Source organism: Halopseudomonas sp. L-58 (assembly GCF_056859475.1).
Window position 1 is genome coordinate 1 of sequence record NZ_JBSXON010000075.1, and the last position, 57,472, is coordinate 57,472.

The following is a 57,472-nucleotide window of genomic DNA, read 5'->3' on the forward strand; positions in this document are numbered from 1 at the left end:
CTATAGCCTTGGTCGACGACCAAGGCCGCTGCATCATGTTTGAACTCGACCGAAAAGGATCGACGTTGTTTGCTCATTGAACACCTCGCTGATGGCGATTCTACCGCCTAACTTGGTGTCCGGGATTAGTAGACCACTACATTGCGCCCGCGACTTTCGACCCATCCGAGCCACTCGATGACTTGCCTCAGCCTGAGGAGCAGGAGCAGGAGCAGGAGCAGGAGCAGCCAGAGTATGGGCCAGAAGACCCTGAAAACGACAAAGCCCCGTAGAACGGGGCTTTGAGGTCGAATAGTGGCGGAGGGACAGGGATTCGAACCCTGGGAAGGCTTTCACCTTCGCCGGTTTTCAAGACCGGTGCATTCAACCGCTCTGCCATCCCTCCACGGCCGGCAATGTTACTGGAAATCCCTGCTGAGTCAATGGGGTAGACGCACAGAGTTCAGATAATTCCATTGCCCGCCCGGCGCTTACAGCGCTGCCAGTGCGGCTTCGTAGTCTGGCTCCTGGCCAATTTCGCTGACCAGCTCGCTGTGCAGTACGTTGTCGTCTTCATCCAGAACCACAACAGCGCGCGCGGTCAGGCCGGCCAGCGGGCCATTTTCGATGTCGACGCCGTAGTTGCGGACAAACTCGCGACCACGCAGGGTGGACAGGCTGATGACGTTGTCCAGACCTTCGGCGCCGCAGAAACGCGCCTGCGCAAACGGCAGATCAGCGGAGATGCACAGCACAACGGTGTTTTCCAGGCTGCTGGCCTTGGCATTGAAGGTGCGGATGGAGGTGGCGCAAACCGGGGTGTCGACGCTGGGGAAGATGTTGAGGATCTTGCGCTTGCCGGTCAGGCTGGACAGGCTGACGTCGGACAGGTCCTTGGCAACCAGCGTGAAGGCCGGAGCCTTGTCGCCCTTGACCGGGAAGGTGCCGCCGATGGAGATGGGATTACCGCGCAGAGTAACGCTGGACATAATGACTCCTTCAATGTGCCGTGGCACAGCATGGGTGTTCAAATGAGCGGGCCGCTGAACGCCACCCGCCCGGAAATCAGAAGTCGATACGATAGAAGAAATCCAGCGAGCTGGCAAAGCCGCTGACCGCTTCAAGGTATAACCGTCGTGACAGCTCATAGCGCAGCGCCAGATTGTTGGACGGCTCAAACACGCCCACACCATAGCGCACACTGAGCTTGTCGGTGAGACTGCCGCTGGCAACGACCTGGGTATCAACGCCCTGCCCTTCGGACTCGACAACAAAATCCTCCAGCCCCAGAGCGTCACCGATATGCCGGGTGATCGGCGCCGCGCCTGCAAGCCCAAGACCCAGAGCTGCCTGCCCCAGCATGTTGCTGTCCCCTTCCTGCCCCAATGGACGCCCCAGCATCAGATACGCCATGGCTTCCTGCTGAGACATGCCGGGCTCCGAGAATACCCGAGTGGTGGGCGCCCGGGCGTTACCAGTCACGCGCAGGCCGGCGATGACGTCGTCCACCCGGCGAATCGCTTCGATATTCAGATAGGGCTGACTGAGTGGCCCGGAGAACAACAACAGTGCGCGACGCAGCCTGAGGTCCTGACCCAGGCGACGGAACTCGCCATCCAGTATCTGCAGATCACCATTGGCATTCAGGTTTTCCTGTAATTCCAGCTGACCTTTCAGACGACCCTTGAGGCCGAAGGCATTGAGCCTGAGCTGATCACCAATGACCAACCTGACCCTTGCGGTAATACCCAGCTCCTCGGTGACGGCGGGTGCTTGCTGGCCAACAATAACCGTATCAGGTGAAACCCGCACCGCGCTGGCTGGCAACTCGCGCACCACAATATCCCCCTCCGGAACCGCCAGCTCACCGCCAACATGCAGATTACCGCCACTCAGGCTGATATCGAGCGCAGGAGCCACCAGCACGCGGGCATAGGGCTCAACGGTGACCGGCAGATCGTGCCCGTTCAACTGCAGGGCAACGTCCAGCGGTGCCCAGCCGACGGTCCCTTGCAGTGCCCCTTCGCCCTTCTCACCGCTGCGCCAGCGCCCGTCGATATTCAGCCGTTGCCCATCAATGGCTATGTCGGCCTCAAGCTGCTCCAGACTGATGGGCAGGTTCGGCCCGCTTACCAGCCCATCGCGCAGTGTCAAAAGACCGGTCGCCACCGGAGCGCGCAACACGCCGGACAGTTGGCCGTCACCATTGAGGGTCGCCCGCAATTGCTCGACATTCGGCAGGAAGGGGCGCAGAAAGTCGAGCTTCAGACCTTCTAGCTGATAGCGACCGCTCAACTGCTGGTTGCCCGCAGGGTCGCGCACGTCAGCGTCGATCGCCAGCCGGCCGATCACATCGCTGCGCAATTCGAATTGTGCGGTGGCGGTTTTTGCTTGCAGTTCGCTGGTCAGCTGCAGACGCTGGTAAGGAAAGGCCAGGGTCTCACGGCCATCATCAACGGTAATAACGCCGTCGTCCGAACCCAACCGAATATCCGCCACGGGCGCTCTGCCCGCGTTCTGCTGCAGCGTAAGCTGGCCGTCAAGCAGGCCCTCCCAGTCAAAGTCCTCCGGCAGCCAGGCGGCAAGATCCGCCAGATTGAACGCGCTCAACTCAACGTCCAGCTGGCGATCCGGCATCAGCGTCTGCTCGCCTCTGAAACAGAGCTCTGCATCGGACTGACGCCAGCAGTGCCCGGCCAGCTGAAGCCGCCCTGCGGCCAGTTGGTAGCGAAGCGCTGCTGGTGTTGCCTGCAACAGCTCAAGATGCTCGAAACGCAGCACACCCCGACTCAACTCCCCCCGCCAGGCGACATCCGACAGGCTGCCCGACACTGACAGTTCAGCCTCGGCGACGCCGCCCAGAAGGCGCAGCTGCAACTCATGCCCAACCCGCTCGCCACTCGCGGTCAGTTGCAGATTACCGAGCGCAGTATCCGCGCTGCGCAGTTGATCCGCCGACAGGCTCAGGGACAGCGGCAGACGCTCGCTCAAGGTAGTGTCAGCCTGTACGGCAAGCCTGTCGATGCGAAGGTCGACATAGCCCAGCTGCTCGCCATTGACGGCTACCGTGATCTGCGGAGCATCACGACTGCCGGCAAGCTGCAACTCGCCCTTGGCAATGCCTCTCAGACCGGGCCAAAGTGTTTTCATCTCGTTGAGCTGCAGACTCAGCTGGCCATTGACCTCAGGGCCCCACTGTCCCTGGCCGGCTATCCGGTTGCTGCCCTGCGACAGACGCAGCCCGGAGATCGACCACACCTCCGCACGCTTGTTCAGGGCGCCGGCAAATTGCAGCGGCTCATTTCGCACCTCGCCCTGCACGCGCCAGTCTGACGCCAGTTGCAGTTGCTGGTTCTCAAGGGTGCCAGTGCTATTCAGTTGGCCGTTCAAGCGCCCTGGCAAGGCAGCAACAAAGATACCCGGGTCGATACCATCCAGCTCGAACCGACCGTCCCACCTGAGCACTGGCTGCAACCCCAGCTGCAGACTGCCGGTAGCGTTGCCCGCTGCCGTCGACAGACTGAGCGGACTGATCTGCAGAGCCTGCTGATCCCCGCTGACCTGCGCACCAACCATGACCTGCTGCCCGGCGACTCCGGTCAGCTCGCCGTCCAGCCGGGCATCAATTTTCCCCGAGCGCAGACTGGCGGCAGCAGCCAACTGCTGAAGTACCACCTCGCCGGTGTCGACCGGGTAAAGCGATTGCCAGGGAAACCGGTCCAGCGCCAGCTTGACGTCTGCCTCAAGTTCGCCGCGCCAGTTCGCTGTGCCGCTGAGGGAGACTTGACGGGCCGGCTCGTCGGCAACCGCCAGCACCAGTGCCAGTTGATCAATACCGACGGTTGTCGCCAGTGCGCTCAGCGTCAGGTCAATCTCGCCGGTCGCGGCGGGCAAGCGGGCATCGGCCTGCAGCGCATAACCGTTTTCCAGGTTGCCCTCCAGCTCAAGCGTGAGCCCCTGAAGCGTCAGCGTCTCCGGAAAGCTGCGCAGCGGCAGGAAGTCCTCGCCACGCCAGTGCAAGCGGACCGGATAACCTGCCTCAAACAGGTTTGCCTCGAGATTCAACTGACCCGCGAGATAGCCACGGCTATCGGCCTGCAACTGCAACTCACGCAGATCGCCGCCCGCCATGAGCCGCATACGCCAGTCACGCTCATCGACCGCAGGCAGCGTCAGCTCCGCATTCAGCTCAAGCGGCCAGTCATCCTGCATCCGCACATACCCGTCCAGTCGCCAGCGCAGATCCGGCCCTTGACCGCTGAACGTCTGAACGACCAATTTGTCATCGCGTGCAAAGGCAACCAGGTCGAGATCCCGCAACAAGGCCGTCTCGCCATCCAGCGACAGGGTGCCCAGATGGAGCCGACCGACCTCCAGCGCGACAGGCAGCTGCACCTCGGGCAAGGTCAGAACGGACGCCCCCTCGGTCGCTTCACTGGCACGGGTTATGATGCTGACCTTGTCTGCTGACAGACTATCAATACACAGCGTCGCACCGAACAGGCAGGAGGGGCTCCATTGCATTGCCAGCCGATCAATGCCGATGTCGAGGCTATCGTCCTGCCAGCGCACGCTGCCGAACGACCAGCCACGCCAGAGGTTGCCCTGCTCGAAGGCCAGTGACAGCTGCGGCAGCTGGTTGTCTGCCTGCTCGAACAGCCAGCGGTTCACCGAGTCACTGGCCAGCAGCAGGCCCAGCAGCAACGGCAGCGCCAGCAGGATAACCAGCCCACGCAGCAAGGCCTTAAGCAGAAAGCGCATCACAACTCAGGCCCCATCGAAAAGTGAATCTTGAAACCCACGTCCGGGTCCGACAGTGAGCGTGCCAGATCGAAGCGGATGGGACCGATGGGCGACGCCCAGCGGATGCCGACACCCACGCTGGTTTTCAGCGGATCTGTCAGCGAATCGACCGCGTTGCCGTGGTCGACAAAGGTTGCCGCGCGCCAATTGTGGATGAACTCATACTGGTACTCGGCGCTGGAAGCCATCAGATAGCGCGCACCAATGGTTTCACCGGTGCTGTCGACCGGCGACAGGCTCTGGTAGTCATAGCCGCGAATGCTCTGGTCACCGCCGGCAAAAAATCGCAGTGACGGCGGGATACTGGCAAAGTCGTTGGTAGCAACAGCCCCAAGCGCGATCCGGCCCAGAAAGCGATGCCGCTCAAATGCCGTATGGAGCCCCTTGAGCTGGCCCATGACACGGGCGAAGTCCACGGTCGACAGCACCCCCTCCTTGGCCCCCTGAACATCCAGTAACATGCTGTAGCCGCTCTGCGGGTCCATCCCGCCGGTGGAGTGCGTGCGCTGCAGCACCAGACTGGGAATCAGCATGGTGGCGGTTCCGCTGTCATCACCTAGCGAGAAGACCTCCTGCTGCAAGCGCAGGCCGACACTGCGCTGCCAGCCGCTTTCAAGACGCTTGTTGACCTCGGCACCGAGCGCAAAGCTGTGGGTCTGAACGTCGTCAATATCTTCCTTCTGCCAGCCGACGAAATAGCGCAACTGGTGGGTGATCGGGTCATCCAGCGGCACCTGGTAGAAGGCACTGAGCTCCTGACGCGGCAGCGACAGCTCCATGCTGGCCCCGCGACTGTGGCCCCGCGGGTTGATCCAGTGCTGGTCCCAGGTCATCCGCGCCCGGGCGCCGACATCCGTGGAATAACCGCCACCAAAGCCGAGCGAGTTGGGATCACGCTCGGTGATTTCCACCTCGACCGGTACCTGCTCGCCAACCGCCTGGTCGGCCGGGGCGGTCACCAGCACGCCCCTGAAGTAACCGCTGGAGAGCAAATCCTGATTCAGCTTGCCGACCAGATCCGCGTCATAAGGTGCGCCGGCCTCGAAGGGCACCATGCGCGCCAGCAGGTTATCACTGAACTGGGTTTCGGAAAAATGAACAGGCCCGAAGCGGTAACGCGGGCCAGTGTCGTAACGGATATCGACGTCTGCCTTGCCCTGATCTGGGTCGACGCGAAGCTCGCGCTTGAGGTACTGCCCCTTGAAGTAACCGTAGCGCAGTGCACGATTGCTTATGCGTGTCTTGAGTGTTTCGTATTGCCCATGATTGAGCACCTGCCCTTCGCGCAGCAGATCACTGACACCCAGCGCAAAGGCCGGCGTTGAAGCACCAGCGCCGAGCACCTGAACATTCACCCGGTCCAGCCGCACCGGCTCACCCGATTCGACGCGCACATTCAGCACGGGGTCGTCTTCGGGGCCGCTGATAGTCAACTCGTTGCGGGTCTGATAGTAGCCCAGCGCCTGGGCTGCGAGTGTTGCCTGCTGATCGAGATAACGTAACTGGCGCGCCATCTCGGCATGGCTGCCGGCTTCAACCTGACCGATATAGGCTTCGATATTTTCACGCAAGGCCCTTTTTGCAGGCTCGACTGTGACCTTGACCCCGGCCTGCGCTGCAGACACGGTAAAGACAAGAGGCAACAGTGAAAAGGCGCGACGCATGAGCTCTATCCCGGCAGGTTTTCGCAACCCGAATGCTAACATGCCAGGCCTATTGGCGGGTCCCAAATCCGCTCTGTTTAGGCTACCCTAGCGGCCACTGACTGCTCTGAAACCGAGCAGCCGATTACCGACTTGCCAGGACACGCCCATGAAGATCGTCTCGTTCAACATCAATGGCCTGCGGGCTCGACCGCACCAATTGCAGGAACTGGTGAGCCGCCACAACCCGGATGTCATCGGGCTGCAGGAAACCAAGGTTGACGATCCGCAGTTTCCGCTGGCCGATGTCGAAGCGCTGGGTTACCACGTTGCCTTTCACGGCCAGAAGGGTCACTACGGTGTTGCCCTGCTGACCCGCCAGAAACCGCTGTGGGTGCGCAAGGGGTTTCCAACTGATCAAGATGATGCCCAGCGCCGGATGATCAGCGCCGCCATCCCCTGCGCCGATGGCGAGCCACTGATTGTGCTCAATGGCTACTTCCCGCAAGGGGAAAGCCGCGATCATCCAGTCAAGTTTCCGGCCAAGGAGAAGTTCTACGCCGATCTGCAGAGCCACCTGGAGGGCGAGTTCACGCCGGATCAACGCATTGCCATCATCGGCGACATGAACATTTCCGATACCGACGCCGATATCGGCATTGGCCCGGACAACGCCAAGCGTTGGCTGCGTACCGGCAAATGCAGCTTCCTGCCGGAAGAGCGCGACTGGATGGCGCGCCTCAAGGGCTGGGGGCTGATCGACACCTTCCGCCACCTGAATCCCGAGTCGGATCGCTACAGCTGGTTCGACTATCGCAGCCGCGGCTTTGAAGACACGCCCAAGCGCGGCTTGCGCATTGATATGGTGCTGGCAAGCCGGGCGCTGGCCGAGCACTGCGTGGAAAGCGACATCGACTACGACATACGCGGCATGGAAAAACCCTCCGACCACGCACCAATCTGGGCCCGCTTCAGCGTCTGATCGAGACAAAAAAAGACCGGCACATGCCGGTCTTTTTCATAGCGGATGCCTTCAGGCGACTTCCGCCTCCGGCACCTCGATTTCCAGCTCGCCGTCGCGCAGCGTGACATGCACTGTACCGCCCTGCTCGGCCAGTTCGCCAAACAGAATCTGCTCGGCCAGCGGACGCTTGATCTTGTCCTGAATCAAACGTGCCATCGGCCGCGCGCCCATCAGCGGGTCATAGCCATGCTCGGCCAGCCAGTTGCGGGCATCTTCGTCCACATCCAGCAGTACGTGCTTGTCTTCCAGCTGGGCCTGCAGTTCGGTGAGGAACTTGTCGACCACGAACTTGATACTTTCGTGGGTCAGGCGGCCAAACTGGATGATGGCATCCAGACGGTTACGAAACTCCGGTGTAAAGGCTTTCTTGATGATCTCCATGCCATCGGTGCTGTGATCCTGCTTGGTAAAGCCGATCGAGGCGCGCGACATGGTTTCGGCACCGGCGTTGGTGGTCATCACGATGATCACATTGCGGAAATCCGCCTTGCGCCCGTTGTTGTCGGTCAAGGTGCCGTGGTCCATCACCTGCAAAAGCAGGTTGAAGACTTCAGGATGCGCCTTCTCGATTTCATCAAGCAGCAATACGCAATGCGGGCTCTTGGTAACCGCTTCGGTCAGCAGACCGCCCTGATCGAAACCGACGTAGCCCGGCGGCGCACCGATCAGACGGGAGACGGTATGCCGCTCCATGTACTCTGACATGTCAAAGCGCAGCAGTTCTACTCCAAGGCTCTTGGCCAACTGACGGGTCACCTCGGTCTTGCCCACCCCGGTTGGACCGGCAAACAGGAAGGAACCAATCGGTTTATCCGCCGACTTCAGCCCTGCCCGCGATAGCTTGATCGCGGTCGCCAGAGCATCGATAGCGCTGTCCTGACCGAAAACCACCAGCTTGAGGTCGCGCTCCAGATTCTTCAGCAGCTCCTTGTCATTGGAGGACACGTGCTTGGGCGGAATCCGCGCGATCTTGGCAACAATCGCCTCGACTTCGGCAACGTCAATGAACTCCGGGCGGTTTTCCGGCAGCTGCAGGCGCTGATAGGCGCCAGCCTCGTCGATCACGTCAATCGCCTTATCCGGCATATGGCGGTCATTGATATAACGACTGGCCAATTCAGCCGCCGCTTTCAACGCCTCATCGGTATAGCGAATACCGTGGTGCTCCTCGAAGCGGCTCTTGAGCCCCTTGAGGATCTGAATGGTGTCAGTGACCGACGGCTCGACCACGTCAACTTTCTGGAAGCGGCGCGCCAGCGCACGATCCTTCTCGAAAATGCCGCGAAATTCCTGGAACGTGGTCGACCCGATGCAGCGAATCTCACCGGACGACAGCAGCGGCTTGAGCAGGTTTGAGGCATCCATCACGCCACCTGAAGCGGCGCCAGCACCGATGATGGTGTGGATTTCATCGATAAACAAAATCGCATGCGGGCGTTTTTTCAGCGCTTTGAGCAGCGCCTTAAAACGCTTCTCAAAGTCACCGCGATATTTGGTACCGGCCAACAGCGCCCCCAGGTCCAGCGAGTAGACCACTGCTTCGGAAAGCGTATCCGGCACTTCGCCGTCAACGATACGCTTGGCCAGCCCTTCAGCGATCGCCGTTTTGCCAACACCTGCCTCACCAACCAGCAGCGGGTTATTCTTGCGGCGACGCATGAGAATCTGCGCAACGCGCTCGACTTCCGAGGCACGCCCAACCAGCGGATCGATCCGGCCCTTGCGCGCCATCTCATTCAGATTGCTGGCGTAGGCCTCCAGCGGATTGCTGGCGGTAGCGCCCTCTGCAGTTTCTTCATCCATGGACTCCTGCTCGTCACCGAGCTGCTCGGCATCACTCTGAACCTTGGAAATGCCGTGCGAGATGAAGTTGACGATGTCGATACGCGCAATCTGCTGCTGCTTGAGGAAAAACACAGCCTGACTTTCCTGCTCGCTGAAAATCGCGACCAGAACATTTGCTCCGCTCACCTCGCCCTTGCCGGAGCTCTGTACGTGGAATACCGCGCGCTGCAGCACGCGCTGAAAGCCCAGCGTTGGCTGGGTCTCACGCTCCTGATCCTGCTTCGGGATCAGCGGCGTGGTGGAGTCAATAAATTCGGTTAGCTCTCGCCGCAGGCGTTCCAGATCCGCACCACAGGCGTTGAGCACTTCGATCGCGGCCTGGTTGTCCAGCAGCGCCAGCAACAGGTGTTCAACGGTCATGAATTCATGCCGCTTGTTGCGCGCATCCTTGAACGCCAGGTTCAGGGTGATCTCGAGATCTCTATTGAGCATGTTGCCACCTCGTATGCGATGCTATTCGCCTTGTTACGCTTCCCGTTCAATCTGACACATCAACGGGTGCTGGCATTCCCTCGCGTAGTCGTTGACGTCCGCGGCCTTGGTTTCGGCTATATCCCGGGTATAGATGCCGCAGACCGCTCTCCCTTCAGTATGCACCTTGAGCATGATCTGTGTGGCACTTTCCCGGTTATGGGCAAAGAAACGCTCCAAAACCTCCACAACAAAATCCATCGGTGTGTAGTCATCGTTCAGCATGATGACCTTATAGCGGGACGGGGGCTTGAGCTGAGGCTTGCTGGTCTCGACCGCCAGGCCGTGATCATCCTCATGTTCGGGCTCACCCGACCCGTGATTTAAGGTTAGTTGAAAATCTGTCATTGAAAACATTTGCCGTATCACCGCTGGAAGCCAGAAAAGATGCCGCTCATCGCAAAACTGCGTACTGGTACACAGCTTACTTTGGGGGCTGCTTGACTTGCCCCGATTCGATGTTAAAAGTGTAATAGTGCTTGACTGACCAGTCACCATTTACATCCCGAACACCCAGTTGGTCAGCAAGAACCACACCACTCACATGATGTGACAAGCTATCAGAGGGACGTAGTATGGAGAACGGTAAGGTCAAATGGTTCAACAATGCCAAGGGCTACGGATTTATCGTAGCGAACGGGCGGGACGAAGACCTCTTTGCGCACTATTCCGCCATCCACATGGACGGCTACAAAACGCTCAAGGCCGGTCAGCCGGTTCAGTTTGACATTATCCAGGGCCCCAAGGGCTTGCACGCCATCAACATCCAGTCCACCGTTGAGCAACCTAGCAAGAAACAGGTGGAAAATGAAGGCGCAACGAGCCTCATGCATGACTGAGTGACCATTCAGATCACGCAAACAACAAAGCCGGCTTTCGCCGGCTTTGTTGTTTTCAGCCAATGCGGATCGCTCAACACGACCCGCATCTTTGCGCTTACATGGCGCCGATGACGTCGTCACCAAACTCGGAGCACTTGCGCAGCTTTGCACCGTCCATCAGACGCTCGAAATCGTAAGTCACTGTCTTGTTGGCGATGGCACCGTTAACGCCCTTGATGATCAGGTCGGCCGCTTCAACCCAGCCCATGTGGCGGAGCATCATTTCAGCAGACAGGATCACCGAACCCGGGTTGACCTTGTCCTGACCAGCGTACTTCGGCGCAGTGCCGTGGGTCGCTTCGAACATGGCAACGGAGTCGGACAGGTTGGCACCCGGAGCAATACCGATACCGCCCACTTCAGCGGCCAGCGCGTCGGACAGGTAGTCACCGTTCAGGTTCAGGGTAGCGATAACGTCGTACTCGGCCGGACGCAGCAGGATCTGCTGCAGCATGGCGTCAGCGATGACGTCCTTGACTACGATGTTCTTACCGGTGTTCGGGTTCTTGAACTGCATCCACGGACCGCCGTCCAGCAGCTCGGCACCGAATTCATCGCGAGCAACTTCGTAACCCCAGTCCTTGAAGGCACCTTCGGTGAACTTCATGATGTTGCCCTTGTGAACCAGGGTCAGGGAGTCACGGTCGTTGTCGACGGTGTATTGCAGAGCCTGGCGAACCAGACGCTTGGTGCCTGCCTCGGAAACCGGCTTGATACCGATACCGCACATGTCGGTGAAGCGGATCTTCTTGACGCCCATTTCTTCGGTCAGGAACTTGATGATCTTTTCAGCTTCCGGGCTGCCGGCTTTCCACTCGACACCGGCGTAGATGTCTTCGGAGTTCTCGCGGAAGATGACCATGTCAACATCACCCGGCTTCTTGACCGGACTCGGCACACCTTCGAACCAGCGAACAGGACGCTGGCAGACATAGAGGTCGAGTTCCTGACGCAGGGCAACGTTCAGGGAGCGGATACCACCGCCTACCGGAGTAGTCAGCGGGCCTTTGATGGAAACAACATACTCTTTGATGGCGTCCAGCGTTTCAGCCGGCAGCCAGGTGTCCTGATCATAGACTTGAGTGGCTTTCTCGCCCGCATAGACTTCCATCCAGGAAATCTTGCGCTTGCCGGCGTACGCTTTTTCAACAGCAGCGTCGACGACCTTGATCATGACAGGGGAAATATCGAAACCGATGCCGTCACCCTCGATGAAGGGGATGATCGGGTTGTCGGGTACGTTCAGGGAAAGGTCGGCGTTAACGGTAATTTTGTCGCCGCTGGCCGGCACCTTGATCTTTTGGTATCCCATCTTTGACTCCGTTTATGTTGTCGTTGCCACAGGCGATGCCGGCAGGCGGGTAACCCCCAACATCCCATGAATACGGATTTTCAGCCGCGCTATTGTTGTAGTTTTCCTACAGAATGTCACGCACTTTTGTCTACAATCTCGTCACCTGCCGCCCTCCACCGCCATTTGAGCTATCAATGAGGGATGATCAGTCGACAATATGTAGTAACACTACAACCACACTACAAAACACGACCACTCAGAATCCTAGCCGTTTTCCTCCGCTTTACCAAAGCCGGCAGCGGAGGTTCACCGAATCGGTGGTTTGCGCTACCCTATCGCACCTGCCAAGGAGCCGCGATGCGATTTCTACCCCACGTCACCGTCGCCACCATTATCGAACATCAGTCGCGTTTTTTGATGGTCGAGGAAAAGCGCGATGGGCGTATTGTCCTGAATCAACCCGCTGGCCACCTTGAGGCCGACGAAACCCTGCTCCAGGCCGCCCTGAGGGAAACCCTGGAAGAAACGGGCTGGCACGTCGAGCTTACCACTGTCGTCGGCATCTATCTGTTCCAGGCGGCCAGCGGCGAGACCTATCAGCGCGTTTGTTTCAGTGCCAAGCCTATCAGTCATGACGCCGGACGAACGCTGGACGAAGGTATTATTCGCGCGCGCTGGATGTCGCTCGACGAACTTGTCGACAATACTGAACATCTGCGCAGCCATCTGGTTCTGGGCTGCGTGCAGGATTATCTGAATAAACCGCACTATTCACTGGATTTGATTCGCTGACATGTCTACCCAGCCAAGCACGCCCAACTCCGAAACTCGCGTCATCGTCGGCATGTCCGGCGGTGTCGACTCGTCCGTTTCAGCCGCACTGCTGCTGGAACAGGGCTATCAGGTCGAAGGCCTGTTCATGAAAAACTGGGACGAAGACGACGGCACCGAGTACTGCACTGCGATGGAAGACCTGGCAGACGCCCAGGCTGTAAGCGACAAACTGGGCATCAAGCTGCATACCGCCAACTTTGCCGCAGAGTACTGGGATAACGTCTTCGAGCACTTCCTGGAAGAATACAAGGCCGGCCGCACTCCCAACCCGGACATCCTCTGCAACCGCGAGATCAAGTTCAAGGCGTTTCTGGACTATGCCCTGTCGCTGGGCGCCGACCTGATCGCAACCGGTCATTACGTGCGCCGTGCAGAGCGCGATGGTCAGACCGTTCTGCTGCGCGGGATCGACAACAACAAGGACCAGAGCTACTTCCTGCATGCCGTCGGTGCCGAGCAGATTGCCCGCACCCTGTTCCCGGTTGGCGAACTGGAAAAGCCCGAAGTGCGTCGCATCGCCGAACGCTACGAGCTGGCCACCGCCCGCAAGAAAGACTCGACGGGCATCTGCTTTATCGGCGAGCGCCGCTTCAGCGACTTCCTCAAGCAATATCTGCCAGCGCAGCCGGGCGATATCGAAACCACCGACGGCACTGTGATCGGTCGGCATCACGGGTTGATGTACCACACCATCGGCCAGCGTCAGGGACTGGGCATTGGCGGCCTTCAGGGTGCCAGTGATGAACCCTGGTACGTGCTGCGCAAGGATCTGACCAACAACGTGCTGATTGTCGGCCAGGGCAACAACCACCCATGGCTGTTCTCCGACGCCCTCACCTGCTCCTCAATCTACTGGGTAAACCCGATCGAGATCACCGAACCTCTGCGCCTGACTGCCAAGGTCCGCTACCGGCAGGCCGACCAGGCCTGCACGCTGGAGAAGACCCAAGACGGCTATCTGGTTCGCTTTGACGAACCACAACGCGCGGTAACGCCCGGCCAGTCGCTGGTCTTGTACAGCGGCGACATCTGCCTGGGTGGTGGCGTGATCGAGACCGCCATTGCCAACGGAGAAGCACCGTGAGCCGCGCCACCGATCAGGTCATTGCGTTAGGCGCCACCTTTGAGGCCGGCATTCAGGTCGACCGCCTGGCGCGCAGCGGAAAGCTGGCTGAGGGCCCGGGCTCCTGCCTGGTAGCCAGCATCCTCAAGCGCTCACCGGATAACGTCATTGATGTCTACGGCGGCAGCCCGCACCAGATTCGCAGCGGCCTGCAAGCACTGGAGGCCATGCTCGAGCGCGATACCGGAGCCCTCCAGCGCGATGCCCTGCGCTACGTCATGAACCTGCTCTCCCTTGAGCGTCAGCTGGCCAAGCGCGAGGACATGTTGCAGGTACTCGGCCAGCGTATTGCCCAGGCCGAAAACCAGGTCGAGCACTTTGGCCTGCTGCACGACAACGTCATGGCGTCGCTCGGAAGCACCTACCAGGACACCATCAGCACGCTGCGCCTGCGCATTCAGGTCCATGGTGACATGCGTTTTTTGCAGCAGCCGGAGGTCGCCAACCGGGTGCGCACGCTGCTGCTGGCCGGCATTCGCTCTGCGACGCTCTGGCGCCAGGTTGGCGGCCATCGCTGGCAGTTGCTGTTTCAACGCAAGAAGCTGCTGGACGCCACTCGCGCGGTGCTGCGTGGTTGAACTGGTCCGCCAGGACCAGCCCCGCGCCGGCGCCATGCTGCTGGCGCTGTCGGCTCTGCTGTTCGCCTGCATGGGGGTGCTGATCCGCGAAGTGTCAGAGGGCGTCAATAACGAAACCGTCGTCTTCGCCCGCAACCTGATAGGCGTACTGTTCTTCATCTCCATCATTCTGGTGCGCGGCTTTGGCCCTTTTCGTACCAGCCGCCTTGGTAACCACTTCCTGCGTACCTTCTATGGCCTGGGGGCGATGTACTGCTTCTTCTACGCCATTGCCCATCTGCCGCTGGCCGATGCCATGGTGTTCACCTACGCAGCACCGGTCTTTACTCCCGTACTGGCCTGGTGGTGGCTGAAGGAAAGCCTGACCGGGCGCATGCTGCTGGCGGTGTCCATCGGCTTCGTTGGCGTTATCCTGGTCGCCAAGCCCAGCGGCGCGCTGTTTGACCCCAAGGCCCTCGCCGGCGTCGCCGCCAGCCTGCTTGCGGCCTGCGCATTCGTCTCCATCAGGGCGATGAGCAACAGTGAACCTGCGACCCGTATCGTGTTTTATTTTTCGACGTTTTCGGCGCTGCTGTCCGCCATCCCGATGACCTGGGCCTGGCAACCGCTGACGCTGAAACAAGTCGGCCTGCTGATTGCTGTCGGGCTGGTTGCGACCGTCAGCCAGTTGGTGATGTCCAAGGCCTACGCCCTCGCTCCGCCCGGCAAAATCGGGCCATTGAGCTACCTGGCTATCGTGTTTTCCGGTCTGTTTGCCTGGGCACTGTGGGGTGAGGTGCCGGGCTGGTCATCATGGGCCGGTGCCGGCCTGATCTTCGCCGCCAGCCTGATCAGCGTGTATCTGCCCTCCAAGTCGGGCAAAACCCGCCCGGCTGGTGTATGATTTGGCCCTTTTCCGCCAGCAGCTCGACGAGAGAACTATGCAACTTTCTTCCCTGACCGCCGTATCCCCGGTTGATGGCCGCTATGGCAGCAAGACCGCCAGCCTGCGTTCTATTTTCAGCGAATATGGTCTGATTCGCTTCCGTGTACAGGTCGAAGTGCGCTGGCTGCAGTGCCTCGCCGCTCACCCGGGCATCAGCGAAGTCGCCCCCTTCTCCGCCGAAGCCAATGCGATCCTGAATCGCCTGGCTGAAGACTTCGACATGGCCCACGCCGAACGCGTCAAGGAGTTTGAGCGCACCACCAACCACGACGTGAAAGCCGTTGAGTACCTGCTCAAGGAGCAGGCCAAGCAGCTTCCGGAGCTGGAAAAAGTCAGCGAATTCATTCACTTCGCCTGCACTTCTGAGGACATCAACAACCTGTCCCACGCACTGATGCTGCGTGCCGGCCGCGATGAAGTGCTGCTGCCGCTGATGCGCCAGATTGCCGCCGCCATTCGCGCCCTGGCCGTTGAGCATGCCGCCGTACCGATGCTGTCGCGCACCCACGGCCAGCCTGCCTCCCCGACCACGCTCGGCAAGGAACTGGCCAACGTGGTTTACCGTCTGGAGCGCCAGATCGCCCAAATCGAGAGCATCCCGCTGCTGGGCAAGATCAATGGTGCCGTCGGCAACTACAACGCTCATCTGTCGGCTTACCCCGAGCTGGACTGGGAAGCCAACGCCAAGCAATTCATCGAGCAGACGCTGGGCCTGCAGTTCAACCCCTATACCACCCAGATCGAGCCGCACGATTACATCGCCGAGCTGTTCGACGCGGTCGCTCGCTTCAACACCATCCTGATCGACTTCGACCGCGACATCTGGGGCTACATCTCGCTGGGCTACTTCAAGCAGAAGACCGTTGCCGGCGAAATCGGCTCCTCGACCATGCCGCACAAGGTCAACCCGATCGACTTCGAAAACTCCGAAGGCAACCTGGGCATCGCCAACGCCATCATGCAGCATCTGGCAAGCAAACTGCCGATCTCCCGCTGGCAGCGCGACCTGACCGACTCGACCGTACTGCGTAACCTGGGCGTCGGCTTTGCCCACAGCGTCATCGCCTATGAATCGTCACTCAAGGGCATCGGCAAGCTGGAGCTGAACGAGGCCCGCCTGGCTGAGGATCTGAACAACTGCTGGGAAGTCCTGGCCGAGCCGATTCAGACCGTCATGCGCCGTTTCGGCGTTGAAAACGCCTATGAAAAACTCAAGGACCTGACCCGCGGCAAAGGCATTACCCCCGACGCCCTGCTAGCCTTCGTTGATAGCCTGGAGATTCCGGAGCAAGCCAAGGTCGAGCTCAAGGCGATGACCCCGGCCAGCTACATCGGCAATGCCGTGGCACAAGCAAAACGCATCTGATCTGCCAGCCCCGTGGGGGCCGGCAAACCTTCCTCAGCGCCCGGATTGACCGGGCGTTGTCTATTCTGGAGCCAGAATGATGACAACTGAATTCGACTCGCTGTTTGGTGACATTGGCGTAGAACGCTTCCTCGCCGAGTATTGGCAACGCAAACCGCTGCTGATCCGCCAGGCCTTCCCCAACTTTGAAAGCCCCATTGAGCCAAACGAACTTGCTGGCCTGTCGCTGGAAGAGGAAGTTGAGTCCAGGCTGATCATCAAGGACGGTGCTCACCCGTGGGAACTGCAGCGCGGCCCCTTCCCTGATGACACCTACTCCAGGCTGCCTGAACGGGATTGGACACTGCTGGTCCAGGCCGTGGATCAGTTCGTTCCGGAGGTCGCGGACCTGCTCGACCGGTTCCGCTTCCTGCCGACCTGGCGGATTGACGACATCATGATCAGCTACGCCGCACCCGGCGGTGGCGTGGGCCCGCACTACGACAACTACGATGTGTTCCTGCTGCAAGGGTACGGCAAGCGCCGCTGGCGGGTTGGTCAGCACTGCACCGTCGACAGCCCGCTGCTCGACCACCCGGATCTGCGCATCCTCGCCGACTTCGACTGCCAGGACGAGTGGGTGCTGGAACCCGGTGACATGCTCTATATTCCCCCGGGGATTGCCCACGACGGCATCGCCGAAACCGACTGCATGACTATCTCCGTCGGCTTCCGCGCCCCGAGCCATCAGGAAGTGCTGGTGCACTTCACGGATTATCTTGCCCACCTGCTCAGTGACGACGAGCGCTACACCGATGCTGGTATCAGCCAGCCCCAGGACCCGGCCGCCATCGATCAGGCAGCGATCGACCGCTTGCAACAAAGCGTACTGGAACTGGTCTCAGATAAAGAGGCACTGGCAACTTGGTTCGGTCGACACATGACCGAAGCAAAGTATCCGGAGCTGGCCCAGGCCTATGCTGGAGAGCCGGAACCATTGATGGACGCGCTCAATGACGGCATTGGCCTGTGCACCAACCCGGCAGTCCGCCTGGCTTACTGGCAGGCCAACGATGGCAGCCTGCGACTGTTTGCCAACGGCGAACACTGCGTCGTTGGCAGCTCGCTGCTTCCGCTGGTTCAGCTAATCTGTAATCAGCGTTCACTGCCGGCCGAGTTACTGCTCGGCTGGACCAGCGAGGAAGACGCCCAGGAGCTGCTTGAACAGCTGGTGGAGAAAGGCTTTTTGCTAATGGAGAGGCAGGATGAGTGATGTCGTCGTGACAACCGTTGACTGGCAGGCAGGCAAGGCCCTGCGCGACATTCGTCAACGGGTATTCATCGATGAGCAACAGGTCCCGGAAGACCTGGAGTGGGACGCGCAGGATGAAGGCGCAACCCACTTCCTGCTGCTGCGTGCCGGCCACCCGGTCGGCACCGGCAGACTGCTGAAGGACGGCCATATTGGCCGTATCGCCATTTTGCCGCAACACCGGGGCCTTGGCCTCGGCGAGCGCCTGATGCGGGCCATCATGGCGCACGCCATCGACAAGGGCATGCACACGCTGCTCCTGTCAGCGCAAACCCACGCCGTTCCCTTTTATCAGCGCCTGGGCTTTGAAGTCTGCTCGGACATCTATCTTGATGCCGGCATCGAACATCAGGACATGCGCTGGAGCGATGACACACAGAAATCCGACCACCTGCCCCACATCGAGTTTGTATCGCCGGGTCGCTTCACCATCCACAATCCAGACGAAGAGCCCCCAGCGAAACCGGACTACAGCGATCCGGATATGATCCCGATCACCGAGCAGAACGCGCAGGAGCAACTGATCGAACTGCTTGACGGCTGCCTGCAGAGCGTGCGCATCTTCGCTCCCGAGCAGGCGCTGTGGCTGTTCAACCGCAAGGCCATACTGCAGGCCTGCGAGCGTCTGATTGCCCGCAATCCCAAGGCACGCATTCAGGTCTTGCTGCAGGAAGTCAGTAACGACTTCCTCAGCGGTCATACCCTGCTGAGCCTTGCCCGTCGCTTCCCGAGCCTCTGCCAGGTACGCAAGCAGCATCCTGACCTGCCCAGACAAAGCTATGCGCAGGCCATGATTGACCAACAGGGGTTTCTGATGCTGCCCGTAGCACGCCAGCGCGAGGGCTTTGTCCGCCAGACGTCACGGGATCAGGTCAAGCGCTGGAGCGATACCTTTGATGAGCGCTGGAACAGCAGCCAGACCGATCCGGCCATCAGGAGTTTTCTGCTATGAAACATCGCATCCTGGCAACCTTGCTCTGCCTGCTTTGTCTGGCAGCCAGCCCGCTGCAGGCGGCCCCCACGACCGAGATCGTTCCGCTGGGATACAACCTTGCGGAAAACCTCATCCCTGTCCTGCAGCCGATGCTGCAATCCAATGAGCGCGTTTCGGCCTACGGCAACCAGCTCCTGATAAGAGCCGAGCCAAATCGCATCAGCGAGATCAAAGCGCTGATCGCCCAGCTGGACAAGCAACCCTCCCGCCTGCTGATCAGCGTTGCCAGCAGCGGCAGCAGCAGTGGCAGCCAGCGCGGTTACCGCGTCGACGGCAGTGCAGATACCGGACCGGTCGGGATCATTGTCGGCCAGCCGGATGGCAACGGTAATACCGCCCGTATCATCAACCGTCGCACCACAAGCGCTAACGACGGTGTACGCCAGATCACCGCCAATGAAGGCTACCCGGTTCTGATTCAGGGCGGCCAGAGCGTACCGATCACAACCACGACCACCAACGTCTACGGCCAGCTAGTTCAACAGACCCAGTACCGCGACGTGACGCAGGGCTTCTATGCCACCGTTCGCCTCAGCGGCGACCTCGCGACCATCACCATCAGCGCCAACAATAATCGGCTCAATCCGCAGCACAGCGGCGTAATAGACGTGCAGCAAGCCGATACCGTAGTCACCGCCCCGCTGGGAGAGTGGGTATCCATTGGCGGAATCGACGAGTCGAACGGTGGCAATGACAGTGACCTCGGCCGCCGGATCAGCACCCAGCGAGTGGAGAGCGGTACACTGCGTCTGAAAGTAGACCGCCTTGACTGACGCGTCACGCCCTGAACCTTGTAGTGCCGATTAAAAATCACTACAAACGGCATTGACTTATCAGGTTCGAAGTCCCATCATTGCGTCGCTCCCGCTAGCCAGAGACCTCAAGGTCTCCGCTTCGCACCCATACCAACGGTTCGATGCGTGTCTTTACAGCCCACAAGGCCGAATGACGAGGTGGCGACTGGAACCAAGTTGTCCTGAGGGACGGGGAAGCAATTAAAGCTGAACAGTTTACGCCAGCAGGCAAACGCCATTATCGATGGCTTAGCGCTCGCAAGACTGTCACCTCCTCTCCTCTTGGCACCATGCCAGTCTCCTCCTTTTCATACTGTCCTTTGAGCGTAACCGCAGCAGCGGAGCATTGGGTCGACAAATCGTGCTGAACCTAACGCAAACTTTGAAGGATTGACCATGTCAGCTTATCAAAACGACATCAAAGCAGCTGCCGAGCTGAAAGAAAAAGCAGGTAGTGGCTGGAGCGCTATCAACCCTGAGTCCGTCGCTCGCATGCGCGCGCAGAACCGTTTCAAGACCGGTCTGGACGTCGCCAAGTACACCGCGGCCATCATGCGCAAAGACATGGCTGAGTACGACGCCGACTCTTCTGTCTACACCCAGTCCCTGGGTTGCTGGCACGGCTTCATCGGTCAGCAGAAGCTGATCTCCATCAAGAAGCACCTGAAGACCACCAACAAGCGCTACCTGTACCTGTCCGGCTGGATGGTTGCTGCCCTGCGTTCCGAGTTCGGCCCGCTGCCTGACCAGTCCATGCACGAGAAGACTTCCGTTGCCGCTCTGATCGAAGAGCTGTACACCTTCCTGCGTCAAGCTGATGCCCGTGAACTGGACCTGCTGTTCACCGCTCTGGACGCTGCTCGCGAAGCTGGCGACCAGGCCAAGGCTGCTGAAATCCAGTCCCAGATCGACAACTACGAAACTCACGTAGTGCCGATCATCGCCGACATCGACGCTGGTTTCGGTAACGCCGAAGCGACCTACCTGCTGGCCAAGAAGATGATCGAAGCTGGTGCCTGCTGCATCCAGATCGAAAACCAGGTTTCCGACGAGAAGCAGTGCGGTCACCAGGACGGCAAAGTAACCGTTCCGCACTCCGACTTCCTCGCCAAGATCAACGCTGTTCGCTACGCCTTCCTCGAGCTGGGCGTTGACGACGGTGTCATCGTTGCCCGTACCGACTCCCTGGGCGCCGGCCTGACCAAGCAGATCGCCGTCACCAACGAGCCGGGCGACCTGGGCGACCAGTACAACAGCTTCCTGGACGGTGACTACATCACCAGCGCTGACGACATCCAGAACGGCGACGTTGTAATCAAGTCCAATGGCAAACTGCTCAAGCCCAAGCGTCTGGCTTCCGGCCTGTTCCAGTTCCGCAAGGACACCGGTGTTGACCGCGTTGTTCTGGACTGTATCACCAGCCTGCAAAACGGTGCCGACCTGCTGTGGATCGAAACCGAGAAGCCGCACGTTGGTCAGATCGCCGAAATGGTTAACCGTATCCGCGAAGTCGTACCGAACGCCAAGCTGGTTTACAACAACAGCCCGTCCTTCAACTGGACTCTGAACTTCCGCCAGCAGGTATTCGATGCCATGGTTGAAGAAGGCAAGGACGTTTCTGCATACGACCGCGCCAAGCTGATGAGCGTTGAGTACGATGAGACCGAACTGGCTCAACTGGCTGACGAGAAGATCCGTACCTTCCAGGCCGATGCGTCCCGTGAAGCAGGTATCTTCCACCACCTGATCACCCTGCCGACTTACCACACTGCTGCGCTGTCCACCGACAACCTGGCAAAAGGCTACTTCGACAAGGAAGGCATGCTGGCTTACGTCAAGGGCGTTCAGCGTCAGGAAATCCGTCAGGGTATCGCCTGCGTCAAGCACCAGAACATGGCTGGCTCCGACATCGGCGACAACCATAAAGAGTACTTCGCTGGTGAAGCTGCTCTGAAAGCCGGCGGTAAAGACAACACCATGAACCAGTTTGGCTGATAGGCCACTGATTCAGAGTCGCAAGACTCCGGTGTGAGAAAGGGGCTGCCATGGGCAGCCCCTTTTTTCTATCAAGCAGCAACCCTCTCAGGTAGAATGCGCACCACTTCTGCCCTATGGTTCACGCAACAAGGCTTTATCAGTTATGGCACGTCTGCAACTCGACTTTCCCGAGAACCAGTTTTACTTCACCACGCAACTCACGGTTCGTATCACCGACATCAACGGCGCCAACCACCTGGCCAATGATTCGATGATCTCGATGATCTCCGAAGCCAGAGCGCGGTTTCTGTATCAGTTCGGTATCGAAGAAGTGAGCGAGAAAGGCGTTGGCATTATCGTTACCGACCTTGCCACCACCTATCTTCGTGAAGCCTTCGCCCGCGACGCACTGATTTTTGAAGTCGGCCTGATGGACCTGAACAAGTACGGCGGCGACATCATCTTTCGCATCAGCAAGGCCAGCAACGGCGAACTCGTTGCACTGGCAAAATCTGGTTTTGTGTTTTTCCATTTTGCGACCGGCAAGGTTCGTCCAATGCCGGAGGATTTCCGTCTGCGCTTCCCCGGCGTCAATTCAATCGAAGCGGAAAGCAGCGAAACCTGATATTTCAGACAATAAAAAACCCGGCCGATGGCCGGGTTTTTTGTTCCCTGGAAAGTGAATTACTTCACTTCAACCTGGGCTTCAACTTCAGCTTCAACGCGGCGGTTCATTGAGCGACCCTCGTCAGTGCTGTTGTCTGCGATCGGACGGGCTTCACCGTAACCGACAGAGCTGACGCGAGAGCCATCAACACCTTCGCTGATCAGTGCTTCGCGAACCGCATTGGCGCGACGCTCGGACAGGTTCTGGTTGTAGGCATCGCTACCGACGGAGTCAGTGTGACCTTCAACGGTAGTAGTAACCGACGGATAGGTCTTCATGAACTCGGCCAGGCTCTGAATATCCTGACGGTATTCCGGACGGATGGTGTCCTTGTCGAAGTCGAACAGCACATCGAGCTCAACACGAACGGATTGCATCTCGGGAGCCGGAGCAGGAGCCGGAGCCACTACCGGAGCCGGAGCCGGAGCCGGCTCGGCAACCGGTGCGGACTTGGCACCGAAGTTGATACCCAGGCCTACACCTGCCTGCCATTCGGTATTGCCGTGGTCAAAACCGTAAAGCGCATCAACGCCAGCCTTGACGAAGAAGTTTTCGTTCAGGTAGTTCTTGATACCGACACCGGCCATGGCCATGGTAGTGCGATCATCAGTGTTGTCGCTGTCAGCCTTGAGCTCCTGGTGAGCCAGACCGGCAGAGATATAGGGGAGGACATTGCCGGTACCGAAGTGGTAGACCGCTTCGATCTGAGCCAGCTTGCCGTCGACATCTTCATTGGCGACGTCATCGACTTCCAGGTTCCGGTACTTACCCAGACCAGCGTTGAGCAGTACGTTCTCGGTGACGAAATAGCCAATGCTGCCACCCACCAGGGTGCCATCGTTCAGACCATACATGCTGTCGGTGAAGTAACGGTCAGCAAAGGCTTCAACCTCGACCGACCCGGCTTTGCCGGCAGCCATGGCAGAAAAGCTGGACGCAGCAATAGCAGCACCAACAACGAGACCCACAGTGTTTTTCAATTTCATCTTTGAATCCCCATCAAATCCATTAAGACGTTAAGCTTGCGCAAAACTCCGCGACAGTATAACTGAATCCTGCTAACAACGATACAAGCCCTATATAAAAGGACTGTCAATCTGGTTTCGCAGTTTTTCCAGCGCGCGTTTATAACGCATTTTAGTCGCGCTCAATCCCATGTGCATAATGTCTGCAATTTCCTGAAATTCCAGCTCCGCTACAAAGCGCAACACCAGAATTTCCCGGTCAATGGGATTGACGTGGACCAGAAGACTGTTCAGCCCCTTTGAAGCCTGCGGCTGCAGCTCCTGTTCCTGCGCCTCTTCCTGAGGGTCGAGGCTGAGTGCATCAAGCAGGCGGCGCTTGCGTTTCTCTTTACGATACTGCGTTATGCACTCGTTATAAGTAATGCTATATAGCCATGTTTTAAACTTGGCCTTGCCTTCAAACTGCTTCAGTCCGTGCAAAACCTTCAGCATTACTTCCTGACAAACGTCATCCGCGTCCCGCTCGTTACCTAAATACCGAACACAAACATTAAACAAAGTTCGCTGATAGCGCCGCATCAGCTCCTCATAGGCTGTCGTAGTGTGAATAAGCTCACTCTTTGCCCTGAGCACCAGCTCCTCATCATCGAGGTCGGCCGGATTGTAGTGGCGGCGTGGACGGCTGAGACTGACCAAGGTAGTAATGTCTTCCGTATGACTAAAGCGGCGCTCAGCGCCGCACCGGCTCATCAATCAGCAAGCGATTGGCCAGAGAGACAAGCTCGCCATCGTCACTGAGAATCTGCGTCTTGACGGTGCCTATTTCCTCCACCACACCCTCGACGCCAGCGACCTTGATCCGATCACCCGGCTGATAGAGTTCACGCACGTAGATACCCGCAATGATCTGAGCGACCACCTGGCGACTGCCCAGCCCGAGTGCCAGAGCAGCGGCACCGCCGAAACAGACCAGCACGATAGCGATCACCAGATTCAGAAGCGCGGTTTCGATCTGCAACTGACCGATCGCCAGTGACACTGTGATGATGACCAGCAGCCCTTGAACAAAGCGACCAAGCCCGGACGCATACTCCATGCCCATGCTTTCGGCCGTGCCGCGCACAACGCCGTTTACCAGATGGGAGAGCAACAGGCCACCAAGCAGAATGAGCGCCGCGCCGACGACCTTGGGCAGATAAAGCGTGATGGCGTCCAGCGTAGAAGACACCCGCGCAAGACCGAGCGACTCCGATGCCGACACGACAAAGGTCAGCAGAATGAACCAATAGGCTATCTTGCCGGTAAGCGCGGACACCGAACTGTTGATGCCAACCCGGGCAAGCATCTTGTTTACACCGGTGCCGCTCATCAGTCGATCCAGACCGACCTTGGCCAGTCCTTTGCTCAACACCGCGTCGACAACCTTGGCCACGACAAGGCCAAGCAGCACGATAATCAGCGCCGCAATCAGATCGGGAATAAACGAGGCAACCTTGCTCCACAGCGTGGTCATGGCCGCAACGAAGCTTTGACTCCAGACATCGAATTCCATGGCTAAGCTCTCTTGACTACAGGTCGGAAGGGGTTGAGTTGTCAGCTTGGCGACGACTGGGCTTGAGGTTACGCACACCACGCGCGCCCCCCTCGGTCAGCACCCAGCCCCAGCGGGCCACCAGTCCAAGCAGGTCGAATACCGCGCCGTGAATGTGCGCCCGGTGCAGAACCCGATCCAGTCGCTGATCGTCGGAGCGTTCTGCATCGCCGGCGCTTTCGTCGCGCATCATTGCGCGCAGCTGGCTTTCAAGCGAATCGTCGTTGGACATGACTCTGTTCTCCTGCAGGGATGAAGCCGTGACGGAAATACGGCCCCCAGATGCAACAAGGGGGAGGTGTTGCCACCCTCCCCCTTGCCCGTTGCCGCCAGGGCCGACGTTACTCGGGCATGGTCAACGCGACAGGCGAGACAATGATGCCGTTGTTATCGGCGTAGACGAACTCACCCGGGCGGAAGGTCACGCCAGCAAAGGTGACGACGACGTTCAGATCGCCGATACCACGCTTGTCGGTCTTCATCGGGTGACTGGCCAGCGCCTGGATTCCAAGCGGCGTTTGCGCCAGTACGTCAACGTCACGCACACAGCCGTAAACGATGATGCCTTCCCAACCGTTCTTGGCCGCTTTCTCGGCCAGCATGTCACCCAGCAGGGCGCGGCGCATGGAACCGCCACCATCAACCACCATCACCTTGCCGGTGCCGTCCTGATCGACCTGCTCCTTGACGATCGAGTTGTCCTCGTGACACTTCACGGTGACGATCTGACCACCGAAGGAGTCGTGGCCGCCGAAATTGCTGAACATCGGCTCGACCACAGCCACATCGAGATAGGCATCACACAGATCCGGCGTTACATAGTGCTGCATGGCATTCTCCTTGAACTTGAAGGTACGGGTGCTTACTTGTCATTCTCGGCAAGGAAGAACCAGGTGTCCATTACCGAATCCGGGTTCAGAGACACGCTCTCGATACCCTGCTCCATCAGCCAGCGCGCGAGATCCGGATGATCGGACGGGCCCTGACCACAAATACCGATATACTTGTTGGCGGCACGGCAAGCGGAGATGGCGTAGCTCAGCAGCTTCTTGACCGCAGCATTACGCTCATCAAACAGGTGCGCAATGATGCCGGAGTCACGATCCAGCCCCAGAGTCAGCTGAGTCAGGTCGTTGGACCCAATCGAAAAGCCGTCGAAGTGCTCCAGGAACTCGTCAGCCAGCAGCGCGTTGGCAGGCAGCTCACACATCATGATCAGACGCAGACCGTTTTCACCGCGTTTCAGGCCGTTTTCACCCAGCAGCTCGACAACCTGCTTGGCTTCGCCAACGGTGCGCACGAACGGAATCATGATCTCGACATTGGTCAGCCCCATTTCGTCGCGAACACGCTTCATCGCGCGACATTCCAGCTCGAAGCAGTCACGGAAGGAGTCACTGATGTAACGCGAGGCGCCACGGAAGCCCAGCATCGGGTTTTCTTCTTCCGGCTCGTACAGCTTGCCGCCGATCAGGTTGGCATATTCGTTAGACTTGAAGTCCGACATGCGCACGATGACCTTTTTCGGCCAGAACGCCGCAGCCAGAGTGCTGATGCCTTCGACCAGCTTGTCGACGTAGAAGTCGACCGGCGAGCCGTAACCGGCAACACGCTTCTGCACGCTGTCCTTGACGTCAACCGGCAGGCTGTCGAAGTTCAACAGTGCCTTGGGGTGAACGCCGATCATGCGATTGATGATGAATTCCAGACGCGCCAGTCCCACGCCCTCGTTGGGCAGGTTGGCGAAGTCGAAGGCGCGGTCGGGGTTGCCGACGTTCATCATGATCTTGAACGGCAGCGGCGGCATCGCATCAACGCTGTTGGTCTTGATGTCAAAGGACAGCTGGCCTGCATAGATCAGACCGGTATCGCCCTCGGCGCAGGAAACAGTCACTTCCTGGCCATCCTTCAGCTCAGTGGTCGCGTTGCCGCAACCGACAACAGCCGGAATACCCAGTTCGCGAGCAATAATCGCCGCGTGGCAGGTACGACCACCACGGTTGGTGACGATCGCGCTGGCGCGCTTCATGATCGGCTCCCAGTCCGGGTCGGTCATATCGGAGACCAGAACGTCACCCGGCTGGACTTTGTCCATCTCGGCAACGTCGTTGACGATGCGTACGCGGCCGGCACCAATGCGCTGACCGATGGCACGACCTTCAACCAGCACAGTGCCCTTCTCTTTCAGCAGGTAACGCTCCATGACGTTGGCGCTGCTGCGGCTCTTAACGGTTTCTGGACGGGCCTGAACGATATAGAGCTTGCCGTCGTCGCCGTCTTTGGCCCACTCGATGTCCATCGGACGACCGTAGTGCTGCTCGATAATGACGGCCTGCTTGGCCAGATTCACCACTTCTTCCTCGGACAGACAGAAGCGGCTGCGCTCAGCCAGATCAACGTCGACAGTCTTGACCGAACGACCGGCCTTGGCTTCGTCGCCGTAGACCATCTTGATCGCTTTGCTGCCCAGATTGCGACGCAGAATCGACGGGCGACCGGCAGCCAGAGTGGGCTTGTGAACATAGAACTCGTCAGGGTTAACCGCACCCTGAACCACGGTTTCGCCCAGACCGTATGCGCCGGTGATAAACACGACGTCACGGAAACCGGATTCGGTATCCAGGGTAAACATCACACCGGCAGTGCCGGTTTCGGAGCGCACCATGCGCTGCACACCCGCTGACAGGGCAACCAGTTTGTGGTCGAAGCCTTGGTGTACGCGGTAGGCGATAGCGCGATCGTTGAACAGGGAGGCAAATACTTCCTTGGCAGCGTGAATGACGTTATCCACACCACGAATGTTCAGGAAGGTTTCCTGCTGACCGGCGAAAGAGGCATCGGGCAGATCTTCGGCCGTAGCGGAGGAACGCACGGCAACGGCCAGATTGGGGTTACCGTCGGACAGTTTGGCAAAGGCTTCGCGAATTGCCTTGTCCAGCGCCGGCGGGAAGTCGGCGTCCATAACCCACTGACGAATCTGCGCACCGGTTTCGGCCAGAGCGTTAACGTCATCGACGTCGAGCTTGTCCAGTGCAGCGTGAATGCGATCATTGAGACCACTTTGCTCGAGAAACTCCCGATACGCATCTGCAGTGGTTGCAAAGCCACCGGGAACTGTTACGCCGGCGTTGGCCAGATTGCTGATCATTTCGCCAAGGGAGGCGTTCTTGCCGCCAACGCGCTCGACGTCATTGACACCCAGCTGCTCGAAGGACACTACGTACTCTAACAAGGTGATCTCTCCGTCAATCTATTAATAAGTCTGTGCGGCGGCGGGAGCATACTGGTCTGCCCGCTGCAAATGCGCCACAATGCCGATCTTTGGGGGCTGCTCCGACATATATAGGCGGGCTACCCGGTAACCGAGACACGACATCTTAAGGCTTCGTGAATGAAACGCACCGCTTTTTTCATTTCTGATGGTACCGGCATCACCGCCGAGACGCTTGGTCAAAGCCTGCTGGCACAGTTCGAGAACATCCAGTTCACCAAGCTGCTGCGCCCTTACGTCGATACCGTGGAAAAAGCGCGTGACATGGTACAACAAATCAATGCTGCTGCCGAGAAAGATGCAGCGCGGCCGATCATTTTCGATACCGTGGTCAACAGCGAGATTCGTCAGGAGCTGGCCAAATCCAATGGCTACATGATCGATATTTTCTCGACCTTCCTGGCGCCGCTGGAACAGGAACTGGGTGACGGCTCGTCCTACTCGGTAGGCAAGACCCACTCGATCCAGCACAACAGCCATTACAAAGACCGTATTGACGCGGTGCACTTCGCCATGGACAACGACGATGGTGCACGCACACACCACTACGCCCAGGCCGATATTATCCTGGTTGGTGTCTCCCGCTGCGGCAAGACGCCAAGCTGTCTGTACATGGCGTTGCAATACGGTATTCGCGCCGCCAACTACCCCCTGACTGAGGACGACATGGAGCGCCTGCAGCTGCCCAAGGCGCTCAAGCAGAACAAGAGCAAGCTGTTCGGCCTGACCATCGACCCAGACCGTCTGGCCAGCATCCGCAACGAACGCCGCCCCAACAGCCGCTATTCCAGCTACCCGCAGTGCGAATTTGAAGTACGGGAAGTGGAGAACCTGTTCCGCAAGGAGAACATTCCCTTCCTTAACTCAACGCACTACTCGGTAGAAGAGATTTCAGCGAAGATCCTGATGCAGATGGGCATTGAGCGCCGCCTTAAGTAAGGCTTCCAACCTGTTGATCTAATTAGATTAAAAGAAGACTATCGCGGGCACAGGATGGCCTTTTCTGTTGCTACCGAACGCAAGAGCCAGGCTCTGCCAGCTGCCCAGCCGGATCGCCAGCCAGAGACGGCGCCCCCCCTCATTCCAGGGCATTCTGGCGGTAGCCAGCTGCGACAGACATTACCGGGAAGCGTTTGGATATCAGCAGCAACTGAACGATCAATGGTACTGCGGGTCACAATGCATGAAACTTCCGGACACAAGGAACCAACACATGGATCTGATTCGCGTACTGATCGCCATTTTGCTGCCACCGCTGGGCGTGTTTTTGCAGGTGGGTTTCGGTGGCGCCTTTTGGCTCAACATCCTGCTCACCCTGCTCGGCTACATTCCCGGCATCGTTCACGCAGTCTGGATTATCGCCAAACGCTGATTAGCGTCCGCCAGCATCAAGCACGGCCTCGTTCGCGGCTGCCAGCCAGCCGCGAATCGAGAAGTCATAGCTCTTGACTGCCGGATTGAGCACCTTGCTGAACCGGCGATAATTCACCGCAGGCCGACCCGCCGCAAGATAGCCCAGGTAATCCTCAGCCATTGACCGATCGAACAGAGCAAACATGCTCTTTTCCATCTCCAGGCCTTCGCTGTCGGCAAAATCCACACCATTTTCGTAGTCGTACAACACTACCAGCGCCCAAGCTGCGGCAAGATGATGGCCGCCGACCACGACCTGCACCTCGCCATCAAGCAATGCTCGGGTTGCCTGCTCAGTCATGTTGACAGTCGACACCACAAGATCACGCCCGACGGTACGACCGAGACTGCGCGCGCCTTCAATAGCGCCGTAGGCCATAAGATCATTACCGGTCCATACCAGTCGCGTTTGCGGATAGCGCTCAAGCAAAATGGGGGTCTGATAACGGGCATTGTCCCGCCGCCATTCACCGTAGACATTCTGACGCAAGCGAACCTCGGCAAACTCGGCGACCGCTCTCTGCATTCCACGAGTCCGCCGGCGAGAGCTGTCGGTCGACTTGTCACCCGATATGGCAATCATCTCCAACCGCTGCGACCTGCTCGCCGGAAACTGCTGCAACCCCTGCAGGATCAATGATCTGGCACTGAGGTAGCCGGCTTCCTCTGCATCAGGCACCAGGCTGCCTAGCCAGTGCTTCAGCCGATCGCGGGGATAGCCAAGCATTTCACGTTCGCTCTCCAGCACACCGTTATACGCAGCAAATACCCGGATGCCCGCTTGCTCGGCGATCTGCAACTGCCCCGGCAGGACCTGCTTTTCCGCCGACACCAGCAGGTAGTCCGGGCGCTGGCCTGACGGCCGCCGGGACACATCCCTGGCCAAACTGAGCTGGGCCAGGTGGTCGCGTTCGGCGTGCAGAACCTCCAGCTCAACCCCCAGACTCGTTGCCGCGTGCTGCAGACCTTCGATCGCATCCATCCAGAATGGCTCATTGGATTTGCCCGGACTGATAAACACCACCTGCATTGCCGAAGCGGGAGTTGCGAACAGACAGACAAGCAGCAGGTACAGCGCCCCCAGACGAATTCGCCTTGGAGAATGCTGACAACGAAAGACACCAGGAAAAAGAGGAAACATCATGCAACGACCATATACCTGCTTGACCAAGGCTTGCGGATGACACTCGCCGACTAACCCGCTAGTCTCAGCGGTCTGAACCTGACGGCGCGCATGGTATCAGAGCGCCCGGCCTGATGCAGCGCCGGAAGTCGGATATCCGAGGAGAGCAAGAGAATGAAAAACCTGATCGCTGGCGGTCTGCTGCTGGTGAGCAGCCTGTCTCAGGCTGCCGATATCGATGTATACCGCGATCCCTCATGCGGCTGCTGCCACGCCTGGATCGAACATCTTGAGGAAAATGGCCTTGAGGTCAACGACCACGTCACCTCTGAGGTCGTTGCGATGAAACAGAGCCTGGGAGTCGACCCGGCCCTGCGCTCGTGCCATACGGCGATTTACAAGGGCGTCTTCATTGAAGGGCATGTCCCGGCCAGCGACATTCTGGCTCTTGAAGATGACAGCACCATAAAGGGCCTTGCCGTACCGGGCATGCCGATCGGCTCGCCCGGAATGGAAATGGGCGAGCGCCACCAGGCCTACCAGGTCATTGCCGTCGAGGCTGACGGCAGCCAACGGGTATATAGCCAGCACTAGGCAGCTAGCGCGCCTCGTCGACCTCTTCGATAAAAGGGCCGAACCAGCTGTCGGCCCTTCGACGCGCTGCTGTTCTGACGTCACCGTCTATATACATTGCAACCATTGCCAACGCACTGGCAAACATACCCAGATCGTCGGTAAAGCCCAGCAACGGGGTGAAATCAGGAATCGCATCCAGAGGAGCGATAAAGTACGCCAGACAACTGACAATGACCGCCTTGGCCCAGGCTGGCGTTTCAGGACGGCGCGCCGCGTAGTAGAGGCACAGCGCCTTTTCGACTACCTCACGCCCGGCCAACCGGGCATGGGATGCGAGCTTGCGCCAAAAGGCGCCATCAGAATACGTTGTTCTCATGGAGGTACCTCCAGACAGAGCATGTCAGTCGATAGTAGAGAGACAGGAGGAGCACTGCAACCGGGCGACACTCAAGGCGCTGCGATCACGATCTGGTCACGCCCTGCGTCCTTTGCGGCGTAAAGACACGCATCAGCCTCATGCAGCCAGGACTCGCGCTCCGGGTGACCATTGAGCATGCAACCGCCAATGGAAACAGTCACAGCCTGCCCGTCCGGCCGCCCCAAAACCTCGCGGACGCACTGCTGAATCTTGGTTGCAACGCCATTAAGGCCTTCACGGGTAACATTGGGAACCAGCAAGACAAACTCCTCACCACCCAGCCGGAACAGGCGATCAGATGGGCGGCAGGCCGCGTCGACCAGTTGCACGAAACGCACCAACACATCATCGCCGACAGCATGTCCAAACTGGTCGTTTATCTGCTTGAAATGATCAAGATCGAGCACCAGCAGGCCAAAACGTATGTCGTATCGCCTGCTGTCGGCAACAGCGATATCCAGCTCCTTGTTCATGGTTCGCCGGTTGCCGATGCCGGTCAACGGATCCTCAGTCGCAAGCTGCGAAAGCTCACGCCGCTGGGCGCGACCACGAGAAGCGAACACAAACGCAAATATACTGGATAGTTCATAGGTGACGATAAATGAACCCATCTGGTAATGGCTGGCAAATACCTCTTGCGGATTCAGCCAGCCATACAGACAAACCGCAAGCAGGGTTACCTGCGTCACCATTACACTCTGACGCGGCGGTACCACAAAGAAATTGAACAGGATTAGCACATACATCCAGAACAGGCCGTTGGTGCCCAGCTTGATGCTGACCAGAAAGGCTCCGATGGAGTAGATTGCGGCGAGAAACTGCCCGGGACGAACGGTATTGCCGGTACGCCAGGCATAGGATACGGCGAGCACGGTGCCCACCACGAGGAAACTGTCGGTAAAGCCGACCAGCCAGTTGCGCTGGCCAAGCCGATACACCGCGTACGGTGTCACGCCCAATACGGCGAGACTCCCGACCAGCGTAATGATCGACAGCTGAAAGTCATCCTTCAGTCTGGACCAGAAGGCGCTCATTCAGAATGCTCTTGCGTTGTTATTGTTGTTTGCTGGCGCACCAGACAGCGCGCTCAGAAAGTCAAAATGTGACCATAACTGCTACCACTGTTCAGTACAACTGCTGCGAAATCAAATGCGGCAGCCGTTAGGCCGCTGCAGCCTGAATACGCTGTACCATGGCCCGCAGGCCGTTACCACGAGTGACGCTCAGGTGCTTGAGCAAGTTGAGCCGTGAGAAGTAATCCTCGATATCGAATGCTCTGATCTCTTCTGCCCGCTTGCCATTGTAGGCCGCCAGCACAACAGCAAGCAGCCCCTTGACGATAAAGGCATCACTATCGGCATCGAAATACAGCCTGTCACCATCGCGGTGGCCGACCAGCCAGACCTGACTCTGGCAGCCGCGCACCAGGTTTTCATCGGTTCGCTGGCTTGCATCAAGCTCCGGCAATTCCTTGCCCAGATCAATGATGTACTTGTAGCGGTCTTCCCAGCTATCGAAGAACGACAGAGTATCAACGATATCTTCACTGGTGATTTCCGTACCAAATCGACTCATGTGTTGCCGTCCTCAGAAAAACATGCCGGTTTCGAGCTGTGCCTCTTCGCTCATCATGTGCCGTTGCCAAGGCGGATCGAACACCAGGTCAACCTTGACGTGCTCGACATTGGGCACCCGCTTTACCCTGTATTCAACATCGCCAACCAGCACCGGCCCCATACCGCAGCCGGGGGCAGTCAGGGTCATCTGAATGGTCACCTTGTGCTCGGACTGGTCAATAGCAACGTTGTAGATCAGGCCGAGATTGACCAGATCAACCGGAATCTCCGGATCATAAACGGTTTTAAGGGCCTCCCAGACCTGCTCTTCGCGGATCTGGTCGTCGGTCGGCTCGGGGAACGACAGCAGCTCGGGTTCAAGACCCAACGCCTCGGCATCAGTACCATCGACCCGGACCATCTGACCGTTGTAGGTCACTGTGTAATTGCCGCCCAGCGCCTGGGTAATGGTTACGAAGGTGTCTTTCGGGATGGTCAGGGGTGTTCCATCGGGAACTCGGCGTGCCGGGCAATCGGCCCGGGCTACCACCATGCGACGTTCCATCGGGTTTCCTCAAAAATAAACGCGCCCAACCGGGCGCGCGGTAGACAGGAGCGAGATCAGTTCACGCTGAAGCTTTCGCCACAGCCACACTCGTCCTTGACGTTCGGATTGATGAACTTGATCTGTTGGTTGATGCCCTCGCGCACCAGATCAATCTCGGTGCCCGACAGCACCTGGATACTGTCACTGTCGACCAGCAACTCGACCTGATCATCAAGCTGGTAGTGCAAATCGCTATCGCGCCCCTGCTCCACCAGATCAATGGCATACATAAAGCCGGTGCAGCCGCTCTTCTTCACGCTCAGACGCACCGCCTTGCCCTGCTGCCCGTTCAGTTGCCGACGAAAATGCGCCAGCGCAGCCGGGGTAACGGTCACCGCCTGTTGTTTGGGATCAAAGGATTCAACGCTCATCTGCAGCACTCCTAAATCAGAAACTGCCGTACTTTTTCCAGCGCCTCGAACAACCGGTCCACATCGGCTCTGGTGTTGTAGAACGCCAAGCTGGCCCGCACAGTACCCGGAATACCAAACTGCTCCATGATCGGCTGCGCGCAATGATTGCCGGTTCGCACCGCAACGCCCTGCTGATCCAGCAACATACCCACGTCATTGGGGTGCGCGCCCTCCAGCAGAAAGCTCATGACGCTGGTCTTGTGCGCGGAGGTGCCAACCAGGCGAATACCGGGCGTTGCCCGTGCACGCTCTTCGGCATAGGTCAGCAGCGCCTGCTCGTGGGCGGCGGCGCCGACACGATCAAGCTGATTGAGGTAGTCGATCGCCGCGCCAAAAGCGATCACGCCGGCAATATCCGGGGTACCCGCTTCAAACTTGTAGGGAAGCTGGTTGAAGGTAGTGCCGGCAAAGCTGACGGTTTCGATCATTTCACCGCCGCCCTGGTAAGGCGGCATGGCTTCGAGCAACGCACGCTTGCCGTACAGCACACCCAGACCGGTCGGGCCGAACAGTTTGTGCGCGGAGAAAACATAAAAATCACAATCCAGCGCCTGCACATCGACTGGCCAGTGGCTGACGGCTTGCGCCCCGTCAATCAGCACCAGCGCGCCGGCAGCATGGGCCAGACGCACTATATCGGCAACCGGGTTAACAGTGCCGAGGGCGTTGGACACATGGCCACAGGCAACCAGCCTGACACGCTCATCCAGCATCGACTCCAGCGCTGCCATATCCAGAGTGCCGGCAGCATCCACCGGAATCGGCTCAACGCAGGCACCCTTCTCCGCCGCTATAAGCTGCCAGGGCACGATATTGGAATGGTGCTCCATCGCCGACACCAGCACGCGGTCACCGGCCTGCAAATTGGCCCGCCCCCAACTGGACGCCACCAGATTGATGCTCTCGGTGGTGCCTCGGGTCCAGATTACCTGGCGCGCCTCGGGTGCGTTGATAAACGCGGCAACCTTGGCCCGTGCGGCCTCGAACTTCTGTGTCGCCCGATCTGCCAGCGCGTGAGCACCGCGATGAACGTTGCTGTTGTCCTGCTCGTAGTAGTCGACCAGCGCCTGAATCACCGCGCGCGGCTTCTGCGTGGTCGCGGCGTTATCCAGATACACCAGTGGGTGGCCGTTGACCTCCTGATTCAGGATCGGAAAGTCGGCACGCACGCGCTCGGCGTCGAACGGCAACGGTTTGACCAGGTCATTCATAACCGATCTGCCCTACCATCTCGCTTGGGCGGCCGAACAGCGACACCAGACGCGGACGCAGATAATCCTGCACCGCCTGCTCCGGCACCTGGTTTAGCAGCTCATTGATAAAGCCAAAGCTCAGCATGGTGATGGCATCCGCCTTGGTTACGCCGCGGCTCTGCAGGTAATAAAGCGAGGTTTCGTCCAGCTGACTGATGGTCGCGCCGTGGGCGCAACGTACGTCGTCGGCGTAGATTTCCAGCTCGGGCTTGGTATTGATCTCGGCCGTGCGGGACGTGAGCAGGTTCTTGTTACTCAGTTCGGCCAGCGTTTTCTGCGCCTGCGGATGAATATGAATCCGGCCATTGAATACCGCCTTGGCCGAGTCACCAATAATCCCGCGGAATACCTCATTGCTGGTGCAATGCGGCACGCAATGCTCAACATTGGTGTGATAGTCGATCACCTGGCGGTTGCGCGGCAAGTAGACGCCGTTCAGATCCAGATGCGCGCCCTCGCCCAGCATGTTGACCTGATAGTCGATGCGCTTCAGGCGGCTGCCCTGGGCCAGGGTAAAGCCGTGGAAGCGCGCATCGCGCTGCAGGTTCACATGCACACCACCGACGTGCAGCAGGTCTTCCTGCTCCAGGTTGATGCGGTAATGCTGGACCTGCGCGTTGTTACCAACCACAACCTCGGTCAGGCTGTTGACGAAGCCATTCTGGCTGGCACTGTCAGAGGCGTAATGCTCAATCAGCTCGGCCTGAGCGTTGTCTTCCAGAACCACCAGCACGCGTTGGCTGGCCGCGACCGGATTCGCCTGCGGCGTAGACACATTGACGATATAGACCGGCTTTTCCAGCTTCTGACCGCCGGCAACGTGCAGCAGCACGCCATCTGCGGCCCAGGCGTTGCTCAGGGCGGCAAACAAGTGACGCTCGCTGTCGACGACCTTGCCCAGATGCTGCTGAATCAATGCCTGCTGTTCGGTATTGGCATCGGCGAAACGCACGACGCCGGCTGGCAAGGCACTGGAGCGCGCGGCGTTGAAGCGACCGTTGACAAAAACCAGACGGATAGCGTCCAGCTCGATCTGCTCTACGGCGTCCAGCGCGACGTCATCAGACTCACTGCTCCAACCAAGCTGTTCGCATTGCTGCAGCGGAGCCAGAGAAATGTACTTCCAGTGTTCGGTCTTGCGGCCAGGCCAGGCTGCAGCTGCCCAGGTGCTGGCACCCTGCTGGCGCAGCGCTGCGAGCCATGCCGGCGTCTGCTGCTCGGCGGCAAGCTCCAAGGCCGTCTGTTGAAAATCAGTCATGGGTCAGACCACCTCGTTTTCGAGCCAACCGTAACCCTTGGCTTCCAGCTCCAGCGCCAGGCTCTTGTCGCCGGATTTGACGATGCGACCGCCGGCCAGGACGTGAACGTAATCGGGCACGATGTAATCCAGCAGACGTTGATAGTGCGTCACCACCAGGAAGCTGCGCTTGCCGTCACGCATTGCATTGACGCCATCGGCAACCACCTGCAGGGCATCGATATCCAGGCCGGAGTCGGTCTCGTCGAGAATGCACAGATCCGGTTCCAGCAGCATCATCTGCATGATCTCGTTGCGCTTCTTCTCACCGCCGGAAAACCCTTCGTTCACACCGCGCTTCAGGAAACTGGCGTCCAGGTTGACTCGCTTGCAGGTTTCGCGCGCCAGCTTGAGGAAGTCAACCGAGGAGATTTCGTCCAGCCCCTGATGCTTGCGCTTGGCATCAACAGCCGCCTTGAGAAATTCCATGTTGCTGACGCCAGGGATCTCCACCGGATACTGGAACGCAAGGAACAGGCCTTCGCGTGCACGCTCTTCGGTTTCCATTTCCAGCAGGTCGTGCCCCTTGAAGGTCACGCTGCCGGCTGTGGCTTCGTAACCGGGCCGGCCGGAAAGCACGTTGCCCATAGTGCTCTTGCCCGAACCGTTGGGCCCCATGATGGCGTGAACTTCGCCCGGTTTGACCTCGATGGACAGCCCTTTAAGGATATCCTTCTCTTCAACTTTCGCGTGCAAGTCTTTGATATTTAGCATCATTTATGCCTGATAAATTACTTTAACCGTTTCGAGCTGCGCCAGCCGGCGATCAACCCACAGAACCTTCGAGACTGACTTCAAGCAGCTTGCCGGCTTCCACCGCAAACTCCATGGGCAGCTCCTTGAACACCTCGCGGCAGAAGCCGTTGACGATCATCGAGACCGCCTTTTCGGCATCGAGGCCACGCTGCTGGCACAGGAACAACTGGTCATCGCTGACCTTTGAGGTTGTTGCCTCGTGCTCCACAACGGCGCTTGGGTTCTTGCTTTCGATATACGGGAAGGTATGCGCGCCGCAGCGATCACCAATCAGCAGCGAGTCACACTGGGTATAATTTCGCGCACCATCAGCACCCGGGTTAATACGCACCAGGCCACGATAGGCACTGTCGCTGCGGCCGGCAGAAATACCTTTGGCAACAATCGTCGAGCGGGTATTCTTGCCAAGATGGATCATCTTGGTACCGGTATCGGCCTGCTGGAAATTGTTGGTCAGGGCTACCGAGTAGAATTCGCCAACGCTGTTGTCGCCCTTGAGGATGCAGCTGGGGTACTTCCAGGTGACGGCAGAGCCGGTTTCAACCTGAGTCCAAGAAATCTTCGCGTTGGTGTGGGCCACGCCCCGCTTGGTCACGAAGTTGTAGATCCCGCCCTTGCCTTCTGCGTTACCCGGATACCAGTTCTGAACGGTGGAGTACTTGATCTGCGCGTTATCCAGCGCAACCAGCTCGACAACCGCCGCGTGCAGCTGGTTCTCGTCACGCATCGGCGCGGTACAGCCTTCCAGGTAGCTGACGTAGGAGCCCTCATCCGCAACGATAAGGGTGCGCTCGAACTGCCCGGTGTTCATCTCATTGATGCGGAAATAGGTCGACAGCTCCATCGGGCAGCGAACGCCCTTGGGGATATAGACGAAGGAACCGTCGGAGAATACGGCTGAGTTCAGCGCAGCGTAGAAGTTGTCCTTCTGCGGCACGACGCTGCCCAGATACTGCTTGATCAGCTCCGGGTACTTGTGAACAGCCTCGCTGATCGGGCAGAAAATAACGCCCGCTTCCAGTAGCTTCTCCCGGAAGGTGGTAACGACCGAAACCGAGTCAAAGACTGCGTCAACGGCTACACCCGCGAGCATCTCCTGCTCGTGCAGGGGAATACCCAGCTTTTCGTAGGTGGCCAGCAGCTCCGGGTCTACTTCATCGAGACTCTTGGGCTTGCTGTCCATGCTCTTGGGCGCGGAATAATAGGAGACCGCCTGGAAGTCGATTTCCGGGTAATGCACATGGGCCCAGGTTGGCTCTTCCATCTCCTGCCAGGAGCGGAATGCCTTGAGCCGCCACTCGAGCAGCCATTCAGGCTCGCCTTTCTTGGCAGAAATGAACCGGATAACGTCTTCATTCAGTCCAGGAGGCAGGGTTTCGGACTCGATGGACGAATGAAATCCCGCCGCGTAGTCCTTCCTGATCAGGCTTTCGACTTCTTCAGTCACGGTATCACCTCAATCTTGCAACCTGCGCCAGAAGCGAGGCCGCTACTTCTTGATTCAGGCACGCATCCGCCCGCGGGCGCTGCGTGCATGGAGAGTTCTGTGACTCTTTAGATAATGCGCTCAAGCGCGCTGACTGTGCTGCGTACTTTGGATACACAATGATCCTGGCGCGAACTGACGCGCTGGATGTCTTCGCGTGACACCAGATCTGCCAGACTGATCTCGTCCAGAAACTGTCGCAGCCTTGCACTCAGATCGGACCAGAGATGATGCGTCAGACACACTGCGCCATCCTGACAGTCGCCCTTTCCAAGGCAACGGGTGGCATCCATCGAGTCGTTCACGGCCTCGACAATCTGCGCAACACTGATGGCTGCAGCCCCACCCGCCAGTCGGTAACCGCCGCCGGGGCCACGAACACTCTCGACCAGCTTGCCACGACGCAACTTGGCAAACAGCTGTTCAAGGTAGGAGATGGAGACGCCCTGACGCATGGAAATGTCTGCCAGCGTGATGGGCCCCTGGTCCTCGTGTAACGCCAGATCCAGCATGGCTGTGACGGCGTAACGACCTTTGGTGGTCAATCGCATAGACGCTCTCGAGCGGATGAATTCACCGCGCCACTATGCAATATCCAAGCAATTCAGTCAAGTATTCGACAGGTATAAGCCGCCGCATTATAAAGGGATGCGTTCTGTATCGAAAGACGACAACACGGCGTCACTTACACTGCTTCACAAGAAATCTGCTGAAGCGCCGCCAGCGACAATGCTATGGTGCGATGTTTATGCACTACACCAATAACAAGGAGCCATGCAGAATGAGCCATTACCAGCAGTTCTACATCAACGGCAACTGGGTTGCGCCCAAAGGCACTCAAACCCTGGACGTCATCAACCCCGCCACCGAAGAAGCCGTTGCCACTATCGCCCTCGGCAATAAGGAAGACGTGGATCTCGCCGTTGCTGCCGCCAAGGCCGCATTTGAAAGCTACTCCCAGACTACTCGCGAAGAGCGCATTGCCCTGCTCGAGCGCGTCATCGAGGTTTTCAAGAAGCGCATGGGTGATGTTGCCACTGCCATCTCCCAGGAAATGGGCGCGCCGGCCAAGCTGGCCAAGGTTGCGCAGGCTCCCTCAGGGCTGGGCCACTTTGTTACCGCGCTTGCCGCACTCAAGGAATTCGAATTCGAAGAAACCATTGGCACTACCCTGGTAACCAAGGAGCCGATCGGTGTCTGCGGCCTGATCACCCCCTGGAACTGGCCGATGAACCAACTGACCTGCAAGGTCGCACCGGCGCTGGCTACCGGCTGCACCATGGTGCTCAAGCCTTCCGAGGTTGCGCCGCTGTCGGCACTGGTCCTTGCCGAGATCCTGGACGAAGCCGGCGTACCGGCGGGCGTGTTCAACCTGGTCAACGGTGACGGCCCGACCGTCGGCGCGGCCATGTCGGCTCACCCGGATATCGACATGATGTCATTCACCGGCTCCACTGCGGCAGGCCGCCAGGTCATGACCAACGGCGCACAAACCATCAAGCGAGTCGCGCTGGAGCTGGGCGGCAAGTCGGCCAACATCCTGCTCGACGACGTCAATTTCGAGAAGATGGTCGCCCACGGTGTCATGTCCTGCATGAACAACAGTGGCCAGTCCTGCAACGCACCCACGCGCATGCTGGTACCCAATAGCCGCATGGATGAGGTCGCAGCCATTGCCCAGGCCGTTGTCGCCAAGGTCAAGGCCGGCGACCCGAACGCTGAAGACACCGTCATCGGCCCGGTTGTATCCAAGGCCCAGTGGACCAAGATTCAGGACCTGATCACTGCCGGCATAGAAGAAGGTGCCAAGGTCATCGCTGGCGGCCCGGGCCGTCCGGAAGGTCTGGATAAGGGTTACTACGTCAAGCCGACCATCTTCAGCCATGTAAACAACGAAATGACCATCGCCCGCGAAGAGATCTTCGGTCCGGTGCTGTCGATCATCGGCTACGAAGACGAAGACGATGCAGTACGCATTGCCAACGACACCCGCTACGGTCTGTCCGGCTATGTGTCTTCCGGCGATCTGGACCGGGCTCGCAAGGTTGCCCGCCGCATCCGTACCGGCATGGTCCACCTCAATGGTGCCCAGCTTGACCCGCGTGCCCCGTTCGGTGGCTACAAGGAGTCGGGTAACGGCCGTGAATGGGGCCATTACGGTTTCGAGGACTTCCTTGAAGTGAAATCGATCTTCGGTTACCACCAGGCCTGATATTCCCGGGCCGAAAACAAAAACCCCTCCGCCCACCAGGGCAGAGGGGTTTTTTATTTCCTGCATCACAGCGGGGCGCAAACACCCCGCTGTGACAGAGTCTAGCGACTCAACTCAACCAGCAGCGCGTTGAGACGACGGACATAGGCCGCCGGATCATTGAGCGACTCGCCGGCAGCCAGAGCGGCCTGATCAAACAGAATTCGACTCAGATCAGCGAAGCGCTCCTCGTCCTGCTCGGCGTCCAGACGGTCAAGCAGCGGGTGCGAAGGGTTGATCTCCAGGATCGGCTTGCTGTCCGGCGCCTTCTGCCCGGTGGCTTCCAGAATGCGCCGCATTTGCAGACCCATGTCGTCCTCATTGATCACCAGCACTGCCGGCGAGTCGGTCAGGCGATGGGAGACGCGCACCTCTTGCAGGTCATCCTTGAGCACCTCCTGGATACGCTTGACCAGATCGGCCTTCTCTTGCGCAGCCTTCTCCTGCTCCTGCTTATCTTCTTCAGCCTCGAGCTTGCCAAGATCTAGGTCGCCACGCGCGACATCGACAAACTGCTTGCCCTTGTACTCGTTCAAGTGGCTCATCAGCCACTCGTCAATGCGATCAGTCAGCAGCAGCACCTCGATGCCTTTCTTGCGGAAGATCTCCAGGTGCGGGCTGTTCTTGACCTGTGCATAGCGCTCGCCAGTCAGATAGTAGATCTTGTCCTGCCCCTCTACCATGCGCTCGATATAGGTATCCAGGCTGACCACTTCGCTGTCATCGCTCTGGGTGGTTGAGGCAAAGCGCAGCAAACCGGCGATTTTCTCACGGTTGGCGAAATCCTCAGCCGGGCCTTCCTTCATCACGCTGCCAAAGGCCTTCCAGAAAGTTGCGTACTGCTCAGGCTCCTTCTTCGCCATCTTCTCCAGCATATCGAGCACGCGCTTGGTCAGCGCTGACTTCATGCTGTCGATGGCCGGATCTTTTTGCAGAATTTCGCGTGATACGTTCAGCGACAGGTCATTGGAGTCGACCACACCCTTGATGAAGCGCAGATACAGCGGCAGGAACTGCTCTGCGTCATCCATGATAAACACCCGCTGCACGTACAGCTTCAGCCCACGCGGAGCCTCACGCTGATACAGATCGAACGGCGCACGACCCGGCACATACAGCAGACTGGTGTACTCCAGCTTGCCCTCGACCTTGTTGTGACTCCAGCTCAGTGGATCTTCGAAGTCATGGGCAACGTGCTTGTAGAACGCCTTGTACTCATCATCCGACACCTCGGTGCGCGGACGGGTCCAGAGCGCGCTGGCGCGGTTGACGCTTTCCCACTCGAGTTCGGCAGGCGCATCCTTTTCGTCGCCAAAATGCTGCTTGGGCAGCTCAATCGGCAGGGAAATATGATCGGAATACTTGGTAATCACATTGCGCAGACGGAAGCCGTCGGCGAATTCCTTCTCGGCTGCCTTCAGGTGCAGAACGATGCGGGTGCCGCGCTCGGGCTTTTCGATAGTGGCGATGCTGAACTCACCTTCACCGGCCGACTCCCAGTGCACCCCCTCCTCTGCCGCCAGCCCCGCACGGCGGGTAAACACCTCGACCTTGTCAGCGACGATAAAGGCACTGTAGAAACCGACACCAAACTGGCCAATCAGTTGAGAGTCCTTCTTCTGATCACCGGTCAACTGCTGCATAAAGGCCGCAGTACCCGACTTGGCGATAGTCCCCAGGTGATCGATGACCTCCTGACGCGACATACCGATGCCGTTGTCTTCAATAGTCAGGGTATTGGCTGCCGAATCAGCGCTGATACGAATACGCAGGTCGGGCTGATCTTCGAGCAGCGCGGGAGCGGCAATAGCCTCGAATCGCAACTTGTCTGCGGCATCCGATGCGTTGGAAATCAGCTCTCGCAGGAAGATTTCCTTGTTCGAGTACATCGAATGAATCATGAGGTGCAGTAGCTGCTTGACCTCAGTCTGGAAGCCGAGTGTTTCCTTATGAGCGTCCACGGTCATAACGAAGTGTCTCCATTGATGCTGTTCATGGCGAGCCGGCCAGTCCGGCGATGCATCAAGAGATGGGGACAATCCGATTATTTTCAAGGCCCTGCGGAAAGTTTAGCGGGCCTGTCAGCGCGTGGGGCGCGACTCGATTCGTGCGACATCCTCGGGATGGAACTGAAAGTCGACCTGATTGGCACCCTGAGGGAGCGCCAAAACGATTCGCCGGTCATCGGTAACCGCCTTTAGTACCCCCTCGAACTCCCGTCCACCGGTCGTCAGCACCCGGGCAGGCCTGCCGACGAAACCAGCCGGATTCTCAAGCAGTGTCTGCAGACTCAGCTCCTGCCAACCGACTGGCTGCATCGGCATCGGAGCAGGCTCGACCTTGACCGGCTCTGGCTGGCCGGAGGTCTTGCCCAGCCATTCCGGGCGCTCATCAAGCAGACTATGGCCGCCAAGGCGAGTAGCATAGGCCGCAGGAAGGTGCAGGTGGACGGTCATATCAGCCTGTTTTGCCCCGGCCGGCGCAAGCGAGATACTCAGGCTGTAGCCGGACGAAATCCGCTGAAGGCCCGGCGCAGAGAGCGCGCCGGTATACCATTGAATCACCAGCTCGGGCCACGGACCATCGTCACCGGGCAACAGGTCGATGGCAGTTCCCTGCAGTAGCGAGGGTGCCTGATCAAAACGCACAACCAGCGAGCGCAGCGTTCGATTGCCGGTGGCCGTTTCGGCGAACACCAGTTGATCACCCCGCCAGTAGACCTGATCGGGCAGGAACGGTTGCCCCATCAGCGTTCCGCTGAGGGCCATGTCGGTCGGAGAAGCAGACCAGTTGCCACTGAACAATCGCTCGAAGCGCTCGGGCTCATCGCGATAGAGCAGCGCCACCCCCGCCGTGAACGACACAAGGGCCAACACCATCAACACCCTTGGCAGCACCGGGTAACCGCGCCCGCGCACCAGCGGCGTCACCACCGGCACCAGGGTTGCCAGCATTAGCGGCCCCGGGCCAAGGCCCAGGCTGGCAAACACCAGCCAGGCCCAGGAAACAGCCAGCGCTACCACTCCACCCAGAATCAATAAGGCTTCCATGTCGCCCGAATCGCTCCCGATTATGTGTCTAGTCCAGCTTGAAGTGCGCCCGCGCAGTGGCGATGGGTTCACTGGAGTGCGTTTGCCAGGCAGTAATCGCGACGTTGCCGACCCGCCTGCCCTGCCGCCAGACCTGGCAGGTAGCATAAGTATCACGGTACAAGCCGGCACGCAGGTAATCCACCGAAAAATCGATGATTTTAGGAAACACTTCACTGTTCATGAACATCATCAGATGGAGCATTGCAGACTGCTCCATAAAGCCGGCAATCACGCCCCCATGAAGCGCCGGAAGAACCGGGTTGCCGATGTTAATGTCCTGACGGGGAAGCGTGAAGAACGCTTCGTTGCCCAAACGCGTCACCTGCATGCCGATCATGCGGGCGTAGGGAATCAGCTCGACCAGCGCACTGTAGTCACCGGTCTCGTGGGAACGAGTAATTATCTGCTGCACCTGCTGCTCACTCAAACTCATGCGTCCCCCTGATCGATCCGCTTGCCAAGATCTGCCGGATCGACGGCCTTGCCCATCCGCATGAAGGTACCAACAACATGGGCAATCGGCTGTTCGCGGTCATCCTGATAGGCAATACCCCGGGTAAAAATAACTGTCGGAGTCACCCGATAGCATTCGGCAAAACCGAAAATCGGCTTGCCCGGTTCCGCCGGATGCATGTAGTCAATCCGCAGATCCAGGGTCGGACAGATTTCAAATTCGGGCAGATAACAGACGGTAGAAATACCGCAACAGGTATCCATGAGCGTTGTAATGGCACCGCCGTGAATAACACCGGTTACCGGGTTTCCTACTATCTGATCACTGTAGGGAAGACGCAGCACCAGGCCATCCTCATCAGCCCGCTCCACCGTCATCTGCAAATGCTGGCAGTGGCGCAGTACGGACAGAAAATTGCGCGCGCGCAGTTCTATTTCACTCATCGACAATACGACCCCGGGATGAATACTCGATAAAGCCGAGCATAGTACCCAGAACGTGAACTAGACTCCATAAGTTGGTCTCGGATTGAACTTTGGCGCACACCGACAGCACTAACCCGTTGAATCCACTGATCTGCAGGAGAGTTCAGATGAATAGCAAAGGGTATGTTGCCGCGGCACTGGCGTTGACTGCCAGTCTTTGGCTGACGGGTTGCCAGCAGGAGCCCGAGGACAAGCTTGAGGATGCGAAGCAGGAAATGTCTGACGCGGTAGACAGCGTAGGTGAAGCTGTCGAAAGCACAGGCGAGGCCATAGAGCAGAAAGCCCAAGAAGCACAATAAGAAGGGGCAAGGGTACTGCCCTGACTATCAAGGAGAGAAGCAATGAAGAAAGTAGCTGCCGCAGTGATGTTGATGGCGAGCGTAGGCCTGATGGCCGGTTGCCAGGAGAGCCCGGAAGACAAGATGGAGGACGCACGCGAGTCCATGTCTGATGCCGTAGACAGCATGCAGGAGGCCGCAGGTGATGTAGCCGACGCCACCGAGCAGAAAGCGCAGGAAATGACCGGTAACGAGCCGACCGCCGGCGAGGTGCTGGAACAGAAGGTTGAAGCAGCCGGTGATCAGGTTGAGCAAGCCTACGACGCGACCAGGGAAAACGTCGAGCAGGCGTACGACGCGACCAAGGACAATGTTGAGCAGGCGTACGATGCATCCGCCGACTACATTGAGGAAAAGGCAGACGCAGTTCAGGATGCGGCTACCGACTCCAAAAACGAGATGGAGAAAGCCATGGAGGAGTAACAACTCTGTGGTGCAGGCATGCCTCCCGGCATGCCTGTCTACCCCGCCCTCAGGCCAGCGCGGGGACCAGCAGAAGGCCCAGACAGCAGACAAAGCCTACGATCCAGACCAGACTGCGCAACGTCGCCTGATTCATGAGATACAGTGCACTGTAGACAATCCTGCAGGCAATAAAAAGCAGGCACAGCAGATTGGCAAGGCTGCCAGCGGTTCCCGTTACCTGTACTACCAGCACCCCTGCCGCAAACAGCGGAAACGCCTCAATCATATTCTGATGAGACGCCAGCGCACGTGCACCCCAGCCGGTCAATGCCGCCTGCTGAGCACGCGGATGCGCGTTGTCATACCCCTTCCCCGAACGCCCCTGCGCAATGGCGACCGGGACTTTGGTAAACACCAGCAGTAACGCTGCGACAAACAAACACCACAGAGGCACACTCATTCCGTTTTCTCCATTTGTGCGGACGGGGGTATCGGCGCCGGGCTGAACATCATGATATGCAGCACGTCCGAATGAAACTCACGGCGATACAGTACCACCACCACACCGGCAACGGTCAAAATGAAGAGCAGCGGATTGATGAACCAGGTAAGCGTTCCCAGAGCAAAGTAGTAGGAACGAAGACCAAGGTTGAATTCATTGCCTGCCATGGACAGCACCCGGGCCATGCGCTCGGCGTAGGCATTGCGCTCTGCCTCGGTGACATTCTTCTCGCCTAGCAGTGGCGCTGAGCCCAGCAGCACCGAGGCAAAGTTGTACTGGCGCATACCCCAGGAGAAGGTAAAAAACGCATAGACAAAGATCGCCGTCAGTACCAGAAGCTTGAGCTCGAATATCTCGCGCCCAACCTGGGCAACAAAGGGCAGTTCGTGCAACAGCACAACAGCCTTGTCTGACGCCCCGATAACAGTAATCAGACCCGCGAGTATCAGCAGGGTACTGGACGCGAAAAATGACGTGTTTCGCTCCAGATTACCAATCACGCTGGCATCAGCCATGCGTTGCTCACGCATCAGCAGACGGTTCATCCAGTCTCGACGATACAGGTGCAGCACAGTAGCCAGACACGCGGTGTCGCGGCCCTTGCGCAACGCATAGTAGGTGTAGCCAACCCAGCAGAGCAAAAACCAGCTGATCGCCAGCAGATTGATCCAAAGACTTCCCGCATCCGGAATCGACAGCATTACCTCTCCTCAGATACCACCGCTAATACCTGCAATAGAGCGGCATCACCGCCCCGCCTGTTGCTGATGCAGACTGCCGTGGCGCAGATACTCGACGAGTATAGCGGCCAACAGGGTTACAGCGACCGGCAACAACCAGCCAAGACTCTGATCCGACAGCGGCAATGCATCGATCCAGGCGCCCGCACTGCTGATCAGACCGGCCGCCTTCAAACCGTCAATCACACCAAACACCAAGGTGACCAGCATGACCGGCCGCATCAGATTCTGCGGACGCGCCATCCCTGCACACAGCAGACTCATGCAAACCAGCGCGATCGCCAGCGGGTACAGACCAACCAGCACAGGGATGGACACACTGATCAGGCTGTCCAGACCCTGATTGGCAACCGCCATGCTGAACAGGCCAAACACCCAGACGACGGCCCGATAACTGAGCGGCAGCAAGCGACTGAAATACTCGCCGCAGGCTGTCAGCAAGCCAACGGCCGTTGTCAGGCACGCCAGAATAATTACCAGGGCCAACAACGCACTGCCTGCAACACCAAAACGGTGCTGAACATAGGACGCCAGAATCTGCCCGCCATTGACGCCCTCACCGACCAGTGCGCCACTGGTCGCGCCCAGATAAAACAGAGCCAGATACACCATCGACAAGCCGGCAGCGGCAATAACGGCAGCCAGCACGGTATAACGGGTAATCAGACGCGTCTCGCTGACCTGGCGGTCACGAATCGCCGTGGTAATTACGATACCGAACACCAGAGCACCGAGCGTGTCCATGGTCAGATAGCCCTGCAAAAACCCCTGAATCAGTGGCGCAGAGCGATACTGCTCGGAGGGTGCGTGCATTTGACCAGCGGGAAAAAGGAGCGCGGCAACCCCCAGCATCAGCAACCCCAGCAGCAGTACCGGAGTGATGTACTTACCGATGCGATCAACCAGTTGACCCGGCTTCAGAGCCAGAAAGATGACGACCGAGAAGTACACGATCGAATAGCCGAGCAAGGCCTGCCAACCATCCTGGACAAAAGGCACCACACCGATCTGATAGGAGACGACAGCAGTCCGCGGCGTAGCAAACAACGGCCCGATCGCGAGATACACGAGAACGCTCAGCAGCACACCGGCCACGCGCCCAAGGGGGCCGGTGAGCTGAGCCAGACCACCTCCAACCCGAGCCAGTGCAATCAGCGTCAACAGCGGCAGGCCAACAGCGGTAATCAGAAAACCAAAGGCCGTTGGCCAGATATTTTCGCCGGCAGCGAGGCCCGCACCGGGCGGAAAGATTACGTTGCCCGCACCGAGAAACAGTGCAAAGGTCATGAAGCCGAGGGCGAGTACATCAATGGGTGTAAGTTGTTTGGTCATAGATTTGAGTTTGACTGTTCGTTGTACGAGTGACTGATCCCTGTACCCTCGAACCTGAATTTAAGCCCAGGACGCTACCGACAACCGTCGGCAGACCAGATAGTCGTGGGAATCCGAAACCGGTCAAAAACCAGGTCCCGTATGTTTTTGGCGGCGAATTCTACCCTGTTCTGCACTACTGCATCGAACAAACCTGCCGGGCGGTAATCGCTGGCCTCGCAACCATCCAGCGTCTGAGCCGGGCCGAGCGTACCGCCGATCTGCCAGCCGCCCTGCTCGTCTTCAAACCAGATTCGGCCAAAGGGTGGCTGCTCTGTGAACTCGCGTCCCAGTACAACAAAAGCGGACTGGCCGGTGACCTCCAGTTGCAAGGCCCAAATCAGACACGCGTTATTATCAGCTACCTGAGCACTGCAGCCGGCCAGCAGCGGTTCATCACCCAACCTTTCCAGCAGCGCAGAAGGTACAGTGCTCGTACGGGGGAACACCGGTAGCGAAGCAACCTGCTCATGCAACCGGCTGCGATTTTCGCGCATGCGCCCAAGCATCTGCAGAGCCATGGCCGAGCGGCGCGCCGCCCCGCTATCGCTCTCACTCGCCTCGCGGGCAAGCGACGTCAGCGCCACCACACCGTAGTTGCCACCTTGCCAGGCCAGAAAGTTGACCAACGCCTGATCGTCTCCGCCCGACACATCCAGTCGCGCCATCTGACTGTTTACGCTCAAACGTCTTGGATCAAGCGGGCCTCCGAGCAGCAACAGTATCGCGAGCACCGTGACTACCGCAGCAACAACATTGGTCGCGGGCATCAGCGAGCCTGGATAACGGCCGCGCAGCGCGACAAGTGCATCCAGTACGTAACCGCCCACAAGCAACCCGACAATCAACGTAACCACCATTGCCCAGACACGCTCCGGCGTCAGACCGTACTGACTGATACGCAAACTGAGCGAATAACCGGCCACTGCCACCATCGGCAGCAACACCAGCTTGCCCAGCGCCGTTAACGTGCGCATCGCGCGCCCTCCAGCCACCGGCTCGGCGCCGCCTCGCGACGCCAGGTTGAGCAGTAGCAGGCTGAGCACCACAAACCACAGCAACAGACTGGCAGCACGACCGGTGGAGAGCAGTCGCTCGATGCCCTGTACGCCCCAGCTGCCGACAAACCCGATCCCCAGCAGCGCAGCCAAGGGATACAACCAACCGCAAAGCTGCCTCGCACGCAGATAAATAAAGTCAGCTACCCGATTTATGCGAACGACTACCGACACTGCGTGGGCGAACACCAGCGTACTCAGAGGTATTGAAAACCACGCTTGCTCAATCAGATCCGCGAGAAAGGTCAACGCCACCAGCTTGAACAATCCTGCAGCAGACGCCAGGACGCCCCAGAACAGCGCAAGAACCAGCGCAGCCTGCGCAAGAATCAGCGCGTTACGGAGCAAGGCGTCAACCCAACGAGCGTAATCTACTCGCCAGCGATCACGCGATATGAGTGCCAGTGCGGGAACCAGCAGGAACGCCGCCACAAAAAAGATCAAGGCAGGCCCAAGGTAGTCCCCTACCTGCGACGGCGACCAACCGGCAGCAGTCTCGGCATGTCGACGCAAGCTGCCGGTCGTAAGGCCCTGATGCAGACCAACCAGTGCGGCAGCCAGCGCTACGCCAATACTCAGCAGCCAGCGCCGCACCGCAATCGCCTCACTGGCGCAGTAAAAACTCAGCGGCAGAAAGACCATTACCATGAACAGCGGGATATAGGCGGCAGCATGGGTTGCCGGCCAGACATGCAACTCGGCCGACTGGTATAACCCGTATGCGAGCATGGCCTGCAGCGCCCCTGCCATAAGATGCAGAACGCTAATCCGGTCAAATACCTTCATGTGACTCATATCCTGCGACCCATGTGCCCCGGCACACAGCGATGTGGGAAAGCATGGCAGATAAAACAAAACCCCGCCGAAGCGGGGTTCTGTCACTACCGTTGACCAATGAAAATTACTTCATGGTCCAGCCAGTCAGTTCAGCCAGCGCTGCGCCGATGTCGGCCAGCGAGCGAACAGTTTTCACGCCAGCGTCTTCCAGAGCAGCAAACTTCTCGTCTGCAGTACCCTTGCCGCCGGAGATGATCGCACCAGCGTGACCCATACGCTTGCCTGCCGGAGCAGTAACACCAGCGATGTAGGATACAACCGGCTTGGTGACGTTGGCCTTGATGAACGCAGCCGCTTCTTCTTCAGCGCTACCGCCGATCTCACCGATCATGACGATCGCTTCGGTCTTCGGATCTTCCTGGAACATCTTCAGGATGTCGATGAAGTTGGAGCCCGGGATCGGGTCGCCACCGATACCGACGCAAGTGGACTGACCGAAGCCGGCGTCAGTAGTCTGCTTGACCGCTTCATAGGTCAGGGTACCGGAACGGGAAACGATACCGACTTTGCCCGGCAGGTGGATGTGACCCGGCATGATACCGATCTTGCACTCGCCGGGGGTGATGACACCCGGGCAGTTCGGGCCGATCAGGCGCACGCCCAGCTCGTCACACTTGACCTTGGCGTCCAGCATGTCGAGAGTCGGGATGCCTTCGGTGATGCAGACAATCAGCTTGATGCCGCTGTTGGCCGCTTCAAGGATGGAGTCCTTGCAGAACGGAGCCGGAACGTAGATCACGCTGGCTTCGGCGCCAGTTGCCTCAACAGCTTCAGCAACGGTGTTGAACACCGGCAGGCCCAGGTGAGTAGTGCCACCTTTGCCCGGAGTAACGCCACCAACCATCTTGGTGCCGTAGGCAATCGCCTGCTCGGAGTGGAAAGTACCCTGCGAGCCGGTGAAGCCCTGGCAGATGACCTTGGTGTCTTTGTTGATCAGGATGCTCATTATTTACCCTCCGCGGCCTTGACGACTTGCTGGGCAGCGTCGGTCAGACTGGTTGCAGCGATGATGTTCAGGCCACTCTCGGCCAATACCTTGGCGCCGAGATCGGCGTTGTTGCCTTCCAGACGAACAACAACCGGTACCTTGACGCCTACTTCTTTAACGGCGCCGATGATGCCTTCAGCAATCATGTCGCAGCGTACGATACCGCCGAAGATGTTAACCAGAACCGCTTGTACGTTGGAGTCGGACAGGATGATCTTGAACGCTTCGGTAACGCGCTCTTTGGTCGCGCCGCCGCCCACGTCCAGGAAGTTGGCAGGCTTGCCGCCGTGCAGGTTGACGATGTCCATGGTACCCATGGCCAGACCGGCGCCGTTGACCATGCAGCCGATGTTGCCTTCCAGAGCAACGTAGTTCAGTTCGAACTTGGCAGCGTGGGCTTCACGCGGATCGTCCTGGGACGGATCGTGCATGGCGCGCAGCTTGGGCTGACGGTACATGGCGTTGCCGTCGATGTTGATCTTGGCGTCCAGGCAATGCAGGTTGCCGTCTTCCTTGATCACCAGCGGATTGATTTCCAGCAGCGCCAGGTCGTAGTCGGCGAACAGCTTGCCAAGGCCTACGAAAATGTTGGTGAACTGCTTGATCTGGTCGCCTTCGAGGCCCAGCTTGAATGCCAGCTCACGGCCCTGATAGGGCTGCGGGCCAACCAGCGGGTCGATGGTAGCTTTCAGGATCTTCTCAGGCGTCTCTTCCGCAACCTTCTCGATCTCGACACCACCTTCGGTGGAGGCCATGAAGACGATACGGCGAGTGGAACGATCAACTACCGCGCCCAGGTACAGTTCCTTGGCGATGTCGGTGCAGGACTCAACCAGAATCTTGCTGACCGGCTGACCATTGGCATCAGTCTGGTAAGTAACCAGACGCTGACCCAGCCACTTCTCGGCGAAGGCTTTTGCATCTTCCTTGCTCTTGACCAGCTTTACACCGCCGGCTTTACCGCGGCCACCAGCGTGAACCTGAGCCTTGACGACCCACATATCGCCGCCAATCTTGTCACAGGCTTCAGCCGCTTCTTCCGGAGTGTCGACAGCAAAACCCTTGGATACTGGAAGGCCGTATTCAGCGAACAGCTGCTTCCCCTGATATTCGTGAAGATTCATGCTTTTCTACCGTTTTGATCGTGTAGGAATTACGTTTTATAGCCACTGTCCTAGGGGACCGTAACCACCAATGCCGTTCTGCCGGAGACCTGCTGACCCGCACATGTCTCATCCTTTACATGCCCTTCTGCCTGCACTCGCCCTTTTCGACGGGCTCGTGACGGGCAAACCGGCATCCGGCAACACGGCTGACCACCCTATCGTGGCCTGGCCGATTGCTCGGCCAAAGTTGTCCTTTAAGCTGCGCTGTTGACCCGACTGTCGCACTGCGACCGCCGGGTCAGCGCGCTATATTAACGCTTCTTGCGGTTGGCGACATGAATTGCGTGGCCATTTACCGCCAGTGCCGCTTCATGCAGCGCCTCGGACAGCGTCGGGTGCGAGAAGACCATCATGCCCAGATCTTCTGCGCTGGTACCGAATTCCATCGCGATGGCGCCCTGCTGAACGAGTTCGGCAGCGCTAGGGCCAATAACGTGAACACCCAATACGCGGTCTGTCTTGGCATCGGCAATCATCTTGACGAAGCCGCCGGTGTCGTTGGCGGCAACCGCACGACCACTGGCAGCGAACGGGAATACGCCGACGTTGAACTCGACGCCTTCAGCCTTGAGCTGCTTCTCGTTCTTGCCGACCCATGCGATTTCCGGGTGGGTGTAAATAACAGACGGGATCAGGTCGTAGTTCATCGCGGCCTTGTGCCCGGCGATGCGCTCGGCAACCATTACGCCCTCTTCCGACGACTTGTGGGCCAGCATCGGGCCGCGAACCATGTCACCGACGGCGTATACGCCCGGCACGCTGGTGGCGCAGTAGTCATCAACATACACCATGCCACGCTCGTCCAGATCGACACCACAATCGGAGGCCAGCAGGTTTTCGGTGTAAGGACGGCGGCCAACGGCCACAATCAGCTTGTCAAAGGTCAGCTGCTGCTCGCCTTCGCTGTCGGTAAACGACACGGTGACCTGCTTGCGCTTGATCTCGGTACCGGTAACGCGCGCGCCCAGGCGAACCTGCAGACCCTGCTTGGTGAAGGTCTTCAAGGCTTCCTTGGCAACCTGCTCATCGGCCAGGCTCAGGAAGGAATCCAGTGCTTCGAATACGACCACTTCAGCGCCCAGACGGCGCCATACCGAACCCAGTTCCAGACCGATCACACCAGCGCCGATAACGCCCAGTTTCTTCGGTACAGAGGTGAAGTCCAGAGCACCGGTGGAATCGACGATAATATCGTCGGTCAGCGGTGCCGGCGGAATGTTGATCGGCACGGAGCCGGAGGCCAGAATCACGTTCTCAGCATCCAGTACAGTCACGGTACCATCGGGGGCGGTGACTTCAACCTTCTTGCCGGCCAGCAGCTTGCCGTGACCTTCAATGCTGGTAACACCATTGGCCTTGAACAGGGTCGCAACGCCACCGCTGAACTGCTTGACGATCTTGTCCTTGCGCTCGACCATCGCCGGAACATCCATGCTGATGCCCTTGACGTCGATGCCGTGGACCTTGTAGCCCTCTTTGGCTTCGTAGTACTTCCAGCTGCTGTCCAGCAGTGCCTTGGACGGGATACAGCCAACATTCAGGCAGGTGCCACCAAGGGCGTTCTTGCCGTCCTTGCCGACGTATTTCTCGATACAGGCGGTCTTCAGACCCAGCTGCGCGGCACGGATGGCGGCAACGTAGCCGCCAGGGCCCGCGCCAATGACTACCACATCGTATTTCTGACTCATGAGCAAATCCTCTGTTGGCAGCAGAACTCAAAACGGAGCCCGGCACTGGGTGCCGGGCGAGTAATCTGCTGCTAAAAACCCGTAGTACCGATCAAACGTCCAGCAGCAGACGAGCCGGGTCTTCCAGCAGGTCCTTGATGGCAACCAGGAAGCTCACCGCTTCCTTGCCGTCGATCAGGCGGTGGTCGTAGGACAGTGCCAGATACATCATCGGCAGGATGACAACCTGACCGTTGACCGCCATCGGCCGCTCCTGGATCTTGTGCATGCCCAGAATAGCTGCCTGCGGCGGGTTCACGATCGGAGTGGATACCAGCGAACCGAATACACCACCGTTGGAGATAGTGAAGGTGCCGCCGGTCATCTCTTCCATGGTCAGCTTGCCGTCGCGAGCCTTGCGGCCGTAATCGGCGATGGTGCCTTCGATGTCTGCCAGGCCCATGTGCTCGGTGTTGCGCAGAATCGGCACAACAAGACCGCGGTCACTGGATACGGCAACGCCAATATCCTGATAGCCGTGGTAGACAATGTCGTTGCCGTCAATGGAGGCGTTGACCGCCGGGAAGCGCTTGAGTGCTTCGGTAGCCGCCTTGACGAAGAAGGACATGAAGCCCAGACGCACGCCGTTGTGCTTCTTCTCGAACAGGTCCTTGTACTTGCTGCGCAGGTCCATGACCGGCTTCATGTTGACCTCGTTGAAGGTAGTCAGCATGGCCATGTTGGACTGGGCGTCAACCAGACGCTCGGCGATACGCGCACGCAGGCGGGTCATCGGCACGCGTTTCTCGGTCCGATCGCCTTCAGGCAGCGCAACAGCGGCAGCCGGCGCTGCCGGTGCAGCAGGCTTGGCAGCCGGAGCGTTCTTCTTGGCTTCAACAGCGTTCAGCACGTCTTCCTTGGTGACGCGACCGCCCTTGCCGGTACCGGAAATATCGGACGCGACCAGACCGTTTTCCTCGGCCAGCTTGCGAGCGGCCGGCGACAGCATGGGCTCTTCGCCCGTGGCTTCGGCAGCAGCCGGTGCAGACTCGGCCTTGGCCTCAGCCGGCTTGGCAGCCGGCGCTGCAGCAGCCTCACCGTCTCTCAGCACGCCCAGGACTTCGCCACTCAGTACGGTGTCGCCTTCGGCCTTGGCAATGTCGCCCATGACGCCGTCAGCTTCCGCCAGCACTTCCATAACGACCTTGTCGGTCTCGATATCTACCAGCAGCTCATCGCGTTTTACCGCATCACCCGGTTGCTTGTGCCAAGTGGCAACAGTGCCGTCAGCCACCGATTCCGGAAAAGTTGGGGCTTTGATTTCAATAGCCATTGTCGATCCTTATTAATCTCTGTTGTCTGGCGTAGCTCAGACGGTAAAGGCGTCTTGCAGGAGCTTTTCCTGCTGTTCAGCGTGCATGGAAGGATGGCCGCAGGCCGGCGCGGCAGAAGCCTCACGTCCAGCGTAGTCCAGATACAGATTCTTGGTCTTGTGCTGAGACAGTACACGACGCATATGATGCTGGCTGCAGTACCAGGCGCCCTGGTTCATCGGCTCTTCCTGACACCAGACAACCTTCTTCAGGTTCTTGTAGGGTGCCAGCACATCGGCCAGATCGTCCTCAGGGAACGGATACAGCTGTTCGATACGAATAACCGCAACGTTGTCCAGCTCCTCATTGCGACGCTTTTCCAGCAGGTCATAGTAGACCTTGCCGCTACACATGACGACGCGATCAACCTTCTTCGGATCGATTGCATCGATCTCCGGAATCACGGTCTGGAAGGAGCCTTCGGCCAGTTCTTCCAGTGTCGAGGTCGCCAGCTTGTGGCGCAGCAGCGACTTGGGAGTCAGGGCAATCAGCGGCTTGCGCAGCGGACGAATCACCTGGCGGCGCAGCATGTGGTAGACCTGAGCCGGAGTAGACGGCACGCACACCTGAATGTTGTGCTCGGCACACAGTTGCAGGAAGCGCTCGAGACGGGCGGACGAGTGCTCCGGACCCTGCCCTTCGTAGCCGTGCGGCAGCAGCATGGTCAGACCACACAGACGTCCCCACTTGTGCTCGCCGCTGGTGATGAACTGGTCGACGACCACCTGGGCACCATTGAAGAAGTCACCGAACTGGGCTTCCCAGATAACCAGCGCATTGGGCGTGGTTGTTGCGTAACCGTATTCAAACGCCAGTACGGCCTCCTCCGACAGGAAGGAGTCGTAGATATCGAAACGCGGCTGGTTGTCGCTCAGCTTGCGCAGCGGAACATAGGCACGGCCATCGTTTTGACTGTGCAGCACAGCGTGACGGTGCGAGAAGGTGCCGCGACCCACGTCCTGACCAGTGATGCGCACGGGGTGACCTTCGTGCAGCAGCGTGGCGTAGGCCATGGTTTCGGCGAAACCCCAGTTCAGCGCCAGAGCACCGGCAGCCATCTTGCGACGGTCTTCAATGATCTTGCCGACCTGACGCTGCAGAACCAGACCGTCCGGCAGATCCGTCAAGCGGTTGGCCAGTTCCTGAAGCGTTTTCAGGTCAAAACTGGTGTCGTGACGCGCAGTCCACTTGTGATTCAGGTACGGCGTCCAGTCAACGAACGAACTGCTGTCCGGCTCCTTGACCAGGCTCTTGACCACGTGGTCACCGTTATCCAGCGCGTTGCGGTACTCCTCGAAGTAATCCTGAACGTCTTCCTTGCTCAGCACGCCTTCGGCAACCAGGCGCTCCGCGTAGATTTCGCGGGTTGTCGGGTGCTTGGTGATGACTTCATACATCAGCGGCTGGGTACCAGAGGGCTCGTCGGCTTCGTTGTGGCCGCGACGGCGGTAGCAGACCATATCGATGACGACGTCACGCTTGAACTGCATGCGGTAGTCAACGGCCAGCTGGGTTACAAACAGAACCGCTT

The 57,472-nt window shown here is 58.7% G+C and carries 54 protein-coding genes and 1 tRNA gene (1 of these 55 cut by a window edge); 18 read left to right on the top strand and 37 right to left on the bottom strand.

The window, feature by feature from the left end:
• Positions 1 to 295: 295 nt before the first annotated feature.
• From AC13EY_RS14405 to AC13EY_RS14420, 4 genes are all read right to left on the bottom strand, one after another.
• Positions 296 to 385 (bottom strand) — tRNA-Ser (locus AC13EY_RS14405).
• An 85-nt stretch (positions 386 to 470) separates the two neighbouring features.
• Positions 471 to 968, bottom strand: a complete 498-nt coding sequence (gene tpx, locus AC13EY_RS14410) for a thiol peroxidase (protein WP_228247538.1) — start codon at positions 966 to 968, stop codon at positions 471 to 473.
• 76 nt (positions 969 to 1,044) lie between these two features.
• Positions 1,045 to 4,740: a translocation/assembly module TamB domain-containing protein gene (locus tag AC13EY_RS14415; protein WP_482876396.1), complete on the bottom strand. Its 3,696-nt coding sequence runs from the start codon at positions 4,738 to 4,740 to the stop codon at positions 1,045 to 1,047.
• The gene (locus tag AC13EY_RS14420; RefSeq protein WP_228247536.1) at positions 4,740 to 6,446 is read right to left on the bottom strand and encodes an autotransporter assembly complex protein TamA; all 1,707 of its coding nucleotides are present in this window, start codon (positions 6,444 to 6,446) and stop codon (positions 4,740 to 4,742) included. Before AC13EY_RS14420 ends, AC13EY_RS14415 begins: the two co-directional genes overlap by 1 nt.
• Positions 6,447 to 6,594: 148 nt before the next feature.
• Here AC13EY_RS14420 and xthA point away from each other — a divergent pair, with 148 nt between their 5' ends.
• A complete protein-coding gene (gene xthA, locus AC13EY_RS14425) occupies positions 6,595 to 7,407 on the top strand; it encodes an exodeoxyribonuclease III (RefSeq protein WP_228247535.1) in 813 nt (270 codons plus the stop codon).
• Between the two features lie 51 nt (positions 7,408 to 7,458).
• On the opposite strand, the gene clpA is transcribed toward xthA, so the two are convergent.
• The gene (gene clpA, locus AC13EY_RS14430; RefSeq protein ID WP_228247534.1) at positions 7,459 to 9,726 is read right to left on the bottom strand and encodes an ATP-dependent Clp protease ATP-binding subunit ClpA; all 2,268 of its coding nucleotides are present in this window, start codon (positions 9,724 to 9,726) and stop codon (positions 7,459 to 7,461) included.
• Positions 9,727 to 9,759: 33 nt separating this feature from the next.
• Positions 9,760 to 10,113, bottom strand: a complete 354-nt coding sequence (clpS, locus tag AC13EY_RS14435) for an ATP-dependent Clp protease adapter ClpS (protein WP_373315075.1) — start codon at positions 10,111 to 10,113, stop codon at positions 9,760 to 9,762.
• A gap of 227 nt (positions 10,114 to 10,340) precedes the next feature.
• Here clpS and cspD point away from each other — a divergent pair, with 227 nt between their 5' ends.
• Positions 10,341 to 10,604, top strand: coding sequence for a cold shock domain-containing protein CspD (cspD, locus tag AC13EY_RS14440; protein ID WP_088274159.1), 264 nt, complete (start codon positions 10,341 to 10,343; stop codon positions 10,602 to 10,604).
• A gap of 97 nt (positions 10,605 to 10,701) precedes the next feature.
• Here the strand turns inward: cspD and icd are convergent, their stop codons facing one another.
• Positions 10,702 to 11,958 carry an NADP-dependent isocitrate dehydrogenase gene (gene icd / locus AC13EY_RS14445; protein WP_088274158.1) on the bottom strand — a complete coding sequence of 419 codons (1,257 nt, stop codon included), beginning with the start codon at positions 11,956 to 11,958 and terminating at the stop codon, positions 10,702 to 10,704.
• Between the two features lie 339 nt (positions 11,959 to 12,297).
• On the opposite strand from icd, the gene AC13EY_RS14450 reads away from it, so the two are divergent.
• The 10 genes from AC13EY_RS14450 (at position 12,298) to AC13EY_RS14495 (ending at position 22,447) form a co-directional block, all read left to right on the top strand.
• Positions 12,298 to 12,732, top strand: coding sequence for an NUDIX hydrolase (locus tag AC13EY_RS14450; protein ID WP_228247532.1), 435 nt, complete (start codon positions 12,298 to 12,300; stop codon positions 12,730 to 12,732).
• 1 nt (position 12,733) lies between these two features.
• Entirely contained in the window at positions 12,734 to 13,858 is a 1,125-nt protein-coding gene (mnmA, locus tag AC13EY_RS14455) for a tRNA 2-thiouridine(34) synthase MnmA (protein WP_228247531.1), read from the top strand.
• The gene (gene hflD / locus AC13EY_RS14460; protein WP_088274155.1) at positions 13,855 to 14,475 is read left to right on the top strand and encodes a high frequency lysogenization protein HflD; all 621 of its coding nucleotides are present in this window, start codon (positions 13,855 to 13,857) and stop codon (positions 14,473 to 14,475) included. The genes mnmA and hflD overlap by 4 nt, the downstream gene beginning before the upstream one ends.
• A gap of 34 nt (positions 14,476 to 14,509) precedes the next feature.
• Complete coding sequence (locus AC13EY_RS14465) at positions 14,510 to 15,358, top strand: DMT family transporter (RefSeq protein WP_482876428.1); 849 nt, start codon at positions 14,510 to 14,512, stop codon at positions 15,356 to 15,358.
• A gap of 37 nt (positions 15,359 to 15,395) precedes the next feature.
• Positions 15,396 to 16,766, top strand: coding sequence for an adenylosuccinate lyase (gene purB / locus AC13EY_RS14470; protein ID WP_228247529.1), 1,371 nt, complete (start codon positions 15,396 to 15,398; stop codon positions 16,764 to 16,766).
• A gap of 79 nt (positions 16,767 to 16,845) precedes the next feature.
• Positions 16,846 to 18,018 carry a ribosomal protein uL16 3-hydroxylase gene (locus tag AC13EY_RS14475; RefSeq protein WP_373315103.1) on the top strand — a complete coding sequence of 391 codons (1,173 nt, stop codon included), beginning with the start codon at positions 16,846 to 16,848 and terminating at the stop codon, positions 18,016 to 18,018.
• On the top strand, positions 18,011 to 19,009 hold the full coding sequence (locus tag AC13EY_RS14480) for a GNAT family N-acetyltransferase (protein WP_228247527.1): 999 nt from the start codon (positions 18,011 to 18,013) through the stop codon (positions 19,007 to 19,009). Before AC13EY_RS14475 ends, AC13EY_RS14480 begins: the two co-directional genes overlap by 8 nt.
• Positions 19,006 to 19,824, top strand: a complete 819-nt coding sequence (locus AC13EY_RS14485; protein ID WP_228247526.1) for a secretin N-terminal domain-containing protein — start codon at positions 19,006 to 19,008, stop codon at positions 19,822 to 19,824. The genes AC13EY_RS14480 and AC13EY_RS14485 overlap by 4 nt, the downstream gene beginning before the upstream one ends.
• 417 nt (positions 19,825 to 20,241) lie before the next feature.
• Positions 20,242 to 21,840, top strand: a complete 1,599-nt coding sequence (locus tag AC13EY_RS14490; RefSeq protein WP_228247525.1) for an isocitrate lyase — start codon at positions 20,242 to 20,244, stop codon at positions 21,838 to 21,840.
• A 145-nt stretch (positions 21,841 to 21,985) separates the two neighbouring features.
• On the top strand, positions 21,986 to 22,447 hold the full coding sequence (locus tag AC13EY_RS14495; protein WP_228247524.1) for an acyl-CoA thioesterase: 462 nt from the start codon (positions 21,986 to 21,988) through the stop codon (positions 22,445 to 22,447).
• Between the two features lie 59 nt (positions 22,448 to 22,506).
• Here the strand turns inward: AC13EY_RS14495 and AC13EY_RS14500 are convergent, their stop codons facing one another.
• From AC13EY_RS14500 to ppsA, 6 genes are all read right to left on the bottom strand, one after another.
• Entirely contained in the window at positions 22,507 to 23,475 is a 969-nt protein-coding gene (locus AC13EY_RS14500; protein WP_088274148.1) for an OmpA family protein, read from the bottom strand.
• A 90-nt stretch (positions 23,476 to 23,565) separates the two neighbouring features.
• A complete protein-coding gene (sigX, locus tag AC13EY_RS14505) occupies positions 23,566 to 24,150 on the bottom strand; it encodes an RNA polymerase sigma factor SigX (protein WP_228247523.1) in 585 nt (194 codons plus the stop codon).
• Between the two features lie 34 nt (positions 24,151 to 24,184).
• Complete coding sequence (locus AC13EY_RS14510; RefSeq protein ID WP_228247522.1) at positions 24,185 to 25,006, bottom strand: mechanosensitive ion channel family protein; 822 nt, start codon at positions 25,004 to 25,006, stop codon at positions 24,185 to 24,187.
• 16 nt (positions 25,007 to 25,022) lie between these two features.
• Entirely contained in the window at positions 25,023 to 25,277 is a 255-nt protein-coding gene (locus tag AC13EY_RS14515) for a hypothetical protein (protein ID WP_228247521.1), read from the bottom strand.
• Positions 25,278 to 25,386: 109 nt separating this feature from the next.
• A complete protein-coding gene (rraA, locus tag AC13EY_RS14520; RefSeq protein WP_228247520.1) occupies positions 25,387 to 25,875 on the bottom strand; it encodes a ribonuclease E activity regulator RraA in 489 nt (162 codons plus the stop codon).
• Positions 25,876 to 25,907: 32 nt separating this feature from the next.
• Complete coding sequence (ppsA, locus tag AC13EY_RS14525; protein WP_228247519.1) at positions 25,908 to 28,277, bottom strand: phosphoenolpyruvate synthase; 2,370 nt, start codon at positions 28,275 to 28,277, stop codon at positions 25,908 to 25,910.
• 159 nt (positions 28,278 to 28,436) lie between these two features.
• Between ppsA and ppsR the strand changes: the two genes are divergently transcribed.
• Both ppsR and AC13EY_RS14535 read left to right on the top strand, forming a co-directional pair.
• Positions 28,437 to 29,255: a posphoenolpyruvate synthetase regulatory kinase/phosphorylase PpsR gene (gene ppsR, locus AC13EY_RS14530; protein WP_088274142.1), complete on the top strand. Its 819-nt coding sequence runs from the start codon at positions 28,437 to 28,439 to the stop codon at positions 29,253 to 29,255.
• Between the two features lie 274 nt (positions 29,256 to 29,529).
• Positions 29,530 to 29,688, top strand: coding sequence for a YqaE/Pmp3 family membrane protein (locus AC13EY_RS14535; protein ID WP_088274141.1), 159 nt, complete (start codon positions 29,530 to 29,532; stop codon positions 29,686 to 29,688).
• On the opposite strand, the gene AC13EY_RS14540 is transcribed toward AC13EY_RS14535, so the two are convergent.
• A complete protein-coding gene (locus AC13EY_RS14540; protein ID WP_482876405.1) occupies positions 29,689 to 30,873 on the bottom strand; it encodes an ABC transporter substrate-binding protein in 1,185 nt (394 codons plus the stop codon).
• A gap of 153 nt (positions 30,874 to 31,026) precedes the next feature.
• Between AC13EY_RS14540 and AC13EY_RS14545 the strand changes: the two genes are divergently transcribed.
• Entirely contained in the window at positions 31,027 to 31,446 is a 420-nt protein-coding gene (locus AC13EY_RS14545; RefSeq protein WP_228247150.1) for a DUF411 domain-containing protein, read from the top strand.
• 4 nt (positions 31,447 to 31,450) lie between these two features.
• Here the strand turns inward: AC13EY_RS14545 and AC13EY_RS14550 are convergent, their stop codons facing one another.
• The 10 genes from AC13EY_RS14550 to iscR form a co-directional block, all read right to left on the bottom strand.
• Positions 31,451 to 31,804: a YkvA family protein gene (locus AC13EY_RS14550; RefSeq protein ID WP_228247151.1), complete on the bottom strand. Its 354-nt coding sequence runs from the start codon at positions 31,802 to 31,804 to the stop codon at positions 31,451 to 31,453.
• Positions 31,805 to 31,875: 71 nt separating this feature from the next.
• Positions 31,876 to 32,880 carry a GGDEF domain-containing protein gene (locus AC13EY_RS14555; protein ID WP_228247152.1) on the bottom strand — a complete coding sequence of 335 codons (1,005 nt, stop codon included), beginning with the start codon at positions 32,878 to 32,880 and terminating at the stop codon, positions 31,876 to 31,878.
• Between the two features lie 127 nt (positions 32,881 to 33,007).
• Positions 33,008 to 33,421, bottom strand: coding sequence for a SufE family protein (locus AC13EY_RS14560; RefSeq protein WP_228247153.1), 414 nt, complete (start codon positions 33,419 to 33,421; stop codon positions 33,008 to 33,010).
• A gap of 12 nt (positions 33,422 to 33,433) precedes the next feature.
• On the bottom strand, positions 33,434 to 33,967 hold the full coding sequence (gene sufT / locus AC13EY_RS14565; protein WP_200818408.1) for a putative Fe-S cluster assembly protein SufT: 534 nt from the start codon (positions 33,965 to 33,967) through the stop codon (positions 33,434 to 33,436).
• Positions 33,968 to 34,023: 56 nt separating this feature from the next.
• A complete protein-coding gene (locus tag AC13EY_RS14570; RefSeq protein WP_088274333.1) occupies positions 34,024 to 34,380 on the bottom strand; it encodes a HesB/IscA family protein in 357 nt (118 codons plus the stop codon).
• 11 nt (positions 34,381 to 34,391) lie between these two features.
• The gene (locus AC13EY_RS14575; protein ID WP_482876408.1) at positions 34,392 to 35,633 is read right to left on the bottom strand and encodes an aminotransferase class V-fold PLP-dependent enzyme; all 1,242 of its coding nucleotides are present in this window, start codon (positions 35,631 to 35,633) and stop codon (positions 34,392 to 34,394) included.
• A complete protein-coding gene (gene sufD, locus AC13EY_RS14580; RefSeq protein ID WP_228247155.1) occupies positions 35,626 to 36,933 on the bottom strand; it encodes a Fe-S cluster assembly protein SufD in 1,308 nt (435 codons plus the stop codon). Before sufD ends, AC13EY_RS14575 begins: the two co-directional genes overlap by 8 nt.
• Before the next feature lie 3 nt (positions 36,934 to 36,936).
• Positions 36,937 to 37,686, bottom strand: coding sequence for a Fe-S cluster assembly ATPase SufC (sufC, locus tag AC13EY_RS14585; protein ID WP_088274133.1), 750 nt, complete (start codon positions 37,684 to 37,686; stop codon positions 36,937 to 36,939).
• Between the two features lie 52 nt (positions 37,687 to 37,738).
• Positions 37,739 to 39,175, bottom strand: a complete 1,437-nt coding sequence (sufB, locus tag AC13EY_RS14590; protein ID WP_228247156.1) for a Fe-S cluster assembly protein SufB — start codon at positions 39,173 to 39,175, stop codon at positions 37,739 to 37,741.
• 107 nt (positions 39,176 to 39,282) lie between these two features.
• Complete coding sequence (gene iscR / locus AC13EY_RS14595) at positions 39,283 to 39,765, bottom strand: Fe-S cluster assembly transcriptional regulator IscR (protein ID WP_228247157.1); 483 nt, start codon at positions 39,763 to 39,765, stop codon at positions 39,283 to 39,285.
• Between the two features lie 230 nt (positions 39,766 to 39,995).
• Here iscR and AC13EY_RS14600 point away from each other — a divergent pair, with 230 nt between their 5' ends.
• Positions 39,996 to 41,426, top strand: a complete 1,431-nt coding sequence (locus AC13EY_RS14600; protein WP_228247158.1) for an aldehyde dehydrogenase family protein — start codon at positions 39,996 to 39,998, stop codon at positions 41,424 to 41,426.
• A gap of 101 nt (positions 41,427 to 41,527) precedes the next feature.
• Here the strand turns inward: AC13EY_RS14600 and htpG are convergent, their stop codons facing one another.
• The 4 genes from htpG to AC13EY_RS14620 all read right to left on the bottom strand — a co-directional run bounded on the left by htpG (position 41,528) and on the right by AC13EY_RS14620 (position 45,454).
• Positions 41,528 to 43,432 carry a molecular chaperone HtpG gene (htpG, locus tag AC13EY_RS14605; RefSeq protein ID WP_228247159.1) on the bottom strand — a complete coding sequence of 635 codons (1,905 nt, stop codon included), beginning with the start codon at positions 43,430 to 43,432 and terminating at the stop codon, positions 41,528 to 41,530.
• A gap of 114 nt (positions 43,433 to 43,546) precedes the next feature.
• On the bottom strand, positions 43,547 to 44,515 hold the full coding sequence (locus tag AC13EY_RS14610) for a hypothetical protein (protein ID WP_228247160.1): 969 nt from the start codon (positions 44,513 to 44,515) through the stop codon (positions 43,547 to 43,549).
• Between the two features lie 28 nt (positions 44,516 to 44,543).
• Complete coding sequence (locus tag AC13EY_RS14615; RefSeq protein WP_172409643.1) at positions 44,544 to 44,984, bottom strand: PaaI family thioesterase; 441 nt, start codon at positions 44,982 to 44,984, stop codon at positions 44,544 to 44,546.
• 2 nt (positions 44,985 to 44,986) lie between these two features.
• The gene (locus tag AC13EY_RS14620; protein ID WP_228247161.1) at positions 44,987 to 45,454 is read right to left on the bottom strand and encodes a PaaI family thioesterase; all 468 of its coding nucleotides are present in this window, start codon (positions 45,452 to 45,454) and stop codon (positions 44,987 to 44,989) included.
• 149 nt (positions 45,455 to 45,603) lie between these two features.
• On the opposite strand from AC13EY_RS14620, the gene AC13EY_RS14625 reads away from it, so the two are divergent.
• Together AC13EY_RS14625 and AC13EY_RS14630 are read left to right on the top strand one after the other, a co-directional pair.
• Positions 45,604 to 45,795, top strand: coding sequence for a hypothetical protein (locus AC13EY_RS14625; RefSeq protein WP_228247162.1), 192 nt, complete (start codon positions 45,604 to 45,606; stop codon positions 45,793 to 45,795).
• Positions 45,796 to 45,837: 42 nt separating this feature from the next.
• The gene (locus tag AC13EY_RS14630; protein ID WP_228247163.1) at positions 45,838 to 46,257 is read left to right on the top strand and encodes a hypothetical protein; all 420 of its coding nucleotides are present in this window, start codon (positions 45,838 to 45,840) and stop codon (positions 46,255 to 46,257) included.
• 49 nt (positions 46,258 to 46,306) lie between these two features.
• Here AC13EY_RS14630 and AC13EY_RS14635 read toward each other — a convergent pair whose 3' ends face one another.
• The 9 genes from AC13EY_RS14635 to AC13EY_RS14675 all read right to left on the bottom strand — a co-directional run.
• The gene (locus AC13EY_RS14635; RefSeq protein WP_228247164.1) at positions 46,307 to 46,699 is read right to left on the bottom strand and encodes an MAPEG family protein; all 393 of its coding nucleotides are present in this window, start codon (positions 46,697 to 46,699) and stop codon (positions 46,307 to 46,309) included.
• Positions 46,696 to 47,442, bottom strand: coding sequence for a DUF599 domain-containing protein (locus AC13EY_RS14640; protein WP_228247165.1), 747 nt, complete (start codon positions 47,440 to 47,442; stop codon positions 46,696 to 46,698). Before AC13EY_RS14640 ends, AC13EY_RS14635 begins: the two co-directional genes overlap by 4 nt.
• Positions 47,443 to 47,487: 45 nt before the next feature.
• Positions 47,488 to 48,813, bottom strand: coding sequence for a branched-chain amino acid transport system II carrier protein (gene brnQ, locus AC13EY_RS14645; RefSeq protein WP_228247166.1), 1,326 nt, complete (start codon positions 48,811 to 48,813; stop codon positions 47,488 to 47,490).
• Positions 48,814 to 48,887: 74 nt separating this feature from the next.
• Entirely contained in the window at positions 48,888 to 50,696 is a 1,809-nt protein-coding gene (locus AC13EY_RS14650; protein ID WP_228247167.1) for a DUF4153 domain-containing protein, read from the bottom strand.
• Positions 50,697 to 50,811: 115 nt separating this feature from the next.
• On the bottom strand, positions 50,812 to 51,693 hold the full coding sequence (sucD, locus tag AC13EY_RS14655) for a succinate--CoA ligase subunit alpha (RefSeq protein WP_088274120.1): 882 nt from the start codon (positions 51,691 to 51,693) through the stop codon (positions 50,812 to 50,814).
• Entirely contained in the window at positions 51,693 to 52,859 is a 1,167-nt protein-coding gene (sucC, locus tag AC13EY_RS14660) for an ADP-forming succinate--CoA ligase subunit beta (RefSeq protein ID WP_088274119.1), read from the bottom strand. The genes sucD and sucC overlap by 1 nt, the downstream gene beginning before the upstream one ends.
• A 293-nt stretch (positions 52,860 to 53,152) precedes the next feature.
• The gene (lpdA, locus tag AC13EY_RS14665; protein ID WP_088274118.1) at positions 53,153 to 54,589 is read right to left on the bottom strand and encodes a dihydrolipoyl dehydrogenase; all 1,437 of its coding nucleotides are present in this window, start codon (positions 54,587 to 54,589) and stop codon (positions 53,153 to 53,155) included.
• A 91-nt stretch (positions 54,590 to 54,680) separates the two neighbouring features.
• Positions 54,681 to 55,901, bottom strand: a complete 1,221-nt coding sequence (gene odhB, locus AC13EY_RS14670) for a 2-oxoglutarate dehydrogenase complex dihydrolipoyllysine-residue succinyltransferase (RefSeq protein ID WP_228247168.1) — start codon at positions 55,899 to 55,901, stop codon at positions 54,681 to 54,683.
• A gap of 36 nt (positions 55,902 to 55,937) precedes the next feature.
• Positions 55,938 to 57,472 carry the 3' portion of a 2-oxoglutarate dehydrogenase E1 component gene (locus tag AC13EY_RS14675; RefSeq protein WP_228247169.1) on the bottom strand. It continues 1,303 nt past the right edge of the window, so the window shows 1,535 of its 2,838 coding nt (coding positions 1,304-2,838); its start codon lies off the right edge, out of view; the stop codon is at positions 55,938 to 55,940.

Coding starts and splice junctions, on each gene's coding strand:
- AC13EY_RS14650 (WP_228247167.1), bottom strand. CDS start 50,696: ATGAAGGTATTTGACCGGATTAGCGTTCTGCATCTTATGGCAGGGGCG.
- AC13EY_RS14420 (WP_228247536.1), bottom strand. CDS start 6,446: ATGCGTCGCGCCTTTTCACTGTTGCCTCTTGTCTTTACCGTGTCTGCA.
- clpS (WP_373315075.1), bottom strand. CDS start 10,113: ATGACAGATTTTCAACTAACCTTAAATCACGGGTCGGGTGAGCCCGAA.
- AC13EY_RS14570 (WP_088274333.1), bottom strand. CDS start 34,380: ATGAGCGTTGAATCCTTTGATCCCAAACAACAGGCGGTGACCGTTACC.
- clpA (WP_228247534.1), bottom strand. CDS start 9,726: ATGCTCAATAGAGATCTCGAGATCACCCTGAACCTGGCGTTCAAGGAT.
- ppsR (WP_088274142.1), top strand. CDS start 28,437: ATGAAACGCACCGCTTTTTTCATTTCTGATGGTACCGGCATCACCGCC.
- xthA (WP_228247535.1), top strand. CDS start 6,595: ATGAAGATCGTCTCGTTCAACATCAATGGCCTGCGGGCTCGACCGCAC.
- sucC (WP_088274119.1), bottom strand. CDS start 52,859: ATGAATCTTCACGAATATCAGGGGAAGCAGCTGTTCGCTGAATACGGC.
- AC13EY_RS14610 (WP_228247160.1), bottom strand. CDS start 44,515: ATGGAAGCCTTATTGATTCTGGGTGGAGTGGTAGCGCTGGCTGTTTCC.
- AC13EY_RS14510 (WP_228247522.1), bottom strand. CDS start 25,006: ATGGAATTCGATGTCTGGAGTCAAAGCTTCGTTGCGGCCATGACCACG.
- tpx (WP_228247538.1), bottom strand. CDS start 968: ATGTCCAGCGTTACTCTGCGCGGTAATCCCATCTCCATCGGCGGCACC.
- icd (WP_088274158.1), bottom strand. CDS start 11,958: ATGGGATACCAAAAGATCAAGGTGCCGGCCAGCGGCGACAAAATTACC.
- AC13EY_RS14630 (WP_228247163.1), top strand. CDS start 45,838: ATGAAGAAAGTAGCTGCCGCAGTGATGTTGATGGCGAGCGTAGGCCTG.
- htpG (WP_228247159.1), bottom strand. CDS start 43,432: ATGACCGTGGACGCTCATAAGGAAACACTCGGCTTCCAGACTGAGGTC.
- AC13EY_RS14465 (WP_482876428.1), top strand. CDS start 14,510: ATGCTGCTGGCGCTGTCGGCTCTGCTGTTCGCCTGCATGGGGGTGCTG.
- AC13EY_RS14555 (WP_228247152.1), bottom strand. CDS start 32,880: ATGAGCGCCTTCTGGTCCAGACTGAAGGATGACTTTCAGCTGTCGATC.
- AC13EY_RS14495 (WP_228247524.1), top strand. CDS start 21,986: ATGGCACGTCTGCAACTCGACTTTCCCGAGAACCAGTTTTACTTCACC.
- AC13EY_RS14485 (WP_228247526.1), top strand. CDS start 19,006: ATGAAACATCGCATCCTGGCAACCTTGCTCTGCCTGCTTTGTCTGGCA.
- rraA (WP_228247520.1), bottom strand. CDS start 25,875: ATGCAGCACTATGTAACGCCGGATCTGTGTGATGCCTATCTCGATGTG.
- AC13EY_RS14550 (WP_228247151.1), bottom strand. CDS start 31,804: ATGAGAACAACGTATTCTGATGGCGCCTTTTGGCGCAAGCTCGCATCC.
- AC13EY_RS14490 (WP_228247525.1), top strand. CDS start 20,242: ATGTCAGCTTATCAAAACGACATCAAAGCAGCTGCCGAGCTGAAAGAA.
- sufT (WP_200818408.1), bottom strand. CDS start 33,967: ATGGAACGTCGCATGGTGGTAGCCCGGGCCGATTGCCCGGCACGCCGA.
- sucD (WP_088274120.1), bottom strand. CDS start 51,693: ATGAGCATCCTGATCAACAAAGACACCAAGGTCATCTGCCAGGGCTTC.
- AC13EY_RS14450 (WP_228247532.1), top strand. CDS start 12,298: ATGCGATTTCTACCCCACGTCACCGTCGCCACCATTATCGAACATCAG.
- AC13EY_RS14475 (WP_373315103.1), top strand. CDS start 16,846: ATGACAACTGAATTCGACTCGCTGTTTGGTGACATTGGCGTAGAACGC.
- brnQ (WP_228247166.1), bottom strand. CDS start 48,813: ATGACCAAACAACTTACACCCATTGATGTACTCGCCCTCGGCTTCATG.
- sufD (WP_228247155.1), bottom strand. CDS start 36,933: ATGACTGATTTTCAACAGACGGCCTTGGAGCTTGCCGCCGAGCAGCAG.
- AC13EY_RS14620 (WP_228247161.1), bottom strand. CDS start 45,454: ATGAGTGAAATAGAACTGCGCGCGCGCAATTTTCTGTCCGTACTGCGC.
- AC13EY_RS14415 (WP_482876396.1), bottom strand. CDS start 4,740: ATGCGCTTTCTGCTTAAGGCCTTGCTGCGTGGGCTGGTTATCCTGCTG.
- odhB (WP_228247168.1), bottom strand. CDS start 55,901: ATGGCTATTGAAATCAAAGCCCCAACTTTTCCGGAATCGGTGGCTGAC.
- AC13EY_RS14575 (WP_482876408.1), bottom strand. CDS start 35,633: ATGAATGACCTGGTCAAACCGTTGCCGTTCGACGCCGAGCGCGTGCGT.
- AC13EY_RS14480 (WP_228247527.1), top strand. CDS start 18,011: ATGAGTGATGTCGTCGTGACAACCGTTGACTGGCAGGCAGGCAAGGCC.
- AC13EY_RS14540 (WP_482876405.1), bottom strand. CDS start 30,873: ATGATGTTTCCTCTTTTTCCTGGTGTCTTTCGTTGTCAGCATTCTCCA.
- mnmA (WP_228247531.1), top strand. CDS start 12,734: ATGTCTACCCAGCCAAGCACGCCCAACTCCGAAACTCGCGTCATCGTC.
- purB (WP_228247529.1), top strand. CDS start 15,396: ATGCAACTTTCTTCCCTGACCGCCGTATCCCCGGTTGATGGCCGCTAT.
- AC13EY_RS14500 (WP_088274148.1), bottom strand. CDS start 23,475: ATGAAATTGAAAAACACTGTGGGTCTCGTTGTTGGTGCTGCTATTGCT.
- AC13EY_RS14560 (WP_228247153.1), bottom strand. CDS start 33,421: ATGAGTCGATTTGGTACGGAAATCACCAGTGAAGATATCGTTGATACT.
- cspD (WP_088274159.1), top strand. CDS start 10,341: ATGGAGAACGGTAAGGTCAAATGGTTCAACAATGCCAAGGGCTACGGA.
- AC13EY_RS14545 (WP_228247150.1), top strand. CDS start 31,027: ATGAAAAACCTGATCGCTGGCGGTCTGCTGCTGGTGAGCAGCCTGTCT.
- AC13EY_RS14640 (WP_228247165.1), bottom strand. CDS start 47,442: ATGCTGTCGATTCCGGATGCGGGAAGTCTTTGGATCAATCTGCTGGCG.
- iscR (WP_228247157.1), bottom strand. CDS start 39,765: ATGCGATTGACCACCAAAGGTCGTTACGCCGTCACAGCCATGCTGGAT.
- AC13EY_RS14515 (WP_228247521.1), bottom strand. CDS start 25,277: ATGTCCAACGACGATTCGCTTGAAAGCCAGCTGCGCGCAATGATGCGC.
- AC13EY_RS14625 (WP_228247162.1), top strand. CDS start 45,604: ATGAATAGCAAAGGGTATGTTGCCGCGGCACTGGCGTTGACTGCCAGT.
- sufC (WP_088274133.1), bottom strand. CDS start 37,686: ATGCTAAATATCAAAGACTTGCACGCGAAAGTTGAAGAGAAGGATATC.
- AC13EY_RS14600 (WP_228247158.1), top strand. CDS start 39,996: ATGAGCCATTACCAGCAGTTCTACATCAACGGCAACTGGGTTGCGCCC.
- lpdA (WP_088274118.1), bottom strand. CDS start 54,589: ATGAGTCAGAAATACGATGTGGTAGTCATTGGCGCGGGCCCTGGCGGC.
- AC13EY_RS14635 (WP_228247164.1), bottom strand. CDS start 46,699: ATGAGTGTGCCTCTGTGGTGTTTGTTTGTCGCAGCGTTACTGCTGGTG.
- AC13EY_RS14535 (WP_088274141.1), top strand. CDS start 29,530: ATGGATCTGATTCGCGTACTGATCGCCATTTTGCTGCCACCGCTGGGC.